The sequence below is a fragment of the Arthrobacter sp. 10T413_2 genome (assembly GCF_056394205.1).
Genome location: NZ_JBFTHK010000009.1, coordinates 1 through 57,671 on the forward strand (window position 1 = coordinate 1; position 57,671 = coordinate 57,671).

Consider the following 57,671-nt stretch of genomic DNA (forward strand, 5'->3'; position numbering starts at 1 on the left):
GCCCAGGTCACATCCCCGGGGCGGTCAACGTGCCCTGCCGCGAGAACCTGGAACCGTMAGGAAGGCTTCTCCCCGAGACGCGGCTACGAGCAAACTTCGAGCGCGCCGGTGTCACCTCCGGMGAGAACACCATTTCCTACTGTGGATCCGGGGTGACGGCCTGTCACAACCTTTTGGTGCTCGAACACCTGGGCGCTGGCAAAGGCCGACTCTTTGTCGGCGGTTGGTCCCAATACGGTCACGCAACCGAACGCCCAGTCGAAACCGTCYGACCTGTGCCGGACGATCCTTTGCGGCAGGGGGCCGAGCGGAAGCCGGCCAACAGCACGGGCAACCACGCCGCGGAGGTCCTCAGTCCGTTGGGGGCCAAGTCGAGCGGATGCATGTCAGCGTGAAGGCCCGCCACGGCGACTCCGGATAGCCGGTTCGATGGCCTCGACGGAGATCAGGACGATTCCGAGGTGCCGGACCTTGGCGCAAGTCCATGCCCGTGATGCCGACGAGCGACAGGACTGACATGAGGACCTTCTCTGCACCGTCCACCTGCGCCTGACCGTCTTCGGCACCCTGCTGCTCCTMGCCGCCGGGTGCGTGCTCTTCGGCGTCTTGGAATGGAACCGGGACCAGACCCTGGGCCCCATGTCGTTGGACGGGAAACTCCTCGCAACCCTGGCCGGCAGCGTCTTCCCGCGCACGGCCGGCTTCAAGRGCATCGATTACGCCTCCGCAGCACCCGAGACCCTCATGGTCACCAATATCCTGATGTTCATCGGCAGGGCAGCGCAGGCGCCCCCAGCGGCATCAAGATCACCACGTTCCTCGTCCTGGGGTTCGCGATCTGGAACGAGATCCGTAGCCGCGACCACGTCACCGTCGCACACCGCTCCATCAGTTCCTCCGCCCAGCGCCAAGCCCTCTCCGTGGCGCTCCTTGGAGTCGCCGCCGTAGTCAGCGGCACGCTGCTGCTTCTGATGTTCACGGACTACAGCCTCGAGAGAGCCCCTCTTCGAATCAATTTCCGCGTTCGCCACCGTGGGCGTAAGCACCGGAATCACCTACGACCTGCCCGCCAACGCCCAATGGGTGCTCATGACCCTCATGTTCACCGGCCGCATCGGCACCATCACCGTCGCCTCCGCCCCGGCAATGGTCGAGAAAGCGGTCGCCTCAGGGATTAGCGCCAGCGCAACGACGAGTCCGCCGGGGTAGGCGGGCTTCCGGGGTGCCCTGTAAGGGTGCGGCATTCAAGAGTGCCTTGACCGCTCACCACGACGGGCACAGACTGGCACTGGCCGAGGCCATGGGACGGCGGATGTGAGAGGACAGACGAATGGACGCTACCGGTACATTTCTGATCGTGGTCGGTGTCGACGGTTCCGAACAGTCACTGGCCGCCCTTCACTGGGCGGTGGACGAGGCACGCATGCKCCGCGGAAAGGTCCGGGCCGTCACCGCCTGGCATTATCCTCCCGTACCGTCAACGGTCGAAGACCGCGGCAGTAACGACTCCTTTCACGCCGCTGAACGCGTCCAGGCCGACGCACTGAAGGCCGTCGCCGCTGAGGACGTGGACATCACGGGAATGCTCGTTCGGGGTTCCCCGGCCACCGCGTTGCTGGATGCCGCCAAAGACGCGGACCTGCTCGTTGTGGGATCCCGGGGACGCGGAGGCTTCTMCGGGCTTCTGCTCGGATCGACCTCCAGCCAGGTCGCCCACCATGCCCCCTGTCCCGTCCTGGTCGTACGGCCCGGGAGCGGCACCTGATTCCTGGCGGCAAGGCAGTTCCGCTCCCGAATTTCTGACGCACACCAGCAGATGGGGGGAACGCGGATGATACCGATGCTCACGCTCGCTTTTGCGGTCCTGCTGTTGTTGGGTGTCCTCATCTCCGAACGTGCCAGCCGGACCGTACTGTCCACCGMGGTGCTGTTCCTGCTCGGCGGCTTCGTCCTGGGCGCGGGCGTCCTCGGCGTCGTTCCGGTAACGCCGGGCGATCCTGTCGTCGGGGTGCTGGCCCAGCTCGCCCTGTTCTCGGTCCTATATACGGACGGCATGAAAGTGGGCTTAGCGGACCTCCGCCGCGCCTGGCGATTGCCGGGCCGGGCGCTGCTCCTCGGACTGCCCCTGACACTACTTATCACCGCCCTCCTGGCCCACTACATTGTGGGGCTCCCCTGGCTCCCGTGCCTGCTGCTCGGTGCGGTGCTCGCACCGACCGATCCGGTGTTCGCGGCCGCCATTGTGGGGCGCAAGGAAGTTCCCGGACGCCTACGCCACCTCCTCAACGTCGAGTCAGGGCTCAATGACGGGCTGGCCCTGCCCGTAGTCCTCGTGCTGCTGGCCCTCGGTGGCGGAACGGATGTCGGGATCGGGGTCCTGGCCGAAGAAATCGTCCTCGGCCTGCTCATCGGTGTCCTGATACCGCTGGTCGTCATCTGGCTGGAACGGCTTCCCTTTTTGATGGCAACCAAAGGGCTGCAACCACTGGTAGCCGTCTCCATCGGACTGCTCGTACTTGCGATCTGCCTGGTGACCGGGGCCAACCTCTTCCTCGCAGCGTTCGCAGCCGGCATCACGGTGGCCACCGCCGGACCGGGCTTCCGTGAGGAATTCGAACAGTTMGGAGAACTGGTCTMCGAACTGCTGAAGCTGGCCGCCATCCTCGTGTTTGGTGCCCTGATCACTCCCACGTTCCTGTTCGGAGAGATCGCATGGGCAGGGTGGGTCTTCGCCATCCTGGCAATCGTCGTGGCCCGCCCGCTGGCACTGATCGTTTCCTTCCTCGGCACCCGACTGCCGGCCAAAGAACAACTCGCCGCCATGTGGTTCGGTCCGAAAGGCTTCGCCTCTGTCGTCTACGGACTTCTCGTCCTCGAATCAAGCGTGGAACGCTCCGACGAGGTTTTCCACCTCGTGGCGCTCGTCATCGTGCTGTCCATCCTCGCCCATTCCTCGACCGACGTCCTCGTCGCCAGACAATTCGACAGCCGACCTCCCCGCACGCCGCAGTAGCCCGCCCGCCCTTCACGCCTCAGGAAGCCTCGGCATGGACGACCAGGACCGGACAGGGTGCGTGGTTGACGACCTGAGTCGAGACCGAGCCCAGGTGCAAACCGGGAAATCCGCCAAGCCCGCGGGAGCCCACGACGACAAGATCCGCCTCCTGGGCAGCGTCGAGTATCACTGAAGCCGGTGAATCACTGTGCATGACCTGCCCGGTGCCAGCCAGGCCCTCATCTGCGAGAGCCTAGACGTTGTGGTTGAAATAGATGATGTTGAGGTAGCCCTKGAGGATCTGCTCCTTGGAATACGTCTTTTCGAGCGAGACGGCGAGTTTCATCTCGCGGATCTTGTCGCCGACCGTTTTGGCGGCCCCGAGGTGAATCAGGTCCGGGCGCCCCGCGGCGATGTGGGACTGGATGATGACGTTGTTGACGTATTGCTGGGTGATGGTGGACGCGCCCTGGCGTCCGCCTCCCGCGGTGGCTGCCAGCGCTCTCAGGATTCCGGTCGGATCGATGCCCCCGTGTTCGTAGAACCGGGCGTCCTCGATCGAGACGATGCCATCGCGGATATAGGGGGACATCTGTTCCAGGGCCACGCTGTCCMGGTTCTGGCTGTAGAAAGTGGCGATAACGGATCCATCGTTGGCGAGGACATCCGTGGACTGGGAGGGAGTGTCGATCTTCAGCTCGTCGGGCAGGTTTGCGACYAGGCCTGCGGAGAACCCTGCCGCCGAACCGGCMACCGCGGCGGCGGGCATCGTCAGCCCCGCMACCATGACCCCGCACACCGCGCCGACCACGAGGAAGAGCAGAAACCGTCCCACGGCGGTCCCGGGATGAGCCATTGAGAAGATCCTTCGCTGTTGGGGGCATTGCCTTCGGTGCTGCTGGCGGGTCACGTGGAACGGCGGTCGAGGACGGCGGCACAGCAGCCCGTCATGCATGACCTCTCGCAATATATGTACTATAGCAAGTATGAATTCCGGCAATTCTCCTCTCAATGGCGGTCCCGGCGTGGGCTCCGGGACCGCCCCCCGCGACGCCGTCGAKGGCACCCTCACCGCCTCGCGCGCCCTTCTGGGCGTGATCGCCAGGTCACTGGCGCCGGTGATGGATACCGTCACGCTTCCCCAGTTCCGGGTCCTCGTGGTGCTCTCCAACTTCGGGCCGCTGCGCATGGGTGAGGTGGCCCACCGCCTGGGTGCGAATCAGTCCAGCTTCAGCCGCTTCGCGGACAGGATGGTCGCGGGCGGTCTGATCGCGCGTTCTGCCAGCCCCGACAGCCGCCGTGAAGTTATCATCTCCCTGACCGACGACGGCGCCCGCGTCTATGCCGAGGTCACGGACGCGCGCAGGCGAGAAATTTCCCAGGTACTGGAGTCGCTTTCCGGCCCGGACCTTGAGGCCGTCCGGACCGGGTTTGAAGTCTTTGCCCGCGCCGCGGGCGAGCCGTCCGCGGACGAGACCCTCATCCTGGGGATCTAGGCATGGCGCCGGGAACTAACMTGCCGGTCCCGGGCTCCGGAGATCCAGGGGAAATGATGAGCGGGCCGATGTGGATGCCGGCCGAGCCTCCGACCCTGGCGCGGGTCCTGGCCTGGCACCCCCAGCCCGTTCCGCTCCTKCCCTGGGCCGCAGTCATCCTGCTGGTGATGTATGGGTGCGGCGTTGTCGTTCTCTACCGCCKGGGCGTCATCTGGCCCCTTGCGCGGACCATCTGGTGGATTCTCRGTCTGGGCATCATCGTGCTCGTCACCGCCACCGGGATCGAGGGCTACGGCATGGAACTCTTCAGCATCCACATGGTCCAGCACATGGTCCTGAACATGCTCGCCCCCGTATTCCTGGTCCTGGGGGCACCGATGACGCTGCTGCTCCGCGCGCTGCCGAGCGGGACCGGGCACCGCGGCCGCCTGCGCCGAGGCGTGCTGTGGGTTCTCCATACGCGCCTTGCTGCGGTGCTGACGCATCCGGCGGTGACGTTTGGCCTGTTCATCATGAGCCTGTACGGCCTGTATTTCACCCCGGTCTTTGACTACCTGATGAGCACATGGTGGGGGCACAACCTGATGCTCATGCACTTCCTGATCATCGGGTTCCTCTATTTCTGGGGGATCATCGGAGCCGACCCCTCGCCCCGGAACCCCACCCGTGGACTCCGGCGCGTCGCGGGCCCGGTCCTCCCGGTCCTTGAATTGGCCGCGACGGCGCCGTTCCACGCGTTTTTCGGCGTCGTAGTCATGATGTCCACGTCCCTCATGGTCAAGTTCTATTCCCTGCCCATGCCCGGATGGCACGTCTCCCCGCTGGCGGACCAGGCCGCCGGYGGCGGAATCGCCTGGGGATTCACGGAACTTCCAACCCTCGTCGTCCTCGGCGCCCTCGTAGCGAAATGGCAAAAATCGGACCAGCGCGCAACCCGCGCCGCCGAGCGGCGCGCTGCCCGCGACGGCGACACCAAGCTGGCGGACTACAACGCCTATCTGGGGTCGCTGCAGCGGCAGAACGAATCCGGGCGCTGACATGGTCCCTGCCAACCCCGCCGGACCGGTCCTGTATGCCTTCACGCTTGGGCTCGTCGCGGCCCTGAACCCCTGCGGCTTCCCCATGCTCCCCGCCTACCTTGCCCTMTTCACCGGCACACCCGACTTCACCGGCACACCCGACGCCGCGGGACGCAAGGCCGCCTTCGGGACGGCGCGGATTACCCGGGGGCTGCTGGCCGGCGCCTGTGTCAGCGCCGGCTTCGTCACCGTTTTCGGCGTGCTCGGGCTGCTKCTCGAAGAGGGCGCCCGGCTGGCCACCGGATGGCTGCCCTGGGTCATGGCCGCCGTCGGGATCGCGATGGCCGGCKCCGGAATCTCCACCCTGCTCGGCCGGGGACCCGCGCTGCACCTGTCCGCCCCCCGTTTCCGCATGCGGCGGTCAGTGCCGGCCATGACGGGCTACGGGGTGGCCTACGCAACAGGCTCTCTGAGCTGTTCCCTGCCGCTGTTCCTGGCAGCCGTAGMCGGCTCCGACACCGGCCAGGGATTCCAGGCCGGCCTCGCCACCTATCTTGCCTACGCCCTGGGAATGGGGCTGTTCGTGACGGCCGCCGCCGTCGTCACCACGACGTTCGGTTCGGCCGCCGTGCGCCGTGCCCGGACAGCGGGACGATGGCTGCCCGCCATCTCGGGAATCACCTTGACCCTCTCAGGGGCCTACCTGGCCTATTACTGGGTGACGGAAMTGCAGGACCCGACGGCAACGTCACCCGTGACGTCGGCGGTCACCGGAGTTCAGGGCTGGCTCGCCGCCGGTGTCGCTGCGCGGCCGCTTCTGTCGGCAATACTGCTCGGCGCCGTCGTGGTGGCCGCGATCGCCGTCGTCATCCACAAGATCGTCACCGAAACGCCGGACACCAAGCCCGGACGCGGGGAAAGGCAGGACCMGTGAACACCACACCGTCAACCTCTGACGCCGCCGACCGCAGGCTCCGGAGGGGCCTTGCTGTGGCCTGGACCGCCGCCGGGCTGGCCATCGCCGTAGCCCTCGCCGGAATCTTCCTTGCTGCCCTCCGGCCGGACTCACCAGCCGGATCCGCGGATTCCGCCGCCGCACAGCCGGCCATGAGCCCCGCCGCGGCCCAGCTGCTGCAGCTCGACGTCTTGTCCGCCCCGCTGGACACCGCCCCGGACTTCACTCTCACCGACCAAAACGGAAAGAACGTCACCCTGTCCCAATACCGGGGGAAGTCCGTCGTGCTGTCCTTCAACGACGACGAGTGCKAGGACCTGTGCACGCTGCTGGCCCAGGACGTCGCCGCCGCCAGCACCGATCTGGGTACGGCGGCCGCCGACGTCGTCTTCCTCTCCGTGAACGCCAACCCTCTACATACCGCCGTTCAGGACGTGAAAACCTGGACCGATGGCCACGGCCTCGCCTCCGCCGGCAACTGGGTCTTCGGCACGGGAACCCCCGGACAGCTCTCCACCGTGGCTGCCGACTATCACGTGCCGGTCAGCGTCGACGCGGAGACCGGCGAGGTGGTCCATGGATCCGAATTGTTCTTCATCGACCCCGCCGGCAAGGAAGCGGCCATCGGGCAGTTCGGCACCGGCTCCGCGAACACGGCCCTGTTCGCCCAGGCCATGGCCCAAACGGCGGCGGACCTTTTGCCCGGCCGCTCCGGTGCACCKGTTGGCGGCCCCACTCCCTCCGGCACCGCGCCCGCCGGGCCGGCGATACTGGGCCAGCCTGCCCCGGCCTTCACCCTGCCCGGGCTCGCTGATCCTGGAACGCAGCTCTCCCTGGACACGACGAAAGGCCAGTACACGGTGGTGAACTTCTGGGCCAGCACCTGTAGCGCCTGCATCGGCGAAATGCCTGAACTCCAGAAAGCACACCGCGATCTGGGCGCGTCCGTGGCCTTCCTTGGAATCGACGTCGCCGACCCCGCCGGACCGGCGGCCGCCCTGGCCGCAAGGAGCGGCACGAGCTACCCGCTGCTGGCCGACACCGCTGGCACCACCGCGGGGGCCTACCAGATCACCGGACTGCCCTTCACCGCCATCGTCGCACCCGACGGCACACTGGCCGTCCGTCACCCGGGAACCTTCAGCGCCGAGCAGCTCGAATACGTCCTCCACACCCTGGAAAATGCCCCCTCCTGATTCGATGAGCTAGTGCAACACGGGCTTCGGAAAGCAGCCAGACAGCGGGAGGCAGGAGGACGGCAATGCTAGAACCACACTGTAACGAACGGGGTTGTTCATGATCGGGGGCCGGGCAGCGCAGATCAGGGACGCACTGCGGACACAGCTGTGGCCATTGCCCGCCCTGTCCGTGGTTGTCGCAGTCATCCTCGGCATCGCCCTGCCGATCCTCGACGCCGCGGTAGACGACGCACTGCCGCAGGGCTTTGCAGCCCTGATCTTTGGAGGCGGCCCCGAGGCAGCCCGGGCCGTGCTGCAGGCCGTTGCGGGGTCCCTGATCACAGTCACCTCGCTGACCTTTTCCCTCACCGTGGTGACCCTCCAGCTCGCCAGCAGCCAGTTTTCGCCTCGGTTGCTGCGCACCTTCTCCAGCGACAKGTTCGTCCACGCGACCCTGGCGTTGTTCCTTGCCACCTTCGCTTTCGCCTTGACCGTCCTGCGCAGCGTCCGGACGGAAACCAGCCAGAGCCCCTCCTTCGTCCCTCAAATCTCCGTCACCTTGGCCTACACCCTGACGATAGCCAGCATCATGGGTCYCGTTCTCTTCCTTGCCCACCTGAGCCGTGAGATCCGCATTGAAACTATGATGCGCAGKGTTAACTCCGAAACCCGGGCAACGATGGACCGCGTATTCCCGGCCCACCGGCCATCCCGGCAGCCCGAACCATCCACGGGTGCCGGCAGCATGGGCATCCCCTGCTCACACTCCGGCTTCCTCACAGCGCTGAACAAGAAAGCGCTTCTGCGGGCCGCTGTGGAAGCAGGTGCCGTGATCCGAATAGACTCCGAGCCCGGCAGTTCCCTGGTGGAAGGAGTTCMTTTTGCAACCGCGTGGCCCCTGCCTCCCCGGCCCTTCCTCAGCCCGGAAACCGCGGAGCAGTTGCGGGAACAAATCAACGCGGCGGTCGACACCGGCTTTGAACGCACCAACGTCCAGGACGTCGGCTTTGGTTTCCGTCAACTGTCGGATGTCGCAGCTCGCGCCCTCTCCCCGGGCATCAACGATCCGACCACCGCCGTGCACGTGATCGGCCACCTCTCAGACCTGTTGTGCAGACTGGCCGAAAGGAGCCCCGGACCGGAAGGGCTCACGGACGACAACGATGAGGTCAGAGTCATTCTGTCCCAGCCCCGGATGGGGGACTTCCTGGACCTGGCCATCGCGCAGTCGCGGCAATACGGGGCTGGAGACCCCGCCGTCGCCGAAAGGCTACTTGTCCTACTCCGGGAGCTCTCCTGGCGGGACAAACGGGAAGAATACCKTGGCGAGGTGCTGGTTCAAGTGGCCCAGATGCGAGAGGCCATCGCGGCTTGCCCCTACACCAGCGTCGAACGCMAACGCCTCTTAGGCCTCGCTGAGGCCTTGTCATCCGGTGCAGCTTGAGAATCACCCTGCACCGTCGCGCCCGCACGCCAATAAGGAGACACGCCCTGGATCCCGGCGAGGGTCATCGACGCTAGCTGGTGACGAGCCGTTCGTGGTCGAACATCCGGGCTGGTTGCGCCGGCCGCTAGTGTTTCAGCGGCGCGAGCTGTATTTGCTGAGCAAGCGCGTAAGCGATCGGAAGATCGCTGTCGCTCTCGACGAAGACCCGGCCGATGACGAGTGCGGAATTCGTTGGCGAAGAAATCTGCGTCATGCCGTTCGGTACGGTTCCCTTCCAGCCGGGCGCGCTGAGAACATAGTCGCCGGCCTGGGTTCCCGTCGTGCGTTTGCCGGCGTAGGCGAAATTGGCGCTCGTCGACGGGTCGGTGAACTGCACGCTGAAGTAACGGCCGGCCATGTCCGGCACGTGCAGGACCTGCGGCMCCGTGCTCAAGTCGAGCCAGCCGCCAACGTAGAGCAGGTCGTTGGCTCCGGTTGCCATGAGGCTCCCGCGCGTCCCCGACGGGGAAGGKGTGCCGGGCACGGCGTAGAGCTTGTTGACGGGGATCGGGCCGTCGCCGAACCCATGCTTGAGGATCGCCCGCTTGTATCCGCTGACCGTCAGACGCGGCCAGAGGTAGATGAAGGCCGGCGCGCCAAGCACCCATACGATGACTGCCGCTATGGCGAGCGGAATGATCTCGTCCCCGCCGGCGATCCGCCGGTAGAGGACCCAGGCGAAGACCGCCAGTATGACGGCTGTGAGGGGACGTCCGTGCTTCAGGATGAGGCGGTTCATGTCACTGCGCCCTGACAACGGGCGGCACTTGGTAGGTGCCGTCGAGAATTGCCGCGCCAGGCAGATACACGCGGAACATCAGCTTGAACTTCCCGGAAGGAGTCGGCAGCCAGTTCTCCTCGTGCCCGCCGGGAGCCTGATGCTGGAGATGGACATCGACTGACCCGTCGGCGTTCTGCACGAGAGGTGAACTGCCACCAACGCTGTAGCGATTAGTTGGATTGGCCACCATATACCCGGCGACGTCGGTCGCAGTGAGCGACCAGAAGGCGTCATTCGGCGGGAGTTTCCCGGCAGGAAAATGCAGGACGTAGCCATGCCCGCCGCTCAGCGCATGCCCTGAGCCATCCATAGTGGTCGTCCAGTATGCGGCCTCTTCAAACACATTGACGACSGGCAGGGCTTTGGCGCAGGCGGCCCGCACGAGGACTCCGTTGCCAGGCTGGCCGCATTTTCGGATGGCGCTCCAACCGTTGACCGTCGTGGTGATTACCCTGCCGACGGCCTTCATAATAAGGATCGCCGTCAAGAACGCCAGCACGGCGCCGAGAAGCAACCCTTGCACGACACCGGAGTGTGAGAACCACGCGAGGACATTTGCCATGTCCGCAAACTACCACTGCGCCAAATAGCTAAGTGCCGTTCCACATCGAACCGGCGAGCGGAGACACAGCGAGTCGTCCTTGAACAGGATCAAAGAAGTGCCCGATGTCTCGATTCAGGAACTATTGGATGTAAGGCGCCGGACCGGCCGTGGTCTGGGCAGTCCTACACACCTCGTGTTCACGATTCGCGGGCCGGAGATCGGGCGTGCTGGCATCCAGCACCAGCTCGTGGCCCGCGCCTGCTGACCGCCATGACGAAGCGGTCTTCTCGCTGTGTCTCTGGCAGTTTCATGAGATTGAGATAGTCCGCACCGGCGGACAGTGCCGCGGCTCGTCCTTGGGGGTCGCGGCACTTTTCCGTCCGCATACCGTAAGGATTCCGGGGCCCATCGGAGTTGCCGGATCCGTAGCCTTGAAGCATGTTTGAAAAGACCGACTCCATGGTTGATGTCGTGCTGCCGTGTCTCAATGAACGAGGCGCCCTGCCGTGGGTGTTGTCGCGTCTGCCGCATGCGTACCGGGCCATAGTCGTGGATAACGGTTCCGAGGACGGTTCAGCCGAGCTCGCCGAAAGTCTGGGGGCTACCGTGGTCCGGGAGGACCGGCGGGGTTTCGGGGCGGCCGCCCACGCCGGGCTGCTCGCTGCAACGGCGGAGTTCGTGGCTTTCTGTGACTGTGACGGCTCGCTGGATCCGGCGCKGCTCCCGGCGCTCCTCGCCCCCGTCATGGACGGACGCGCGGACCTCGTCCTGGGCGGCCGCCAGCCGCAGCGTGGGTCCTGGCCCTTGCACGCCCGCGTCGCCAACATCGTCCTGGCATCGCGGATCCGGCGCCTGACCGGGGAACAAGTGACTGATCTTGGACCGATGCGGGCGGCACGCCGCGACGGGCTCCTCGCTTTGGGCATGGAGGACCGGCGCAGCGGCTACCCCCTGGAGATGCTCCTCAAGGCGAGCCTGCGCAACTGGCGGATCGTGGAGATMCCCGTGCCGTATGCCCCGCGCACCGGCAAATCGAAGGTCACCGGCACCATACGCGGAACGATCACTGCGGTCCGGGACATGTCTGCCCAGCTCCGGTTGGCCGCGGCCGCGCTGCCCTCAGGACCGGCCCGGATGACCGGCCGCCGCGAAGAACGATGATGAGGACGAGCATGGATCTGACAGTGGCGATCCTCGCCAAAAAGTGCGTGCCGGGACGGGTCAAGACCCGGCTCAGTCCCCCGCTGCCGCCCCAAACGGCGGCAGCCCTGGCGCAACTGAGCCTCAGCCGCACCCTGGATTCGGTGCGGAGCCTCCCGGCCCGGCACCGGCTGCTGGTGATGGACGGGACACCCATCGCGCGGGACGCCGCCGGATTCACTGTTCTGCCGCAGGCATCCGGAGGCCTGGATGAGCGGCTGGCCGCCATCTGCGACGCCGTCAGCGGTCCACTGCTCATTGTCGGCATGGACACCCCGCAATTCTCCCGGGACCATCTGGTGCCGCTGCTCGATGACTGGTCCGCCACCGACGCCCGGCACGAGGCCTGGATGGGCCCAGCGACGGATGGCGGTTTTTGGGMACTGGCGCTGCGCCGGCCGGAGGGAGCACTGATCCGGGGCGTGCCCATGTCCACTGCGACAACCGGGGCCCGCCAACTCGCCCGGCTCGCCGCTGCCGGACTCACGGTCGGAATGCTCCCGGAACTGCGGGACATGGACCACTTCAGTGACGCCCTGCAGATCGCGGCGGAGATTCCGGGCAGCGCGTTCGCCGAGGCCGTAACCCAAACCGCCGTCCGGGTGCAGCGCCCACGGCACGAAGCGGAAGCACCGCTGTGATGTCCACCGCCGTGGCACCGGCCGCCTACTTCGGTCAAGGCGAACGCGAGCCCTACACCCATGCCCTGCTGACCGGGACCGGAATCCTGACCCTCCGCCCGGAAAGCGGTCACAATCCCGCCGACCCCGTGAAGTTCGATGTCCGCAACTGGTGTGACGACGCCAGCACGACAGAGCGGTCGCTCCTGCAGAGCCTCCGGGGGCCGGTCCTTGACATCGGCTGCGGGCCGGGACGGCTCCTGGCCGCCGCCCGGACGCTCGGCCTGGGCGCCCTGGGCATCGACACCAGTACCGAAGCGGTCCGCCAGGCGCGGAGCCGCGGTGCCCGCGCCCTCGAACAGTCCATTTTCGCCCCCATACCGCAGTCGGGCCATTGGCAGTCTGTCATCCTGCTCGATGGCAACATCGGCATCGGAGGAAGCGTCACCGCCCTGCTGGGCCGCTGCCGGCAGCTCATTGCCCCGTCCGGGACGCTGCTGGTAGAAGTGGACGCCGACGACCAGATCGACACCGCCTACCCGKCCGTGCTCGAAGACGAACACGGGAACCGCAGCGAGGCGTTCGCCTGGGCGCGGACCGGCACGGCGGGCCTGGCGTCCCGGGCGCACGCAGGCGGCTGGGCTGTCACAGCCATCCAGCGCCTTCAGGGCCGCGTATTTTGTCCTCTCTCGCCCCGGCCCGGCCCGGTCCGTTCGATCCCGTAAACAAGGACGCCAGCCAGGCCGGCCAGAACCGCCCAGAACCAGAGCAGGTGGGCGGCGTAGTCCCCTTCCAGGGCGCTGGTATTACGGGCCACGGACTGGGCCTTCAACAATATCCCCGCGATCACGGTCACGACGGCTCCAGCCATGAGGCCGCATCGCAGAACCGCAACCGACGCCGGGCGCAGCCCCGATCCCAGCCGGGTGAGACCCGCGCCGGCCAGGGTGGAGACCGGCACAATGACGCCGTCGTGCAGAAGTACGGCCACCGCCAGCCACACCAGCAGCCCGAGCAGCTGCGGCGGCCCGAGCTGGGTCGGCAAGCCCAGGATCCCGTATCCGAGCAGCGCCACACCCGACACGCCCAGCACTGTCCTCCAGATCCTCACAGCTTTTCCCGCCCCGGCAGGTTTTGCGGCTTTCGCCGGCAACACGGGTTTCACAGGACCTCCACAGTGTGCAGCCACTTTGTTTGCAGGACGCCGGGGCGTCCGGGGGCAATGATCCGCGCCGGGTACCCATGGTCCAGATCGAGCGTCTGCCCGTTCAGTTCCAGAGCCACCAGGGTCCGGTCGTCCTGCGCGTACGCGGCGGGCATGTCCATCGTGCGGTACGCGCCCTCCGGTTCGAGGCTTGTGACCCGCAGCGAGGATGAGGCCGGCGCGCCGACAGCCGCCACCAGGTCCCGGACCCGCACGCCCCGCCACGTAGCCGTCTGGCTCCAGCCCTCAACACAGGCGATGGGAAGTTCGTGTTCATACTGGGGCAGTGCCTGGAGCTCTGAGAGGCTCAGGGCGCGGCGGGTGTCCTGGTGGCTCACGGTGAGCGTCCAATCATCCGCCCCGGCCAGGCCGGTGACCTTGGCGTCGGCGGCGGTACGGTTCACCGGGACGGACTGCGGKCCGGTTCCCATCTTCCGCGGCGCAAAAAAGTTMAGGGGRTCCAGCAAGGAAAAGGACTGCCCGGCCGTGGTGAGCACGACGACGCCCGCAGTGGTGCCGACCGCGGCCAGAAAAGCCCGTCTGGACCAGCGACCCCGCCCCGCGGGAGCCGCGCCGTCGTCAATCCCCTGTCCAGGGGAACCGGCGCCAAAGGCCGGGCGGGACCGGTTGCCGGAACGGGCACGCCAATGCTCCATGATCAATGGGAGCTTCAGGGCAACGTGGAGTAGCAGCGACCCCCAGATCACCCAGGCCAGCCAGAAGTGCGTTTGACGGAAGGGAAAAGGCCACGGGTACCACTTATAGGTGTTGATGAGGCCCGTTGTCAGCTGCAGGAGCGAAGAGGCCACGAACAAGGCAACGGATGCCCGCTCGAGGCCATGCGCCGTTGACTTGACCGGCGGCCACTTCAGCAGCTCCGGATAGACCGACCACAATTTTGCCAGCAGCAGCGGAATAGCGGCGATGCCCGTGGTCACGTGGATGCCTTGCGTCAGCTGATAGATCCAGACGGGGCTCGTGGGGAAGAACATCCATGACGGCGGCTCCTGCAGCCCGTGGCTGAAGAGCCCGGTCAGAAAGCAGATGGTGAAGCTGAGTCCCAGCCAGCGCCCCAAAACCACCGTAAGCCGGGTGCTGCGCGTCGGCGAAGCGAACCTGGCTGCCAGGGCGTTTGTGAGCTTTTCCATAGCTCGATCACACCACCTTTTCAGTCCCCTGGAGTGGCCCCAGACCTTACGATTCGCTGAAAACCTTCGCCGGCAGGCAGTACCGGGACCGGACGTGGGGCAGGATCGGAGAGTGAGCGACAGTGCAACAGAATCGACCCGGACCAACGGCACCAGGATTAGAGTCTTCTTGCTCCTTCCGCTCGTGTTCCTCACCGGTGCGGGCCTGCTGTGGTGGATGGTGGTCCCCGGAAACCCGATCGAAACGGCGCAGATTATCGCCACCTGCCTTGCATGGCTGGCCCTCATCGCGGCCGTCCGCCTGCTACGGGACGTGCCGCGGCGTCACGTGGGGGCCGTCATCATCGCGGGAACGGTCCTGCTCGGCCTTGTTGCCGTGAGCGCGCCGCCCCGGACCAGCAACGATTCGGCCCGGTATGCGTGGGACGGCATCGTCCAAAAGGCCGGAATCTCCCCCTACTCGTATGTGCCCCTCGATGAAACCCTCAGCAGACTTCGTCCCGGTTGGCTGTTCGCTCCMGGTTCCGAGGGCCCCGATGGCAAGCCGGTTTGCGCCCCGGACCTGTTCGGAACGGAATCCGTCGCCACTTCCGGTTATCCTTCCGGTAACCMGCTGTGCACGGCGATCAACCGCCCGCACGTGCCGACGATCTACCMGCCCATGGCCGAAATCTATTTCCTTGGCACGCGGGCCGCCGTGCCGGACACAGCCGGTTTCCTGGTCTTTCAGGTGGCCGGCCTGCTCCTGAGCGCGGCAATGGCACTGATGCTGCTCCGCGCGCTTGCCGGCCGCGGGTTGCCCCCGCACCTGTCTGCGGTGTGGGGCTGGAGCCCGTTCGTGCAGCTCGAAGCAGTCAACAACGCCCACGTCGACGTCCTGGCCGGAGTCCTGATCCTTGCCGCCGGGATGCTGCTTATCGGCGGCAAACCGATCCGTTCCGGGGCCGCCTTCGGGGCCGCCGTCGCAACGAAACTCATTCCGGTCATTGCMGCTCCCGCGCTGCTGTGGCGGCGCCCGGCCAGGTTCATCACTGCGGCGGTGGCCACGTTCGTGCTGCTCTACCTGCCCTACCTGGCGATCGCGGGAGCCGGTGTCCTGGGCTTCCTGCCCGGCTACCTCAAGGAGGAGAACTACAGCCAGAGCGGCGGCATCCGCTTCGGTCTGGCACAGCTCGTCTCCGCCGGCTTCTGGCCGCCGGTGCTCAGCGCCGCGGCCTTGGCCGTCGTCGCCCTCGGAGTGCTGCGGCGCACCCGGGCKGGGAATGTCTGGGAACAGCAGACCGTCATGATCGGGCTGACGCTGCTGATTGTCAGCCCAAATTACCCCTGGTACGGGCTCATGCTGCTGCCCTTCATCGTCCTGAGCCGGCGCTGGGAGTACGTGGGCGTCATCCTCACCCTGGATGTCATCTACATGGTCCCCTCCGGCCCCTGGAGCGAAACGCTCAACCAGTGTGCCCTGCTCCTGGCGGCCGCGGCCATCACCGGAGGCACCTGGCTGCGGCGCCGGGACGAGCTGCGGCTGGCTGCCCTCGCCGGACTCAAGACCGAGGCGCCGGACCCGGCGGCCCTGTGACCGGTACAGGGCCGTCATATGCAAACACCTACGAATGGCAGGAGGCACCATGGAGACACCAGTTCCCGGGACAGCACAGGCACGCATCGGCATCATCGGCGGTTCGGGCACCTACCGACTCCCCGGAGCGGCCGTGCGCGCGACCCTCGAGGTCCGAACCCCCTACGGGGCACCGTCGGGTCCSGTGACACTGGCCGACGTCGGCGGCCGAACCGTGGCGTTCCTCCCCCGTCACGGCGGCGAGCATTCGCTGCCGCCCCAGAAAATCAACTACCGGGCCAACCTCTGGGCGCTCAGGAGCCTCGGAGTCGAAGCAGTGATCTCCTCCTCCGCGGTGGGCGGGCTGCGGCAAGGCTTTAGCCCTGAGACCTTTGTCGTGACCGACCAGTTGATCGACCGCACCTGGGGACGCGCCGATACGTTTTACGACGGAACCGTGGCCGACGGCGTCACCCCAGCAGGCGTCCAGCACCTGCCCGCCTCGGAACCGTTTTGCCCGACACTGCGTTCGCACCTGGACGCGGCACTTGCGGCACAGGGCCTCCCCTACGCCCCGCGCGGCACGGTGGTGGTGATCAACGGTCCCCGTTTCTCAACGAAGGCCGAGTCGCAGTGGTACGTTACCGGCGGCGCCCACATCATCAGCATGACCCAGTACCCCGAACCCGTGCTGGCCGCAGAGTTGAACATKGGCTTCGCCAATCTGGCCTTCATCACAGATTCGGACACCGGCCACGACGGCTCGGAACCTGCGACCGCCGATGCCGTCTTTGCGCGCCTGAAGAAGGCCCAGCACAACATCCTGGCCGTACTCGAAGACGTGATCGCGGCGATCGCCGAGGACTACGCACCCCGMCCGCTGATGGATCGAACCGCCGTCGCCAGGATCATGGCGCTCCCGGCCGCACGTGAGTMCGTGTCAGCACGGTGAAGCTCCTCGTCACCGGCGGTGCCGGGTTCATCGGTTMACACATCGTCGACGCCGCCCTCGCCAAGGGATGGCCCATACGGGTCCTGGACTCCCTCGACCCGGGCCTCCACCCCGGGCCGCCGGCCCTGGATCCGCGGGTGGAGCTGCTCACCGGCGACCTCACCGACCCGGACGCGGCAGACCGCGCACTCGAGGGGATCGACACCGTCTGCCACCAAAGCGCAAAGGTCGGGCTCGGCGTCAACTTCGCGGACGCGCCGGACTACATCCGCAACAACGACTACGCCACCGCGGTCCTGCTCGCCGCCATGGAACGCCACGGCATCCCCCGGCTGGTCCTGGCCTCCTCGATGGTGGTCTACGGAGAGGGGGCCTACACCGACTCCAAGACCGGCCAGGCGGTCAGGCCGGGACCGCGAGCCGAGGCCGACCTGCGCGCCGGCATCTACAACCCCCGGAACCCGGCGTCCGGTGCGATCCTTCACCCGGCCATGGTCACGGAGGACGCGCCGCTGGATCCGCGGAACGTCTACGCGGCATCAAAAGTCAGCCAGGAGCATCTCGCCGCCGCGTGGGCACGCAGCACCGGCGGCGCAGCGATCGCCCTGCGCTACCACAACGTCTACGGTCCCCGGATGCCACGCGACACACCCTACGCCGGCGTCGCCTCGTTGTTCCGCTCCGCMTTGGCCCGCGGTGAGGCACCGCGGGTCTTCGAAGACGGCGCCCAGCGCCGCAGCTTCATCCACGTCCGAGACGTCGCCGCCGCGAACATCGCTGCCGCCGAGGCGCTGTCCGCAGGMGGCGGCACCGGATTCCGGGCCTACAACGTCGGCACCGCTGAGGTTCACACCATCGGCGATGTTGCMGCGGCGCTGAGTAAGTTCGGCACCGGCCCGGCCCCGACTGTGACCGGCGAGTACAGGCTGGGGGACGTACGTCACATCACCGCGTCCTCCCACCTGATCAAGGCCGAACTGGGCTGGGTGCCGACCGTGGGCTTTGAAGAAGGCATGCGTGAATTTGCCACCKCTCCCCTGCGCGGCGAACCCGGCTGACTGTGTCCCATATCCTCACCACGACACCTCCCTGCCACTCCCGGCGCAAATATCCTGAGAGAGGCGGCGCCATCGGGTGCGCTTCGCGATGCTATTTGGCGTGGTCGATGATCCACGCCCATTCCGTTGTTCCCGTCTCTGCCGAAGTTGAGCACTCCCGGCATCCGAGGCGCTTTGCCGCCCGGGCCTTCCTTGCCGGCAKAATCCCAAGACGGGTGCAAAACTGAATTCTGCGCTCTGGACAGCCCGGGAGGAATGAGTCAAGAATGAGCCAGCGGGGGTTCGTCGGAACTCCGGCACTCCAGGCAGGGCGCCTTTGGGCCCGGCGGATCCGATCGTTGACGGCGGGACATGAAGGCTGTGGTTGTCGGTGCGGGCATTGCGGGCCTCGTCGCGGCCCGCCAGCTCGGTTTGGCCGGCTGGGACGTCCAGGTCCTCKAGAAATCGKCCGCTCCGCGCCCCGATGGCTACATGATGGACTTCTTCGGTCCGGGAGTGGAGGCGGCTGAGCGGATTGACCTCTACCCGCGGCTCGCCGCTGTCGCCTACCATGTCGAGGCAGCCGAATATGTGGATGCAACGGGACGCCCGACGTCTAGCCTCGATTACGACCAGTTTGCGCGGCTTGCCGGCGGGAAGGTCCTGAGCCTGCTGCGTCCCGACATGGAGCGCGCCGCCCTCGCCGCTCTCGACGACGTGGCCTTCGGCCGGGTGCGGGTTCGCTACAGGGCGCCGGTTTCCCGGGTATGGAGTGATGACGACGGCGTACGGGTCGCCGTCGACGAATCGCCGGACGTGACGGTCGCCGCGGACGTCCTCGTCGGCGCCGATGGCATCCATTCCGKAGTGCGGGCCCAGGTGTTCGGCCCCGAAGAGGAGTACCTGCGCCCTCTGGGCATGCGTGCTGCCGCATTCATCGTGACCGAGCCGGTCCTCAATGCCCGCTTCCGGAACCGGTTCGTCCTCACCGACAGCATCGACCGTATGGCCGGGCTCTACAGTCTCCGCTCGGACGAGGTGGCGGCCTTCATGGTCTACCGGGATGCCTCCKGCGCGCCAAGGCACCAGCGGTCAGGGAGCCCGCGGGAGCGGCTGCGCAGCGAGTTCGCCGGACTCGGGTACGCGGTCGACCGGCTGCTGGAACTGTGCCCCGAGCATCCGTACGACGATGTCGTCGCGCAGATTGTCATGCCGGGCTGGCAGAAGGGGCGGACCGTTCTCGTGGGGGACGCCTGCGGGGCTGTGTCGCTCCTCGCCGGTCAGGGCGGCTCACTCGCCATTGCCGGTGCCGCGCTGCTGGGGGACGTCCTCGGTCCCGTGGCTTCAGCTGCGGGGATCAGCCCGGCCCTCGCCGAGTTCGAGCGACGCTGGCGACCCGTGGTCGAGGAGGCCCAGGCCGCCGGGAGACGCACCGCAAAATCATTCCTGCCCGCCAACCGGACCCAGCGCCTCCTGCGCCGGTGGATCATACGGGCCAGCCATCTTCCCGGAATCGACCGGCTGATCGCCCGCCAGATCGTGGGCAGGATCGCAAAGTAAACCCCGGCCGGCATGCGAGGCTCAGGAAGCCGCCACCAAGCGCTTACCTTCGGTCAATGCCACGGGTTAGGCTGGGGCAATGACGTTGGGGGACGCTGCGGGGAAACCGCCTACCGGGGCTGCGCAGCCCGGCCGMGGGGCTGCACACCCAAACAGTGGCGTCCAGCCGCGTCCGCCACAGGTAGTGGACGAATCGAAACTCCAGGATCTGGTTGATCACGTCGGACGCACCGTAGCAKCAAGGTTTGCGTCCGACTTCCTCGCCCTGCTCCAGGACCGTCTGACGCAGGTGCACACGGCTCTGGGCACGGCGGACCCGGAGCATGMGCTCGATGCCGTCCTAAGCCTGAAGACAAGCTCGGCAATGGTTGGAGCAGAGCAGCTGACGCGCTACTGCACAGGCCTCGAGAAGGAACTCCGTGAGGGCCGGATCCCGAACGCCGACGCACTCCCCCGCATCGCGGCAGACCTCCGTCCCGCTTTGACGGACGTGCTGGCCAGAATGCCTCCGGACACTGACGGCTGACCCGGGGCCGGCTCGGCGGCGGTGTTGGAAACCGTACCGGCGGCACGCGTTATTCTAGCGACCGTATCGGCAAGGCAACTTGAGGAAAAAGCCGTGATCAACCGAAGCGATGTGCTCGAGGCAGAGCGGCGCATCAACGGCTATGTGAGGCGCACGCCCCTGCTCCGCGGAGGCACCGCCGCCGCCCGCTCTGGTTCAAGTGCGAGTTTCTGCAGCACACCGGTGTTTTTAAGGCCCGAGGGGCCTTCAACCCTCTTCTCGCCGCCGGGAGCGAGGGKAACTTGACCCCGCCGTCGGTGTGGTCGCCGTAGGCTCCCCATCCCTGACGGGGGCGCTGCTCAGCGCCGTCGCMGCACCATTTGCCCTGATAACGGCCGGGATCTCCTACGTCCTGTCCGCCGTAACTCTTACGAGCATCCAGGTCAACGAGGACGTCAAGCCGCCCCGGGAGCACGAGCGATTCTGGACGGCGGCACGGGCCGGCTTGTCCTTCACGATTCACCACCCGGTCCTCAGAGGCCTATTACTGTCCGGGATGATTCTTAACGCCGCGACCATGGTCGGCAGTGCCGCCTCAGCGGTCTATGCGCTCACCGTCCTGGGAATCGGCCCCGCCGTCTTCGCGGGGCTTGGCACCGTCGCGGCCTTGGGCGGCCTCACGGCCTCGTTCGCAGCGCCAGCCGTCCTGAAACGGGTCGGCATCGGGAAGACTCGGATTCTGGCCGGCGTCGCGTGTGTCCCGGCCATCGCGCTGACGCCGCTCGCCGCGGTGCTGCCCTGGTTCCCGGCCCTCTGGCTGGGCGCGTCCGCGTTMGGGTGGGCTTTCCTCGTCGTGGTGACCTCCGTAGCCGGCGCCGGCATCATCCCGCGCATCGCACCGACCCACAGGCTCGGCACAATCATGGCCAGCAACAGACTCTTTACCCTCGGGGTCATGCCGGTCGCCAGCCTTGCCGGGGGCGCCCTCGCCGCGTGGATCGGCGTCCAACCGGTGCTCTGGATCTGGGCCCTGCTCGCCGGCGTCTCAGCGGTCCCCATMGCGATCTCGCCGATGCGGACCTGGACAATTCTTCCGGTGGACTTCGACGGCGAAACTCTCGCAGCGGGAGGCGAGCGGTCAGCCGGGAGTCTGTCTAGACTGGCACGATGAGGTCGAATTGGGGGATCTTTCGCTCTGCCGTTGTGCTCATGCTTGCCGGCCTGCAACTGACGGGCTGCGGCATGACCGACGTCGTTTGCCCTGCAGTTGGCTGGGTCAGCACCATCACCGTCAGGCTCGAAGGCGACATCACCGCCGTGAACGATGTCCAGCTCTGCACTCCGGAGGGCTGCTCCGTTCACGAGGCAGCCCCGGCACAGGCCGCGTCGCCGAAAACAGCGGGCCCGAKCCTCCCGGGCGACGATTCCTCGTCCCCGGCACCTTTCGTTGCTTCCAGGACAGCGCTCAATTCCTGGTTGTTCACTGTCAGCGGCCCATTGCCCCACGAAGTGACAACGCGCGTGCTCGCCAAGGACGGCACGGTGCTCGCCCGGCAGCAATCGCCGGTGGAATGGACGAGGGGCGGAGGCTCGGAAGAATGCGGCGGTCCCGTGACAACGCCGCCCATCACGGTCCAACTCCCGGGCCGGCCGCAGTGACTGCGGGCGCACCCCCAACGAAAGGATCATCCATGACCTTCTTCCAGGACTTTCCGGTGCCGCCCCTTCCGCCGCGCGGACGGGCAACGCGGTATGTGCCTCCGGCCTGGGCGGCCGCCCCGCCGTCCGAGCTGCCGGCCGTGCTCCATGTTGGGCAGTTTCTGCACCGGAGCCCGACGATGGTGATGGCTGTAAAAAGCGTGGATGTCTTCTCCACGGGTTGTTCGTTCGATGTGTGCTGGACCATCCGCCGGGGCGAACAGACCGATGAGGAATGGGCGGATCTCAACGACGCATTCTTCCGGGGCAGACCCGGCGCGCGCAGGGGCTCCGGTGCTGCTTCCATGCTCCTGTTCGGCGCAGCCTTTCCCGATGGCGCCAAGGCCAGCACGGGCGCACACCCGCACGGGGTCTTCGACGGCACCCAGCAGCCGCCGGCCCCGGTCCTCCTGCTGAGAAACGGCGGCGGGAACGGGGGCGACGACGAGTTCTCCGGCACAGGCACGCTCTGGCTCTGGCCGTTGCCGCCGGCAGGAGACCTCCGATTGCTCGCACAGTGGAGAGAGTTCGGCTTAGACGAGTGCTCCATCGTCCTCGATGGTGCCCGGCTCCGTGACGCAGCCCCGGGTGTGCAGAAATTCTGGTGACCGCCCCGTGCCGGACTCCAAGATCTTCAGCGCCGCCAGCGATACGGGGTGGTTGTTGATACCCGGAGCAAACCGTAGCGTTCCAGAATAGGGCGTGAATACTCGGTTGAATCGCTGTGGATGAGTGTCTTGCCCATCGCCAGCGCGGCCCGGGCCCGGGCCGCGGTAACCGCCCGGTAGATGCCTTGGCCGCRCCACTCGGCGCGCGTCGCCCCGCCCCAGATGCCGGCAAATTCCGTGTCAGGAACCGGTTCGAGGCGCCCCGCGCTCACCATCGATCCCTCGTGTTCGGCCACCCAGAGTTCCATCCCGTCGTCGCGTGCTGCACGGGCCAGGATTGCGTCGGCGTTGCCGTTGGAGACAGAAACGCCGAAAACTTCGTCCTGCATTGCGCTCATGGCGCGGATGTCCCGTTCCTCGCTCACGCGGCGGAGGCTGACKCMGGGCGGGAGTTGCACATCCACGGTCAACGCCTCGGCAGGCCCGATCATGATCGACTCGGTTTCATCGGGCTCAAATCCGTTGGCGAGCAACGCGTCAGGRAGTCCGGGCGCATCATCGTGTCCACGGGTCTTCCACTCGACCCGCACGATGGCGGGATCGCTGCGGTAGAACGCCAGTGCTTCGGCCACMCATCGCGCGATCGTGGGTGCGCCGGCGCCACCGAGATTCTGGTAGGTCACGAAGCCTCGGCCGCCGGCAAAGGTCACCAGACGCAACGGGCCCAGTCGTTCAACGGCGAGCGCGCTCGGGGTCTCCGCATCTGTTCGGAGTTGCTGGTCATAGGCTGTAAGAAGCTGCGTCGAAAGTGTCATCGGCCTCCACGCTACAACGGCACACCGGATCCGTCCCGCCAGGGAGTGAGCCTGGGCAGCCAGCGCGGGACATGGGCGCGGTATATCTCATATTCAGGGCCGAACGTCCGTGCCAGCGTGGGCTCCTCGTGGAGCACCACAAACGCGGCCACGGGGGCGGCACTCAAGGCGGCAAGGGCAAAAAGCTTGGGCTGCCCCAGCAGGAGGCCCTGCCCGGCAATCGAGGCGGCGAGGGCGACATAGATGGGGTTGCGCACGTATCGGTACCAGCCGCCGACCACCAAATGCTTCGTCGGCGCAAAGGGGGCCGGGGTCCCCAGTCCCTCGACGGCGAACCGGACAAACGAACTTGTGATTACTGTCGCGCCCGCACCGATGAGCACGACGCCGGCGCATTGCGCGGGCAGTCCGCCCGGCACCGGCCGCTTCACCTTCCAACGCGTCAACAACCACGGAACGAGCCCGGCCGCCGTCGCCGGCGCGACGGCGAACACCGCGGTGCCAATGGCTGCGAGCCTCTTCTCCCGCGACGTCTCTCCGGATGCCGTCATGCTGAGCATCTGAGCCTCCTAAGCGCGCGTTGTTTCCCGGGTTGGCGTGCTCCCGGTGTTCCAGGAGCTGACGAAGGCCAGACCGGCAGCCACTGCCGAACTCAGCACAATGGCCCCAAGCCACATCGACACAGGCCATCCAATCCCTGACACCAGGGCGATCCCGATCATCTGGCCTGTMCAGATAAGAGCCGCCAGTACCGMGCTGACCGCCGGCAGCCGGCGGCCGGTCAATTGACCGCCCCTTCGGGCGAGCAGGACATCCACCACAACTGCGGCTAGCGTGGCACCCGCCGCTCCGGCGACCGCAGCCGGGCGGAATCCCGACATCGCCAGGGGCAGCCACGCCACGACGGCGACCAGCATGGTGGCGATGCCGCGAGGTGGCCGCCTGGCTCCGGACCAGGTGTAGAGGAAGGGGGCGATGATCAGGGCCGTGGTCACCAGGTAGCTGGCCATCCCGATCGCCGCGGGCATCTCCGCTTGGGTGTGGCCGGGACTGCCGATCGGCGTCGGGATGTACGGGACCGCGGGAGCGGTCCGGACAAAGGCCGAGCAGTAAATGAGGAAGAAGGCGCCCAAGCCGGTCATCAGGGCGACAGCCAGAAGCGCCGGCGCCGACCACGCGACAGTTCCCGCCCGGCCGCGGGCCCGTGCGCTGCGGACGCCGGTGCCGAGTATGAGGAAGAGGCTAAAGCCCAGCAGCAGATGGGTGGGGCTTACCAGCGCATCGAGCGAGACTTCGATGCCCAGGATTTCATGCCATGCCAGGTCCAGAGCGCCGGCGACGGCGAAAAGGACAACCCCAACCACCGTGCCCCGGTAACCGGCAGGTATCGCGCGGGCGATCGGCTGCCCGGGCTCGCGGTTCCTCCAGATCACCGTGGCCGTCCACGCTGCCATGGCAAGGAGGCCGGAATAGAGAGCGGCGTGCCAGGGGGTGAAGAACGTTTCCAGTCCGGGAACGTGGAGGTGCGCCCAGCCATCCAGGAAGACCGCGAGGAGGAGCCAGATGCCCAGCAGTTCTGTGACCAGATCCCGCCCGACGCCGGTCCTGAGAGCCGGGGCTGCCGTGTCAACCATGGTCGTTCTCCTMGCACTCCGCAGACCGCGCTCGGCGATCCTTCACCGCCCGACGTCGGGCTACAGCCCGACTCCTTAAAGCGTGGACCTTACGGGGTCCATCCGCCAGATGCGTAGCCGCGACCGGTTGTGTTTTGTTCRGCCCCGTCCCATCATGGAGCCGTGGGGCCCCCGATGAGACTGCCGGCCGGTCACCGCGCCTGTGGCCCAAGGAGGTATGGGCATGACCGAAACGGCCATCGAGCTCACAGAAGTCACCAAACGATTCGGCTCCTTCACCGCAATCGACAACCTCAGTCTGCGGGTCGAACGCGGGGAAATCTTCGGCCTGCTCGGGCCCAACGGATCCGGCAAGACAACCACCATCAACATKATCAGCGGCCTGAGCCGTCCGACCTCCGGCGGGGTCACGGTCCTTGGCGTGGACATGCTCGTGGATCCGCAGAGGATCCGACGCTCGCTGGGGACGGTGCCGCAGGAGAACGCCCTCTACGAGGAGCTCACGGCGGAGGCCAACCTCCGCTTTCACGCTGACCTCTTCGACGTGCCCCGGAAGGGCCTCGAGAAGCGGATCACGTCATTGCTCGAGCTCGCGCAGCTGGACGAGCGGCGGAAGAGCCGCGTCTCCACCTTCTCCGGCGGCATGAAACGACGCCTCGCCCTGGTCCGGGCACTGCTCCACGAGCCCGAGCTGCTCTACTTCGACGAGCCCGCCCTGGGAGTCGATGTACAGAGCCGGCGCGCGCTCTGGGACCGGATCCTCGAGCTCAAAGAGCGCGGAACCACCGTGCTCATCACCACGAACTACCTCGAAGAGGCAAACGTCCTCTGTGACCGGCTGGGCATCATCGACCGCGGGCGCCTCGTGGCGCTGGACTCGCCGTCGAACCTGCGCCGCAGCTTCGGTGACACGGTCCTGGAAATGCGCACCCGGCCGGTGCCGGCGGAGGACATTGTTCGAAAAGTCCGTGCCCTGCCCGGTGTGGTTTCCGCTGTTGCTGCCGACGAATGGCTGAAGGTCACTGTGGAAGGCGGCGCCGCCGTCACCGGCAAGGTGGTGACGGCGGTGGTCGAATCCACGAGCCTCGAGGAGATCCAGAGCCGCGAACCGAGCCTGGACGAGGTCTTCCTGAGCCTGACAGGCAAGGAGCTCAGGGAATGAGCCTCCGACACAACCTGCGTGTGGTMCGGGCCGTCGCGGCGGTGGACATCCGCCTCACCCTCCGGGAACCGCTGTTCGCGATAGCCGGCATCATCATCCCGATCAACTTCTTGCTGCTTTTCCTGCTGTTCGCCATCAGCGGGGGCCAGGCGCCGATCGCTGTGGTGATGAATGACCGGGGACCGTTGGCCGGGCAATTCGTTCAGGCCATGAACGACTCTCAGTCGTTTATCATCCATACGGCGTCCCCGGCCGACGCGGAGCGCGAGATCCGCGCGGGAACCRTCGTCGCCGTCGTGACGGTACCGCCAGACTTTGATGCCGCGCTCAACGCCGGACGGCGGGTGGACATCCCGGTMGAGCTCAACAACCTCAACGTCGATTTCACCAACGACATCCGGCGGGCGGTGCCGCTGTCCATAACATCCTTCTACGCCAACGCGTTCCCGGAACAGGTCGTCGTGAGGGCGCTCGAGTCCGACGTCCAGGAGCACKACACCGGCTACATTCCCTACCTGGCCGTCAGCATCGTGGTGGCCGGGCTGATGCTCGCCGCGCTGTTGCAGGGAAGCGTCACCGCCGCGCGGGACTACGAACTGGGAACCATCAAGGAACTGGCACTGGCCCCGGTTAGCCGGCTGGCGATCGGGCTGGGAAAAATTCTCGGCTCAGCCGCGCTCACTGCAGCGTCGGCCATTCTGGTGCTGGGCGTCGTCATCCTGGTGATCGGGGTGCAGCCCCTCCATCCCCTGGAGGTACTCGGGTTTGGCCTTTTGATGATCGCCGCCTTTCTTGCCCTCGGTGTGCTGGTCGGGACGCTGGTCCGCCGGCGCCAGCAGGCGATCCCGCTCTCCATCGCMTGCGTCTTGCCGCTGTTCTTTCTGAGCGGTCCGTTCGGACCGGMGAACTGGCTGGGCGAAGTTCCCGGAGCGATCGCGGCCGTGTCCCCGCTCACCTACGCGATCGCCGCGTTCCAGCACGCCTTTCACGGCTTCCAGACGGCCACCCAGGACCTGACGGTMGACACGATGGTCCTGGCCGGGTTCACCCTTCTGACGGTCACGCTCACCGCATTGGTTTTCGGTCGCCGGGGGGTCACGCACTGATGCGATCGCTCCGGGCGGTGCTTGCCATCGCGGCCAAAGACATAGTGACGTGGGTGCGCACACCCTCGGCGATCGCGGTCAGCCTGCTGCCGCCGATCGCCTTCTTGCTGATCATCTTCGTCGTGGCGGGGGCAACCGGCCGCAATCCGGTGGCAGTGGTGGCCGAGGACACCGGCCCGCAGGCTCAGCGCCTGGTCTCGATCCTCAATGACTCCGACGCGTTCCGCGTCCAAGCCGCAACTCCGGATGAGGCGGCGCATTTGCTCGACACCCTCCAGGTGGCCGCCGTGATCACCATCCCCGCCTCCTTCGACGACGACTACCGGATGCACCGGCCGGACCCGGTACAGATCCGGATCAACAATCTGAACCTGGACTTCACCAACGACCTCCGCCGATCGCTGCCGACGGCGATCACGCGCTTTTACGCGGGCGAGCCGGACAACCCCATCATGGTCGGCGTCGCCGAGTCGGATCTGCGGCCGCATGACGTTGACCTCGTGCAGTTCGAACTGGTGCCCATCCTCGTGCTGCTGCTGACGCTCATGGGTGTCGTCAACGGCGGGCTGGCCACCGCCCGGGAATTCGAGGACCTGACCATCAAGGCGCTGCTGCTTGCACCGATCGGCCGCGGGGCCCTGATCGCCGGGAAGATCCTGGGGTGCTGGGTGACCACCATGCTGGTGGCAGCGCTGGTGCTGGTCCTGTCGGCGGTCTCGGGTTTCCTGCGGCCGGCGGGCTGGTACTGGTTGCCGGCGCTGGCGGTGATCGGGCTGATCGCACTGGCGGCGGCCGGCGTCGGGGCCGCCCTTGGAGCCACCTTCCGCCGGTTTGCCCCGGTATCGGCGGCCGGGATCAACGTGGCGATCTACCTCTTCTTCCTGAGCGGCGGAATCAGCGTCGCGGCATTCCTGCCCGGGTGGATTCAGACCATTGCGCACTTCACGCCGACGTTTTACGGGGTGGATGCGCTGGAAGCCGCGATCTTCTACCAGTCCACCGACAACCTCGGCCGGGACGTGGCGGTGCTGGCGTTGACGRCCGCAGGCGGCCTGGTCTTGGGCACCATGTCACTCCGACGGCGGCTTGAGGCCTTCTAGCGCCGCACCAGCGGAGGCCATTGGCGTACGTCGCCGTGGACTGAGTCCTCGGAACTCACGATCACTCCCCCAGGGGCACCACCATCACGGGAACGCCAGAGAACTCCAGAACACGCAGGGTGTGGCTGCCGATATACGGTGTTGCACTGCCGGAACGGTCGACCAACGCCACGACGATCAAGGCCGCCTTGACTTCACGGGCCTCGGCCAGGATTTCGGCCGCGACCCGGCCGGTACSGCGACTAAGCGACACCGGCACTCCTGCCGCCGCCCCCAGCGCCGCCACATGGCGAAGGGCCGCTTCCGCTGCCAGATCCGCGTGTCTCGCCAGGGCGGCCGGGTCAATGGCGCCGGGATGTCGATCAAGCGCCCCGGGGTCCCTGACCGTCACKACCCGCAGGCCCGCGCCCAGCCGGCGCGCATAATCGACGGCCACTTCCGCTGCCCGGAAAGCGGCCCGGGAGTCATTGACTGCCACCAGGATCACGTCGCTCATCGGGTCCCCCTCGTGTCGGATTCCTGCGCCAGTCCGGCTGTGTTTCCTGAGTTTCCTGTGCTTCCTGCGTTGCGGTCCGCGGCCCAGCGAAGCCGCAGGCTCTCTTCAAGTTCCTGCGCGTCGAGCTGCCGCCGGATGCTCTGCAGTTCATTTTCCAGCCTGGGAATCCAGCGGTTTTCCACCGCCCGCTGCCGCGTCCGCGTCGCKGCGAGTTCGGCTGAAAGCAGCAGTTCCGCACGCTGGACCGCGGCGTAGCGCACCCCGGCCTCGAGGGCCCTGCGATGAACGGCAGCCGCGTAGGCCAAGGCCGAGCTTCCCCCTGCGGGTGGCGCCTGCGGGAGCCGGMACTCGGGATCTTCCGGATACAGCACGCCCATGGCACTGCCCCACGGCACGCTGACCCGTGCGGGTTCCAGCGGGGCCGCTGCCTCAATCCGCCCGCTGCCGTCCAGGGCGGCAGCCCGCCGCAGCCAGCGCGCTGCTTCCTTGGCCAGCTCCTCCCACTCCTCGCGGCCCAGTTCCAGCAGGAGCTGGAACCGTTCCAGTTCGTCCGTCAGGATGTGCTGCTTCCGGTCGAGGAGGCGGGCGCCGTGGCGGGCTGTCAGGAGCCGGCGCTCCACCCGGACCTTGCCTGCCCGGCCCGTGCTGGTCATGGCCGGCCTTCCCGCTGGGGAAGATACCGTTCCAGGAATGCTGTCGACAGCATGGTCAGTTCCTGTTCCGGCAGCGCACCGAGCGCCGCCCACGCCCGGCCGAGGGTGTCGTCCAGGGACCTGATTTCGTCGCGCCCCTGGTTGAAGAGCCCCGTTTCCACCAGCTCYCGGTAGCGGATGTAGCTGCGGTCGGTTTCGCTCAGCGCCGCCGCACCCACTAGTTCCGCCAGCTCCGCCGCCTGCCGGGCGCGCGCCATGGCGGCAAGAACCTGGGCGGCCACGTCCAAGTGGTCCTCGCGCGTGCGGTCTTTGCCCGCGCCGCTGCGCATGAGGCGGGACAGCGAGGACAGGACGTCCACCGGCGKGTAGATGCCGCGCGCCGCTATCTCTGGCGCCAKGACAATTTGCCCCTCCGTGATGTAGCCGGTCAGGTCCGGCACCGGGTGGGTGATGTCGCCGGCCGGCATCGTCAGCACCGGCACGATGGTRACGGAGCCATCGTGGCCCTTGACCCGCCCGCAACGCTCATAAAGGGTGGCGAGATCACTATAGAGGTAACCGGGGTAGCCCCGCCGGGCCGGGATCTCCCGGCGGGCCGCGGACACCTCCCGGACCGCTTCGGCATAGCTGGTCATGTCCGACATGATCACCAGAACGTCGTGGCCCTCGGTGTAGGCGAGGTGTTCGGCAATCGTCAGAGCGATCCGCGGCGCAAGKATGCGTTCAATGACCGGATCGTCGGCAGCGTTGAGCAGGAGCACCAGCTCTCCCCCGGCGGAGCGTTCTTCAAGGCGATCCCGGACATACGCGATATCCGCGTGGGTCAGCCCCATGGCCGCGAACACCACGCGGAACGAGCGGCCGCCCGATGTCGCCTGGGCCGCGATCTGGGTCGCCAGCGTCAGGTGGGGCAGACCGGGCACGGAGAAGATGGGGAGTTTCTGCCCCCTGACCAGCGTGGTCAAGGCATCGATGACCGAGATGCCGGTCAGGACCGCTTCCTGCGGGGGCTGCCGGTAGACCGGGTTCAGCGGCCAACCGCTGACCGGCAGGCTTGCCGCGCCCGTCACGGGAGGTCCGCCGTCGAGCGGTTCCCCCCGCCCGTTGCAGACTCTGCCGAGCCATTCCGTTCCCACCTGGATGTGAAGGGGACGGCCCTGAAAGCGGATCCGGATTCCTCCCAGCGACATGCCGTCGGTGCTTTCGAGGACCTGCAACGTCGCGAGGTCCCGGTCCACTTCAAGGACGAGGCCATGGCGCCGCTCACCGCCGTCCATGTCGATCGTGGCAAATTCATCCCAGCCCACGCCATCAATCCCGCCCGCCACGAGCAACGGCCCGCGGAGTTCCCGAACATCTCMGTAGGAGATCTGCGCGGCGAAGCCTGCCGGCAAAGGACTGGACCCGGCCCCGGAGGCACTGGCTGTTGTATCGTTCACTGCAGGGCCTCCAATGCCTTGAGCACGTCGCCAGTCCGGGCTTTGACAGCTGCCGCGTCMGAGGGACCCGCTTCCTCCCGGGCGCGCAGCACCGGACCGAGATCGGCTTGTTCGATGGTGGTGGCTGCCACGCCCCCTTCGACCAGTTTCTGGCAGGAATCGACGACGTCGAGCACAAGTTCCAGCAGAGCGGCGCCTTTGTCGGCCGAACAGAAACCATCGTTGACGCTGAGCGCGTTCTGCATCAGCACGCCATCGCGTAGCAGGCGCCCGCMGAGCAGCACCATCCGTTCGTGGCCCGGCAGCGACGATGTCCCGATAATCTCCGCCAGTTCGGCCAATCGGTCTGACTCCGCCAGCAGGGCGGCGGCCCGGGCCCGGCGCTCGGCCCAGCCCGGATCCCCGTTGGCCGCATGCCAGCTGCCGAGCGCTTCCGCGTCGCGGGCGAACGAGCCTGTCCAGCTCACCGCCGGATAGTGCCGGGAATAGGCGAGGTCCCGGTCCAGGGTCCACAGTGACCGGACGAAGCGCTGGGAGTCCGTGGTTACCGGTTCCGTCATGTCGCCGCCGGGCGGCGAAACAGCCCCGATCACAGTGACGGAGGCGGTCATCCCTCCGAGCGTTGTCACGCGGCCGGCCCGCTCGTAGAAGGAGGCAAGTTCGGATGCGAGATTCGCCGGGTAGCCCTCTTCGGCAGGAAGGTCGCCGTTGCGGTTGGCGAATTCACGCAGAGCTTCGGCCCACCGGGAGGTCGAGTCCGCGATCACGACGACGTCGTACCCCATGTMCCGGTAGTATTCGGCGACCGTGATCCCGGTGAAGATGCTCGCCTCACGGGCCATCATCGGCATGTTGGACGTGTTGGCGATAATGACCGTGCGTTCAATCAGCTTCCCGCCGGTGCGCCCGTCCTCGAGCTGGGAGAGCCCGTCGAGGACATCAGCCATCTCGTTGCCCCGCTCCCCGCAGCCCACATAGACAATCACGTCGGCGTCGCTCCACTTGGCGATCTGCTGCAGCAGCAGTGTCTTCCCCGTTCCGAAGCCGCCCGGCACCGMTGCCGCGGCCCCGCGCGCCACCGGAAACATCAGATCCAGGACCCGCTGGCCCGTATGCAGCGGCACGGTGACGGCGTGCCGGGCCCGGAATGGCCGCGGCCGGCGCACGGGACASGGCTCGGCCAGTGCCACCTCGTGGCCGCCGATGACGGCTACCGTCTCGAKGACGTGGACCCGGCTCTCCGGGGCCAGCCAGCTGAGCTCGCCGGAGACGCCTGCCGGCACCAGGACCCGGTGTTCCACCGCCCCGGAATCCGGGACGGTGCCCAGGACATGGCCGGMAGAAACGGTGGAGCCGGGCACCGCCGCCGGTTGAAAGGTCCATTCCCGGGCCAGGACCGCGGGGTCTTCCGCGGATCCTGACCGMTCGGGGGTCAGCCACATCGGCGCCGACGACAACGGCCGCATCAGCCCGTCGAACACGTGCCCCAGCAGTCCCGGCCCCATGAGGCCCGCGAGCTCATCTCCGCTGGGGGTGGCAACATCGCCGGCTTTCAGCCCGCCCGTGTATTCGTAGGCCTGCAGGGTTGCCCGGGTCCCGCTAATGGCGACAGCTTCGGCGCTGATACGCCGGGGGCCGACGGCGATCAACTCCAGCATGGACAGCCCTGCCACCCCCTCGATCTCCACCAGCGGTCCGCTGACTCGCACCACCGTGCCGGCCCTCCGGGCCGCTACCGGGTCCACAGCTCACGCGCCGCGGGCATGGCGTCAAGGGTCATTTCCGCCAGCAAGGGCAGGGACAGGTCCAGGCGGCGCGGACCGGCCTCGGCGACGACGCCGCCCTCGGGGCTTTCCGACACGCCGGCATCGGGGCCCAGCAGTTGCCGGCACTGTCCCGTCAGCCGTGCCACCAGGTCCGGGTAGCGCGGGTCCGCCGTGAGCCCGGCAGCCGCCGCCCGCACCCGGCGGTGGAGTTCCAGCCGGAGGGAACTGCGCTGCGCCAGGACCAGCTCGTGGGCCTGGCGGCGGGCCCGCGCCGAGCGCAGTGCGGCCTCGGAGCGGGCCGCGTCTTCGCCCTCTTTCGCTGCTGCGGCAAGGATCGCTGCGGCCTCGGCCCGTGCGGCGGCGAGCAGGGCACCGGATTGCCGGCCGGCGTCGTCCCTGAGCTCAGCGGCCTGCTGTTCGGCCGCCGAGCGCAGTGCCCGCCGCACCGGTTCCAGTGCGGCGTCAGCTTCCGGTGACAGCCCGGTCATGAGGGAAGCACCACGGTCATGGGCGAGCGCGGATCGGCCAAGTCCGGCCCCAGCGCGCGGGCCGAGCGGGGCGTGAGGAACACGATGGCCGTGGCCGGCGGCAGTCCGCTCCACGCACGGCGGATTTCCTCCTCGGTGAAAGCGGAATAGAGGACGACGCCGGCGAGCCGGAACCCGTCCAGCAACGCCGGTTCACCAATCGCGGCAATGGTTCCTGACATCGTTCCCGCTCCCCGCGCTCATGCCTTGCCGATGAGGATGATGGCGATGATGAGGCCGTAGATGGCGATGCCTTCCGCGAGCCCGACAACAACCATGGCCCGGCCGAAGATTTCCGGGCGTTCACTCATTGCCGCCAGCGCAGCCGATCCTGTGTAGGCCACGGCAAAGGCCGCCCCGATCGATGAGCCGGCCACGGCGATGGCCGCCGCGATGAGGGCCGAGCCGCCGGCGCCGGTAGTTGTGTCCGCGGCTGCCGCGGCAAGGGCCGGGGCCTGGCCCGTTGCGGCCGCCGGCCCTGCACTCAACGCGCCGGCCAGGAGAGCCAGGGCTCCTCCCATCACGGCGACGTTGAGCGCCGCCAGCACCTTGAAGGCGGCTTTTCGCCAGCGTTTGACGAGGAGGACGGCTCCTGTGGCGGCGATCAGGAAGACGGGGATGGCGCCGAACCAGAGGTTCACGGTGATTGCCTTTCAGACGGTGTGCCGGACGGGTTGACCGAAGTGGCGGCGGCCGGATCCCCGGCGGTGGCGGTCAGTTCMGGTGACCAGGGCCTGAACGGGCGCCMCTCGGCCTGGAAGACGCGGGAAAAGAGTTCGTAGTATTCCAGGCGCAGGGCCTGGATTCCCGCCACGAGGGCTTCGAGCGCGAAGGTTACGGCATTTCCTACAACGAACACCAGGACGGCCGCGGCGGCGCGCCAATCCGGTCCCCACAACGCCGTCGTCCCGTTCCAGACCACCGTCAACAACGCTGCGTGCGTCAACCCGAAGGCAGCGAGTCGGGCAAAGGAGACCAGGTTCGATCCCAGACGGATCACCGTGTCCACAAGCTCGACGAGTGCCTGGAAGACGGCGGTGGCCCCGCCTCCGGCTTCTACGAAGAGTCCGATGTAGATGAAGATGAGTGCGCCGAGACCGATGACCGCCGCGGCAGCCGTCAGGGACCCGGTGCCGKTCGCGAGTCCCCAGACGAGGAGCCCCAGAGCAAGGAACAGCAGGGAGCCGGCGACGCCCGAGCGGGCGTACAGGGCGTAGGCCCAGCCGCCCTCCCTGACGCGGTTGATGGTGCCGACGGCGTAGGAGCCGGCAAGCAGCAGGGCCCCCACCCACAGACCGGCGATCAGGAACTGCACCGGGTCCTCCAGGGGTTGCAGCCACAGCACCGGCACGAGGCCGGTGGGGCCAAAGGCCTCCCCGTAGAGCGCGCCGAAGAACATCGCGGCCAACCCGGCCGCGCTCACGAACGGCCAGGCCTTGTGCAGTTTGGCCAGTCTCTTGCTACGGCCCGTGCGGAGGAACAGTCCCATGCCCAGCAGGATCGCGCCGTGTCCCACATCGCCGAACATCATCCCGAACATCAGCACGTAGGCCACGCCGGCGGCCCATGTGGGATCCAGATCCGCGTAGGGAACGGTTCCATAGGTATCGACGAGTGTCCGGGACACGCCGCTGCGGGCCTGTCCGCCAAGCAGCGTGGGTGGTTGGATCCACTTCGGCCGCGGCAGCGGGACAACGGCGGCCCCGAGCGGGGCGAGCCTGGCCGTCAGTGCGGGAATTTCGCGCCGTGGTGCCCAGCCCGCCAGCGCCGCGGCAGGCCCGGAGACGACGGCGGCGGCCACCGCCTTGTCCAGTTCCTCGGCACCGCGGCCCGGCGCATAGGGAAGGTCAAGTTCGACGACGGCGCTGCGGGCCACTTCCGCGAGCATGCGCTGACGGTCCTGCTCGGGGACTACGAGGGCCACCCGTTCCATMCGGACGGGAGCGAGAGATTCACGCCGCGGCATCGAGCACCTCGCTTGACCCGGCGCCGGCGGAAGCGGCCGCGAGCGCCGCCCGGACACGCCAGGCGTCCAGGGCCAGAACCGCGATGGCGCCCAGTACGACGTCCGGCCCGGGCATGGAACCCCGGAGAAGACGGAATCCATCGTTCTCCGCCGCGGCATGCGCCCGGGCCTCGGCACGCCAAAGGTCCTTGGGGGACGCAACGCCAAGGACCACGCCCTGGAGGGAGCGCGGTATGGAGGCGGTGAACCCTTCGATGCCGCTGGCGGTCTCCCAGGAACTGCCAAGAACCGGACGCAACAGGTGCAGAACCTGCGCGGTGGGCGCGGCAACGTCGATCAGCGCGATCCGGGCGGCCGTGAGGACGCATACGGCGCCGCACCACGGCCGCGCCGGGGCTGCCGAGGMAGCCAGCCTTCGCGCCCAGGCGACGGTCAGTGCATCGCGCATCGGGCCCGGTTCGGCGGTTCCGACGTCACCCCAGGCGCTGGCACGCAGGATGGCGGCGAGTTCTTCGGCCGAGCCGGCCGTGCGCAGCCGAGGCCATGCGGTGGCGAGTGCCCCAAGGGCGTAGAACTCCGGGGTGGGTGCGATGCCGGCAAGGTGATGGGCAAGGGCCGCGATGTTTTCGATTTCATAAGCTCCTGCAGCAGCCCGCGCGAGCGCCGTGCCCGACGCCGGAAGCCAGCCCGCCAGCACCCTCAGTTGCCACAGGACGGTTTCCTGGACGGCACGTTCGGCGGCCGCGAGCCCGCGGGCCCCGGCCAGGCGTTGCCCGTAGCTCGATTCCMGCAGGAGGGCCACGGCACTTTCCAGCGTCGGTTGGGTGGCCATCGCCCGGCTGGTCCCGGCACCGGCGCGCCGCTGCGCCATGGACCGGGCACGCACAGAGGCCGCAACCCAGTCGGCTTTCATGGCTGCTCGGCGCTCTGTGGAGCCAACAGGTTGTCGATGACCTCGCCGACGACGGCGGGAATGCGCGCCAGGCCGGTCCTTTCCAGTGTTGCAGCCTCTTGGCGTGCCTGTTCCAGCAGCTGTGCGTCCCGCTCCGACGCATCCTGTTCGATCCGGGCGGCGGCCCTGACGCGTGCCGCCCCGGCGTCAAGCCGGGCCCGGGCCACGATTGCTGCCGCTTCGGCGCGGGCCCGGACCACGTCTCCTTCCGCGCTGAGGCGTGCCTCCGCAACGAGCGCCTCGCATGCTGCTACGTCGCCGGCGAGTGCAGCGAACACAGGTGCAAGTTCGGCAGCCCGCCCCTGGTCGTCTGCAGCCGGCACCCCGGCCGGCCCGGCAGCTCCCGGGGTACCTACAGGCCTGAAACGGTCCAGAATACTCAATCGCGCCATCTCGTCTCCCGGGAATTCCTCAGGGCCGCCTTCCGGGTCCGCAGAGCCACATTCCTGAGCAGGTCCTCACATCATCCCTTGGCTCCTGGCGCTAAGGCAGAGACCAAAGACCCCAAGGTCGTCCGCCCTCATTGCGGCCGACGACCCGGATGTCCAACCGTCCCGACGCGTGTGCCAAGGATGCTGCGCAGGAGCCTGAATCCCTCGCCCAGGGACAGGTCCGGCAGGTAGGCGCGGGTCAGGGCATTCGCGATGCCGGGCAGGGCTGCCGAGTCCGGATACACCATGAAGAGAGGGACGTAACGGGGGTGGAACTTGCTCTTGAAAGCCAAGAGGGACCGGAAGCCGTAGACGGGTTCAAGGGCGGATCCCAAACGATCAAGCAGCCGGTCGAGGCCGGCGGTCGCGCCCGGACGCGCTGCGGACTCGTCCCGGGGCAGGGCCGGAGCCACCCGKGCCAGGGGCGCCCCTGAGAGGCTGATGAATTCGCAGTTCTCATCCTTGAGGCTCGTTGCTKCGGAGGCTATGAGGAACTCGATAGCCGGCCGGAAGCCGGTGCTGCGCCTCCTCATGAAATCAAGGGTCCAGCCGACGATCCGTCCGTTGCGGTAGACCGGAAGCCAGGAGGTGACCGCGTGGACCTGTTGGTCGGCGTCAATGGCGAGCAGGCAGCGAACTTCAGGGTCGTTGAGTTCGTCGAGCCCGCCAAGGGTGAACCCCATTTCGGGCATTTTACGGTCCGCGACCCATTCTTCTGAGATGGCCAGGATCTGGGTCTGGATGCCCAGGCMGGCCGAGGGATAGCGAACCCATTCTGCATGGATTCCGGCTTTGGCCGCGTTGTTCAAGGCCGTGCGTATGTCCTGGAATCTCTTCCCTTTGAACGACAGGGTGTCCAGGKGCAGCACGGTTTCCTGGGCGACCTGGACGGAATCCCAGCCGATGCCGGATGCGGCATCCCGGACCTCCGCAGTAACGGAGTAAAAGCAGGGCGTCCAACCATTGGACCGGCAGTAGCCGTAGAACTCCTCCACTACCGCCGGGATCAGGTTCTTGGGTCCGACGGGCCCGCCGGCCGTMAGGGCGATTCCGGCGATGACGCGGTAAGCGATGAAGCTCTGACCCGTGCGGGAGAACCAGTAGGCGTTCCCGGTCCACGTGGTCATCCAGGATATGGAACTGCCTTCCTGTGATGTGAGGATCGCCAACGCCTTGTCTTTGTCATCGCCGTGCCGGGGGTGGGTMGGACGGACAAAGGATTTAAGGACCAGCACGCCCGTGATGGCCCAGAAGACAATGCCGACTCCCTCGTAGAGCAGAACTGCCAGGGTGCTCTCCGGGAAGAAGGCGGGCGGAACGTCCACCGTGAAGCCCAGCGGCAGGAACCTGTCGGGGACGTCGGCCACCAGATCGGCGAGTCCGGGGAGKGGGGTGAAATCCGCGGCGAGGACCAGCCCGGCCGCGACGTAGATAACGCCCAGGACGCCGGCCAGGGCCAGGACCTCCAGGGCGAGCCGGGTGTAGGTCCCGGGGGGTGCGGCGACAGGATACAACCTCCGGCAGGCCAAGACCACACCGAAAATCATGACGGGGACGAGAAGCKGGACCACAAGTGCCAGCGGTTGGGTGCTGTGGCCCGGCTGGCTGGCATCCACCAGTTCMCCGGCGACCGTGTCCGGTCCAGCCGCCAGGAGTACCCCCACCAACGTAATGAGCGCCAGCAGCGATAGCCCGGCCTGGACCACCAGCACACCGGCCCAGGCGAAGCGCCGTCCGCGTCTGAGGCCCTCAGAGAGCAGCAGCAGAAGAAAGGACGGAACAATCGCCATGAAGATTGCGCCCGCCCCTGCCCTCAGTTGCAGGTGCGCGGCCTCACAGGCCCGGTGCTGGGCCGGAACTGCGCAGATATTCTGCAGTGTCTGGGCGTCCACGGGCCGGATGTCCGTGAAGAGGAAGCGCAAAACCGAGAGCGGCCCGACAGCGTGCGGGGCCAGGCCCGCAACCACCGGTCCGACGGCCGAGACTGCCACGAGGAGGGCTACGAGGATCCTCCCCTCATGCCGTGAACTCACCGGGCGCACCAGCCGCGGGCGGCGGCCCAGAAGGATCGGGCCCAGGAGCGCGCCCGCAGCACCGGCTCCAAGTCGCGCCAGATCGGCGAACCCCCCGTTGTAGAGGGCGAGAAGAATCAGGAGCCCAAAGAGCCCCAGGCGGATCCGCCGCCTCCACAAGGTGCCCATGGAAGCCGTGGCGGCCATGGCGGTCCCGCAGATGAAGGCGCTCGGGCCAAGAAAAAACGTTCCGCCCACTTMCCGGGCCCAGTTCCCCGTCAGGGCACGGGTGCCCGCCCAAAATCCTGCGGCTGCCAGGAGCCCCGCACTCTGGGTCGCAACGGCCGCCAGTGCGAACTTCCTGCTGCCCAGCTKCCGTTCCAACGGTATGCAGGCCAACAGCACCAGCACCGTTCCCACCACATAGCCGAGCAGATCCCGGGCCCAGAACGCGGCGGTCAGAGGCGTCCACCAATGATTCAGCAACGACTGCGCTGTCGCCGCCACATTGGCCCTCCAGTGCAGTGCAGGGCCGGAGACGATGCTCGAGGAAAGGAGACCCAGGGTCCAGAAAACGGCGACAAACGCCAGCGTGACGGGAGCCCCCCGCAAGACCGAGAGCAGCCAGCCCGCTGACCTGCGGCGACGGGACCGCCTGTGCCCGGCGAGCGGCGGCAATTCTGGCACTGGGGATCCTTTCAGGATTTCGGGACACTCAAGGCAGGCCCATCCTGTCGCTTCCATTTGACCACTTACGTCCGAGCCCGCAAAAGGCTGTTCCCCTGATCGCTCGTCGACGGCGGCMCAGGGCCGGAACGATGCTAGCACCCCTCAAACTCCCAGCTTCGCCTACGGCTGGCGTGCTATAAAAGMCACTGAAGGCGCTTGCATTCCCGTGCGGAGCAGCGTCCGGCCTTGGCGGACCGCCGGCCGTAACCCCAATCGCGGACAGGAGGAATCACGATGGAGCAGCTCCTCAATGTCAGCGTCATCGATGAGCCGTTGCTCTATTCCTTMTATGCCCTTTCCGCCCTCGCGGTCCTCTTCCTGCTCCTGCGTGCCGGGCTCCTGCCGCGCCGGGCCCGCCGCCCGGGGTCATCAGCCGGGGAGGTCAGTGACCCGGCGTCGGCCGCATCACGACTGCCCGGACGGCGGAGGTGGCTCTTCATAGCGGCCGTATCCGCGGCCGCCGGCGCCCTCGCCGGAGCACTGACGCTGTTTGTCTGCGAAGTGGTGCTGAATGTCTTCGGTTTGCCGCTGGACACGGACACCCGCATCTGGGCGATTGTCGCGTTCGCGGGGCTCGGCCTGGCTGGTGTAAGTCTGTGGCGGTCCCGCTGGTGGCGGAAGACCGTCGCCGTCCTCGCCTGCCTGTTGTTCATTGCKACAGCAGCGCTGGGGATCAATGCAGGTTACGGACTGAACCCGACGTTGGGAGCCATGTTGGGCATGAACCAGGCCAAGCATCTGACCCTGCCCAAACTGAATCCGGCACAACAGCCGGGAGCCGGGTCCGCCCTCTGGCAAAGCTGGAAGGCACCTGCGGGGATGCCGGCCGTCGGACGCAGCGGGTCAGTCACGATTCCGGCCGATGCCTCCGGATTCCACGCCCGGGACGCCTTCCTCTATCTGCCGCCCGCCGCCCTGGTGGATAACCCGCCGCCTCTGCCGATCGTCATCATGATGATGGGACAGCCCGGAGGCCCCGAACAGAGCAAATCCGCCGTCGAGGAACTCGATGCCCTGGCGCAGCAAAATCACGGGTTGGCCCCGCTGCTCCTCACGGTGGATCAGCTGGGCGATCCCTACAAGAATCCTGTCTGCGTCGACTCCGCCAAAGGCAACGTCTACACCTATGTCACTACCGACGTCGTCAACTACATCCGCAAGAACCTCAACGTTGCGACCGACCGGACCCAGTGGGCCGTGGCGGGATACTCCAACGGCGGGGAATGCGCGCTCTCATTCGCGGCCAAGCGACCGGAGATTTTCGGCTCGCTGCTGGACATCTCGGGAGAGCTGGAGCCTGTGGACGGCACCGTGGCCAATACAGTGAAGACCATTTTCGAAGGGAGCCAGGCCGCGTTCGATGCGGAGAAGCCCGCAACGATCCTCAAGGCCCATAAGTACACCGATGAGCTCGCCATCTTCACAAACGGCTCCGTTGACCCGCAGTACGGGCCTCAGGGCGCGAAAGCCGCGGCAGCTGCGAAGGCCGCCGGCATGACAACGCACCGGTTCGTCGGGCCAGGGATCGGACACCGCGGGGACGCTGTGAGCTATGGCCTCAAGTCCGGGCTGCCGCTGCTATTCCAGAGATTCGGACTGGCCCCGTCGTGAGTGGCCCCGTCATGAGGGCCGCCACCTCCCTCAGTCCCCTAAGCTTCTGAGCTCGCGTGCCGGGCCGCCGCCCCGTCGCAGGCCGCCCCTCCTCCCTGACCTTTATGTAGTCCCACCTCCTGATTGGAACCCCATGTCTGTGCCAATTCTGGCCGCCCAGGACCTCACCAAGACCTACGGTCGCGGGCCCGACCGCTTCGACGCACTCAAAGGCGTCTCCCTGGAGATCGGCCGCGGCGATTCCGTGGCGATCGTGGGGAAGAGCGGCTCCGGAAAGTCAACGCTGATGCACATCCTCGCACTCCTGGACACCCCCGGCGGCGGGCAGGTCCACGTCGACGGGACTGACGCGAAGACCCTGAGCGGCCGGCGGCTCAACGCGCTGCGGAACACCATGTTCGGCTTCGTGTTCCAGCAGTTCTTCCTCAACCCCGGTTCCAGCGTGCTGGAGAACGTCGTCCTCCCCCTGAAGATCGCCGGCGTCGGCAGCCGTGAACGGCGCGCCCGCGGGATGGCCKTCCTGGAACAGCTCGAACTGGCCGACAAGGCCCGCAACAAAGCCGGCAACCTCTCCGGCGGCCAGAAACAGCGGGTCGTCATCGCCCGGGCCCTGATCACCAGTCCCCAGGTTCTGTTCGCGGACGAGCCCACCGGGAACCTGGACACGGCCACCGGGCGCATCGTCGAGGACATCCTGTTCGACCTCAATGCCAACCACGGCATCACCMTGATCACCGTCACCCACGACCACGACCTTGCCGCCCGCTTCAACCGCCGTCTCTATATCCGTGACGGCCTGCTGATCACCACCGACGAGGAGCACGCGGCATGAACCCGCTCGAAATCCTGAAGACCGCCATGGCGAACAGCTTCCGCAGCAAGTTGCGCACGCTGCTGACCATCCTGGCGATCTTCGTCGGAGCGTTCACCCTGACCATTACCAACGGCCTTGGCACCGGCATCTCCAATTACATCGACAGCCAGATCGCCGCCGTCGGMTCCAGCAATTCCTTCACGGTCGGTAAAACTGACACGAGCGGCAATCCCGCCTCCGGACCGAAGAAATACKACGCCACTACGAAAGTCCTTGCGGCCGGCGGACGGCCGGGTTCCACCCAGCTGGCCCTGGGCCAGGCCGATCTGGACGCGATCGGCGCCATCCCGGGTATCACCGGCGTCACCCCGGTGACCCGGCTCAGCCCGGACTTCATCCAATGGAACGACCACGACAAGTACCAGCTGTCGGTCAGCCCCCTTGCCGGGGCGCAGCCGCAGCTCGMGGCGGGGGCAGCCCTGGACGATTCCGCAGCCCAGCCGCAGCTGATCCTGCCCTCCAGCTACGTGGCCCCGCTCGGCTTTGCCGAGAATAACCAGGCCGTCGGTCAGGACGCCACGATCGGCATCACCGACGCGACCGGAACCATGCACCCCATCACTGCCCGCATCACCGGCATTGAACAGAGCGCACTGCTCGGCGGCGGCGGCGCTTTCATCAACAAGTCCCTCTCAACGGCCCTCGCCGATGCCCAGGGAACCGGCGCGCCTGCCGCATCAAAGTCCGTCTGGGCGAACGTGACAGCCAGTTTCGCACCGTCATCCGCCGCTCAGGTCAACGACATGAAGGGCAAGCTCGCCGCGGCCGGCTATACCGCCCAGACCCTCGATGACCGGATCGGCACGGTCAAAACCGTCATCAACGGGATCATCGGCGTCCTGGACGCCTTCGCCGTMATCGCCCTGGTGGCCGCAGGCTTCGGGATCGTGAACACCCTGCTGATGTCCGTGCAGGAACGCACCCGGGAAATCGGCCTCATGAAAGCCATGGGCATGGGCAGTGGATCCGTCTTCGCGCTCTTCAGCACCGAAGCGGCGTTCATTGGCTTCCTCGGAAGCGCCATCGGGTCCGCCGCCGCAATCGGGCTCGGCACCGCAGTGAGCGGCGCCCTGGGCCGCGGGCCCCTCAGCGATCTGGAGGGCCTCCACATCCTCGCCTTCGCTCCCGGCTCCGTTGCCGGCGTCATCCTCCTGGTCATGGCCATCGCCTTCGTCGCCGGAACCCTCCCGGCGTGGCGGGCAGCGCGGCAAAATCCGATCGACGCCCTCCGCTACGAATAAGGCACGCCAGGGCCTCCCCCCAGCCGGCCGCAGGCCTCTTCCGCGGCCGGCTCGCGAGGCTTAGACTCGATTGGCTTGACGAAACAGGGAGAAGTTCGGCATGAGGCTCGTCGTCGATCTCACTAAATGCCAGGGTTACGCGCAGTGTGCCTTCCTCGCCCCGGACGTCTTCACGATCCAGGGGGACGAGGCACTCACGTACGACCCCGCCCCTGACGAGGCGCAGCGAACACGGATCCGGCGGGCTGCGGCCGCCTGTCCCGTACAGGCCATCCGGCTCGACCAGCTTGGGGAGCCGGAGAGTTCGCAACCTCCGACAGAAACCCCGGGTGCGGCAGCCGCTATCGGAGGCAACGGGGGCATCTTCAAACGATCCGGACGGATCGTCGTCGTCGGCGCGTCACTGACCGGCCTGCGCGCAGCGGAACGGCTGCGCGAGGAGGGGTTCACAGGCTCGCTGACCCTGATCGGCGAGGAAACACACGAGCCGTATGACCGGCCGCCGCTGTCGAAACAGGTCCTGGCCGGTGCGGTACGGTCCGAAGACACGTCGCTGCCACGCCGCCGGCCCCTCGACGTCGACTGGCGTCTGGGCGTCGCGGCCACAGGACTGGATCTGGCCGCACGACAGGTACAGCTCGCCGACGGTAGCCGGATCGGGTTCGACAAGCTGTTGATCGCCACCGGGGTGCGGGCCCGGTCCTGGCCCAACGCAGCGGAGGCGGCGCTGGCAGGAGTCCTAACCTTGCGAACCCGGGAGGATGCAGCAACGCTTCGCAAGCTCCTGGCCGGCCGCCCTCGTCGGGTCCTGGTCATTGGCGCCGGGTTCATCGGTTGCGAAGTCACTTCGGTGTGCCGCGAACTCGGCCTGCCGGTCACGGTGGCGGAGGCGGGTCCGGCACCGCTCGGCGCGGCGCTCGGCAGTGTGATCGGCGCAATCGCCGGAGAGCTGCAGGAAGAGAACGGCGTGGATCTGCGCTGCGGTGTCAGGGTGGTTTCGCTCGAAGGCGACGCGACCGGACAGCTGTGCCGCGCCCACCTGTCCGATGGCACAACGCTGGAGGTGGACGTGGCCGTCGCCGCGCTCGGGGCCGTCCGTAACGCCGAATGGCTCGCCGGTTCCGGATTGGCGAGCGGTCCGTGGGGCGTCGCGTGCGACGCCGGCTGCCGCGCTTTCGACGTCAACGGGCTGGTCACCGACGATGTCTTCGTCGCCGGCGACGCGTCCCGCGCCCCGCAGCCGATGTTCGGCTACCAGTTCCTCGCCGTCGAGCACTGGGGCAACGCGATCTCCCAGGCCGACGTTGCAGCACACAATATGGTCAGCGKCGAGACCGAACGCTGGCCGCACCTTGCCGTGCCGAAATTCTGGTCCGTCCAGTTCGGCACCGAAATCAAGAGCGTGGGCGTGCCTTCGGTCGCGGATGAGGTCGCCATCGTGCAAGGTTCGGTCGCGTTGCGGCGGTTCCTGGCCGTCTACGGCTACAAGGGACGCATCGTGGCTGCGGTGGCCTTCAACCAGAACAAATGGCTGGAATTCTACGAACCGCTGATCGAGCAGGCGGCGCCGTTCCCGCCCACGTTCCACCATGTTGACGAACCCGCCGAAGCCCAGCCGGTGCCGGCCGGTTTCCCGGCCGCCGCCAACCCCACCCAGGACGCGACCGTCGTCGTAACCGGCCACTATCCCAATGAGCGACGCGCCAGGCTGACTGACCGCCGCGTCCCGTAGAGCGCCGCCCCGGAGACCGGCAGCTACCGGACCCACAACCCAAGGAGCCTTCGCCATGTCCCAGCCCAGCACATGGGAGCAGATCCTCGACTACTCCAACCGGGCCAACCCGTACCCCTTCTACGACGAGCTCCGCAAGACCCCGGTGACACGGCTTCCGGACGGAAGCTACCTCGTGAGCAGCTACGCGGAGATCGCCGCCCTGCTGCACGATCCKCGGGTCAGTTCCGACATTGAGCGCAACCCGGCGGCCGCTGCAATGCGCGCCGCCGCCGGTGAGGACGGGGAAGGGGACGGGCCGGGCATGACGCCAACGTTCCTCAGCATGGATCCTCCTGATCACGACAAGTTCCGGCGGATCACCATGCGGCATTTCGGACCGCCCACGACGCCGGGCAGGGTGGCGGGGATGGAGGCGCGKATGACGGAAATTGTCACCGACCTCATCGACAACATGGCGGCCCGCAGCCGGATCGACGTCGTCGATGACCTGGCGTATCCGCTGCCCGTCACGGTGATCTGCGAACTTCTTGGAGTGCCTCCGGGAGATGAACAGCGCTTCCGGGTCTGGGTGGATGTTGCCCTGCAATCGACGGATCCCGGCCTGGATCCAGAAACCCAGCAAAAGAAGCGGATTGAGGCCGGCAAGGAACTGCGCGCTTTCATGCAAGAGCTGGTCGAAACCCACCGACGGGCACCGGGGAACGACCTGCTGTCGGCGATGGCCACCGATGACGGCCCGGAAGGCCGCATGCCGGACGAACAACTGGTGAGCACCGGGCTTCTCCTGCTCATCGCCGGCCATGAAACCACCKTGAACCTCATCTCCAACGGCGCACTGACCTTGCTGCGCCACCCGGCCGAGCTCCAGAGGTTGCGCGATGATCCCGGCGTGGYCATCCCCATGGTCGAGGAGCTGCTTCGCTACGAGCCGCCCGTACATTTCGTCCCGTTCAGAACCGCCCTCGATGACATCGACATCGCCGGCACCACCATCCCGGCCGGCGCTTCCCTCACCCTGGTCCTGGCCGCGGGCAACCGGGACCCCGCCCACGTGGCTGATCCCGGCCTCTTCATCCCGGACCGGCGCAACAACCAACACCTCGGCTTTGGCGGCGGCGTMCATCTCTGCTTCGGGGCGCCCCTGGCCCGGCTGGAAGCGCAAATCGCCCTCACCGCCTTCGCCACCAGGCTGGAGAACCCGCGACTGCTMTCCGACCCGCCCCCGTACCGGCCGAGCCCGTTCCTGCGCGGCCCCTCCCACCTCCCGGTGCACATCGACGGCGTCCGCGCCCTGGCGGGCCCGCCGGCGACAGCACGGTCCGGTAGGGCCGACTGACCCGGCGTTGGCTGCGCCCCGGCGTTGGCCTTGGCCGGCTACCGGTAGATGTTCTGGTGAATCCTGGTGGCGCCTTCCGATTCCAGCTTCTTCGTGTCCGCGTCGTCTCCGACCAGGCGAACATTGAGACGTCCTTTGTCGAGGCCCAACGMCAGGATGTGGGTCCCCTGGGACAAGTCCCCGCACGCTGCAGCCCATGCCGTCTCATCCCCCGCAGGAACAACCACGAGGCAGGAAACACTCTGTTTCACGTCCTGCCCCACGTAATACGAATAGCCGTCGTTCTCAGCCAGGAGCCGGAAACTGTCCGTCAGGGTCTTGTTGGCACTGCCCATGACGACGACGCTCGGCAGGGTGTCGCGGTCCGTCGCGGGTCGGTCCAGGGCCTTCAGGCCCTGCTCCCCCGAACAACCCGTCATGCTCACAACCGCCGCGGCCAGCACCGCGATCATCGATAATTTGTGCCGCCTCATCGCACCGTCCCCCTCAGGCCTTGGATGACGGCGAGCCTACACCCGCTAGTCGCACGCGGCGGCGATCAAGACMCAATAGTGTGCCCTAATGACCCGACGGCGGTCGGGCGCCGCGTTGCCGCAGCGGCGAAAGGGTCCGGCTGTGGCGGTTCTCTGAAACGGGAKGATCGAATCTGGCGTCTTCCAGGGTCGCTCCGTCTTGGAACCAACGGCGGTTGTTGTAGAAGCTGATGGCCCTGTCGTTGCTCTTCGCCACCCAGAGAACTGCCCGCTCATAGCCGAGTTCGATCAACTGCTGTTCGGCGGCTGCAAACAAGACGGAGCCTGCGCGCTGCGCCCACCAGTCCGGATGCACATTGATCGCGTGCAGCTGACCGGCGCCCRCTGCCGAGCCTCCGACGGCGGGACCGACAATGGCGAATCCCGTCACCTMATTGCCGCATTGGACCACGAGGTGCATCGTCCCCTCGCGGGGTTCGCGGATATTGCGGCGCCACGCAGACGCCGCGCGTCCGACGTCAAGGCCGTCAAGATACTGATCGGTCATGACGCCACGGTACGTGGCCCGCCATGCCGCAACGTGAATCTCTGCCAGCCGCGCGGCGTCGTCTTCGGTCGCGGCCCTGACGCTGATATCCGAAGTGGTCATGCTCGCGAATCTATCAACTGAGGTCACCGGTGCCGTGCGGCGCGCGAGAGGGACTCTCCCGCACGGAAAGAGGCTAGGATCGCAACGCCGGGATGCCTCTCGCCCGCTCGACCACGCACATTCAAGGAGCACAAGTGAACCGCGCCCTTCTCGTCATCGACGTGCAGAACGAATACATCTCCGGAAACCTGCCGATCGGTTTCCCCGACCCGGAAGTGAGCCTGGCCAACATCGGCAAAGCCATGGACGCCGCTACGGAAGCGGGCATTCCTGTCGTTGCGGTCCAGCAAACTGCGCCGGAAACATCGCCAATTTTCGCCCGCGGCAGCCACGGATTCGCCTTCCACCCCGTMGTMAGCAGCCGTAGCCATGACCACCTGATCGAAAAGACCCTTCCCTCCTGTTTCGCCGGCACAGATCTCGCGGAATGGCTCGCTGAGCGTGACATCGACACAGTCGTGATCGCCGGGTACATGACACAGAACTGCGACGAATCAACCGCCCGGGACGCGGCACACCGTGGACTGAAGGTCGAGTTCCTCTCCGACGCCACAGGAACTCTAGCCATGTCCAACTACGCGGGATCACTTGKCGCCGAACAGCTGCACACCGCCGTGCTCATGGTCCTGCAGTCGCGCTTCGCCTCCGTCCTGACCACCCGTGAGTGGATCGACGCTGTTGAACACGGCACGCCCGTCCCGAAACCGGACATTTTCGCCAGCACTCAGGCAGGACGCGACGCGGCCGCAGGCCGGGGCTGACCTTCCTGCTCCATCCTGCCAAGCGCCGCCCTGACATAAGTAGGCCCCCCACCCCGGGCCGGCCGGTCCCGAGGGGGCCTGCCACTACCTGTATCAACAGCCACTCCCAAACGTGCCGATTCTGCGGTGTTCTGTAGAGGAACCCCTGGCGGCCCCACGCGGACCGCCTCCAACCTCCGGTTACGGAGAAATGAAAGGAAGACCCCATGTCCACTTGGCTCATCACAGGATGCTCGACCGGGCTCGGCCGCGCCCTCGCCCAAGCAGTGCTCGCGCACGGCCACAACGCCGTCGTCACGGCACGAAACGCCGCCACCCTGGAGGACATCGCGGCCGAATACCCGGACACCGCACTGGCCCTCCCCCTCGACGTCACMGACAAGGCACAGATCGGCTCGGTGGTTGAGCAGGCCCGGACGCGCTTCGGTGGCATCGACGTGCTGGTCAACAATGCCGGCTACGGCTACCGCGCCGCGGTGGCGGAAGCGGACGACGCCGACATCCGGCAGTTGTTCGGCACGAACGTCTTCGGCGCCGTCGACATGATCAAAGCGGTCCTCCCGGACATGCGCGCGAAAAGGGCAGGGAACATCCTGAACATCTCCTCCATCGGAGCACGCATCTCACCTGCCGGGTCCGGCTACTACTCGGCAACCAAGGCGGCCCTGGAGGGCCTGTCCGGTTCACTCCACAAGGAACTGAAGCCCCTCGGCATCAAGGTCACCGTGATCGAGCCCGGCGCGTTCCGGACCGACTTCGCCGGCCGCTCACTCACCCAGTCGGCGACGGCGATTCCGGACTATGCGGAGACGGCCGGGAAGCGACGCAAGGAGAACGACACAGTCCACGGYACCCAGCCGGGCGACCMGGCCAAGGCCGCAGAAGCCATCCTGGCAGTCGTCGACAGCGCCAACCCGCCCTCGCTCATGGTGCTCGGCAAAGACGCTTTCGACGCCTTTGCCGCCGTCGCCGACGCACAGCGCACGGAGCTGGACCAATGGCGCGAACTCAGCCTCAGCACGGGCATCGACGGCTGAACAGGCCCGGCGGCGCCCACGCCCGGGCCTACGTTCAGACCGCGCGGTACCGGAGCGAGCCGGGAATCTCTCCCCGGATCCCCAGGCTCTCCCCGTAGGCGAATTTTGCCCAKAGTGCCCGCATCGCCCGTCCATGGGCGTTGACCTCGTCCCAGGTGGCACCGGCAAGGAGTCCTGCGGACTCCCACRTCCGCTGGTGGCCGAACAGCAKCGGCAGGTCAACCGTGTGTGCGGCGCCGTAAATGTTGCCGGGTGCCCGCCAGGACAGCACGTAGCTGTGGGCCCGTCCGCCAGCGCGCACATGACGCCTGGCAAACTGTCTGGCTGACTTGCCGTACACCACTTCGGTGACCACCCACGTGACGGCCTTGAGCACGGCGCTGCCGACGACGGGAAGCCGCGCCACCCGGCTGAGGAGTGGGCTTTGGGGCAGGAACAGCCGGGCCTCCTCCGCCGTGTGGCCAATGAGGATGTCGATCCCCGGCGCAGCAGCATTCCAGGCCTGGTCAACCTCGGATTCCTTGGGCAGGGGCGCGTGCCCGTACTGGGTTCCGAACGGCATGGCAGCGATGAGCCCGAATTTGCTGGCAGCCCGGGCCACATCCTCCTMGAGGGCGACGACCTCCATCGCCGGGGTGGCGTCGGTGACGGCTTCCGCGGCGGCGCCCATGGCGGCGCTCATCTTTTCCCGCCCGCGGGTAATCCCCAAGGGTGCGCTTTGGATGATGGCCCGCTGGAAGAGGGACGCCGCGTCCGGCGTCGCCATGAGGTGCGCGACGGCGTCGCCGCCGGCSGACTGCCCGAAGGCGGTGACCCTGCCCGGATCGCCACCAAAGGATGCGATGTTGCGCTGCGCCCAGCGGAACGCCTGGATCTGGTCCAGCAGGCCCAGGTTGGCGGGCCGGCCGGTGCTGGTGGACAAATATCCGAAGATGCCCAGCCGGTAGGTCACCGAGACGACGATGACGCGGGTTTCGGCAACCAGCACGGCCGGGTCGAAAATCGCCAGGTCCCCCGAGCCGGACGTGTAGGACCCTCCGTGCAGCCACACCATGACCGGCAGCCGTTCGYCGTCCCCGACATCGGCGGGCAGGGTGATCGACAGGTGCTGGCAATGCTCGTCGCCGGGGAGTTCGCCGTAGCGGGTGCCCAGCACGTCGTCCAGGAAGGGCACCGGGGCCTGCGGGCACGCCGGGGACAGGGACGTTGCCGTGAGCACGTCCGTCCAGTCGGAGGCCGGCGCCGGCGGCTGAAAACGGCCCGCGGTGGCGTATGGAATGCCGGTGGCACGCACGACGGCGCCGTCGCGCCATCCGGTGACGGGACCGCACGGCGGTGCGAAAGAATGGTCCTCAGTCATACCGGTTCAGCCGTTTTTCAGCAGGGCCACATCGGAGACAAGGTCAATGTGCTCCAGCATTGCCGCCGCGGCGGCGGCCGAATCCTGGGACCTGATCGCATCGGCGATCTTGCGGTGGGAGGCGAGCGACTGCTCCGGACGGCCAGGCTGTCCGAGCGATTCGAGGCGCGTTTCCAGGACCATTCCGGCGATGAACGTCATCAACTGGGCCAGCACTGCCGAATGCGCGGCAGCGGTCACCGCCTGGTGAAAGAGCTCGTCACCGCGTGCACCGCGGTCTCCCGTGGCGACTTCTTCCGCCATGGCCTCGAGGGCCTGATCGATGGCCTTCATGTCCTGCCCGGTGCGCCGTGCCGCGGCCAGCTCGGCCAGCTTGACCTCGAGCGTGCTGCGCGCCTCAACGATCTCGGGCAGCCGGCTGCGGTGCTCGCGGAGGCCCTTGATCACCGAAGGAACGTTGGGCCGGTAGACCAGCACTGCACCTGTGCCGTGCTGGACGTCGATCACACCAAGTACTTCCAAGGCCACGAGGGCCTGCGCCAGCGTTGCCCGCGAAACCCCCAGCCGCTCGGCAAGGTCCCGCTCAGCAGGCAGCGTGTCGCCAGGACCCAGCTGGGCGGCCTCGATGAAATCCATGATCTGCTCCACCAGCTGTTCGTAGAGCCGCGGCCGCGAAACGCGGGAAATCTGATGCGTTGCCGCCTGCTTTGCCATGCGCGTCCTTCCAGCCTGTCCTGACTCCTAAGACTACCGGAGAACTATTGACAAAGACACCTAGTGTCTAGGAGGCTAGGCCAGTAATCCAATTATCGCAAAATCCGGAGCCCACCTCATGACTTCTGAATCCACGCCGCGCGCCCACGGCCCCCTGACCGGTTATCTCGTGGTGGACCTGAGCCGCGCCCTTGCCGGTCCGCATGCCGGGATGATGCTGGCAGACCTCGGCGCGCGGGTGATCAAGGTGGAGAACCCCGGTACCGGAGACGACACCCGCGGCTGGGGGCCGCCGTTCGTGGGCCCCGACGACGATCCCCAGGCCACGTACTTCCTGTCCTGCAACCGCAACAAGGAATCCATTGCCCTGGATTTGAAGAGCGACGACGGCCGGGCAGTGCTGCGTGAACTGCTGGAGCGCGCCGACGTGGTCATCGAGAACTTCCGTCCCGGCGTCCTGGACCGGCTCGGGTTCTCTGCTGCGGAGATGCATGCCCTGAATCCGGCCCTGGTGGTCCTGTCGATCACCGGGTTCGGGCACGACGGCCCCGAATCCCGGCGCAGCGGCTACGACCAGATCCTCCAGGGCGAAGCCGGGCTGATGTCCCTGACCGGGTCCGGGCCGCACGATCCCCAGCGCGTCGGGGTCCCCATCGCAGACCTCCTCGCCGGCATGTACGGGGCGTTCGGCACCTTGGCCGCACTGCTGCAGCGCGAACGCACCGGCCAGGGCCAGATCGTCCGTACCTCGCTGCTGGCGGCMTTGATCGGGGTCCACGCTTTCCAGGGCACCAGGTCCACCGTGGCCGGCGAGGTTCCCAGGGCCCAGGGCAACCACCACCCCTCCATCGCCCCCTACGGCCTGTTCCACTGCCGGCAGGGCCGGGTCCAGATCAGCGTGGGCAGCGAAAAACTCTGGCGCACGTTCGCTGCCGAGTTCGGGATCGACGCCGYGCGGCCGGAGTTCGCCGCCAATGCCGACCGCGTGCRGAACCGCGAGAAAGTCATCGAGGAAGTGGAGCGCGTGTTCTCCGATTTCGAGGCCGGCCCGCTGCTCGCCAAACTCAACGAAGCCGGCATCCCGGCCGGCAAGGTCCGCACCCTGGACGAGGTCTACGAATGGGACCAGGTCCGTTCGCAGGGGCTCGTGATCGACGTCGACCACAAAATCCTCGGCACCGTGAGCCTGCCCGGTCCCCCGCTGCGGTTCTTCGGCCCCGCCGGCAGCGCGGAAACCACGCTGAAGGCCCACGCTGCACCGCCGCTGCTCGACCAGGACGGGGAGCAGATCCGGCGGTGGCTCKGGCTGACCGCGGCCAGCCGCACGGCCACTGAATCCGGCACGGCACAGGAAGGTCACCAGGCATGCTGACCCAACAGAAAGTCCGGCACCTGGACGCGACCGAACTCCTCGCCGCGGTCCTCGATCCGGGTTCCTACCGGAGCTGGGACGCACCGGTCGTGGACCCCGATCCCGGGCCGGAGTACCGGCAGGAACTCGCCGCCGCCCGGGCCAAGACCGGAGTGGACGAATCCGTCCTCACCGGCGAGGGCTTCATCCGCGKGCGCCGGGTCGCCGTCATCGTCAGCGAATTCCGGTTCCTCGCGGGCTCCATCGGCCTCGCCGCGGCGGAACGGATCGTCAACGCCGTGGAACGGGCCACCCGCGAAGGCCTGCCGCTCCTCGCGGGCCCGGCGTCCGGCGGCACCCGCATGCAGGAAGGGACCATCGCGTTCCTGTCCATGGTGAAGATCAGCGCGGCCGTCCGCGCCCACCGGCAGGCGGGCCTGCCCTACCTGGTCTACCTGCGGCATCCCACCACCGGCGGGGTCATGGCGTCCTGGGGATCCCTCGGCCACATCACGGCCGCCGAGCCCGGAGCCCTCCTCGGCTTCCTTGGACCACGGGTCTACGAGGCCCTCCGCGGCGAACCGTTCCCGGAGGGCGTCCAGAGGKCAGAAAACCTCTTCGACAAAGGTCTGATCGATGCAGTGGTCCCGCCCGGGCAACTGTCCGACGTCGTCGACCGCGCMTTGAGCATTGTGGTCACCCGCCCCMAGACTCGGGCGGCCCCTCCCGCGACGCTGTCGGTGAAGCCGTCCGACGCCGGCGCTTKGGAATCGATCAGGATTTCCCGCAATCCCCGCCGGCCGGATGTGCGCCAACTGCTTGCGCACGGCGCCCGGGACGTGCTCCCGCTCAACGGCACMGGCCAGGGCGAAAAGGACCCCGGCCTTCAGCTCGCCCTGGCCCGCTTCGGCCATCAATCCTGCGTGGTCATCGGCCACACCCGGCCCCGGCCTTCCCGGCAGACGGCGATGGGCCCGGCGTCCMTGCGTGAGGCCCGCCGCGGCATGCGCCTCGCCGAGGAACTCGGGCTGCCCGTTGTCACCGTGATCGACACCGCCGGGGCGGCACTGTCGCCGGAGGCCGAGGAAGGCGGCCTGGCCGGCGAGATCGCCCGTTCCCTGCATGACCTCATCGGGCTGAACGCCCCCACGGTGTCGGTCCTGCTCGGCCAGGGTGCCGGCGGCGGGGCGCTGGCCCTCCTGCCCGCGGACCGGACCATCGCGGCCCAGCATGCCTGGTTGTCTCCCCTCCCGCCCGAGGGCGCCAGCGCCATCGTGCACCGGAGCACCGGCTTCGCGCCGGCCATGTCGGAAGCCCAGGGCGTCAACGTGGCATCGCTGCACGCCAACGGACTCGTGGAGCATGTCGTGGACGAATGCCCCGATGCCGCCGACGAGCCGACGGCCTTCTGCCGGCGGCTGGGCCAGGCCATCGAGTACGAGCTCGGTGCGCTCGGCACTGCAGGAATCACCGAGCTACTCCCCCGGCGGCTGGCGAAATACCGCAACCTGGGCGGCCTGCTCCCACCAGTTGCTCCCCGGTCCGGGACCGGTCCGGTTGAGGACCGCGCCTAGCGCAGGCTCAAGAACTCAGCATCGCTGAGCGCGGCGTAGCGTCCGTAGGCGGCAACCACAGCGGCTTCGACGGCATCGACGTCGAGGCCCGGCACGAGGTCATCGGCGGCGCCCGCCGTCGCCGGGTCCCAGTCCAGGCCRAGCGCGGCGTAGCTGGCCTCCAGGACTGAGCGAATCGGGGCGGAATTCTMCACCACGATCACGGAGCTGAAGAGCCAGCCGCCGGCGACCACCCGCTGGGCGGTGCCCACGAGCTTGATGAGGTGTTCCGGGACCTGCGGGTCCCGGCCGTGCACGCTGAACTCGCCGGGGCAGTATTCGCCCGGGATCTCTCCGACGCCGGCGTCTACGCCGGCGTCGCGCAGCGCGCGGGCGAGCAGTTCGCCAAACAGCGAAAACCGGCCTTTGGCCCCGGCGATCGCGTCCGTATCGGGTTCCAGGTGGTCGATGACCAGCGTTCCTTGGTGGTACGCGGCGGCGCGGCCGCCGGCCTTGCGGACCAGAGGCTCGAAGCCGTGTTCCCGGCAGGCGGCGGCGGCGGCCTCGAAGCCGGCCAAGTGCGTGTCGCGCTGCCCGAAGGCGACCGTGGGAACCGGCCGGTAGAGCCGGAGGGTGGGACCCAGCGCACCGGTCTTGACCTTCTGGAGGAGCCCGAGCGCGAAGTCGAGGTCGGCGGCGGCGCCGAGCGATTCCTCCTGCCGCACCACCGACAGTGTCCGGGGTCCGGCTGGCGCCTGCGGCATATTGTTATGCTCCCTTATGGTCATCCTTCAATTCCTCGTCGTAGCCGCCGCGTTCGCCATCATCGACGCCATCTGGCTCAAGACGATGAACCCGTTCTACCGCCACCAGATTGGTGACCTGCTGGCCGACAAGCCCAATCTAGGGTACGCGGTGGTGTTCTACGTGATCTACATTGCCGGGATCGTGTTCTTTGCCCTGCGGCCCGCGCTCGACGGCGGCAGTTGGCTCACCGCCGTCGGCTACGGTGCCGCGCTGGGCGTGTTTGGCTACGCCACCTACGATCTGACCAATGCCGCCACACTCAAGACCTGGCCGTGGCAGTTGATCGTAGTCGACATCCTCTGGGGTGCGGCTTTGACGGCCCTGGCCACGCTGGCCGGMTGGCTCGTCTTCCACACGAACTAGGAATCTCCAGACGAACTAGGACTTTCGCAGCGTCAGGATCTGTTCGGCGCKGCCGAACGGTCCGGTGAGGTCATGCAGCACCGTGGAGGTCAGCCCGATCCCGTCGGTGCCGAACGATACTTCGTTATCCAGCCCCAGCCACTCCCCCTCCGGCTGCCGGTACATGTGAATCTGCAGGTCCAAGTTGGGGAAGGCGTAGCTGCMGTTGCCCGGCGGAACCCGGGCGGCAATGCCGTTGGCGGTATCCACGAGGCCGATCAGCCGGGCGAGGTCGGCGCTGTCTGCCCGGTCGGTCAGCGGATAGTCGGTACGGAGCCACACGGTCCCGGAGCCTGCGCGGTGGCCCTCGGCGATCCGCATATGCAGGGAGGCGATGTAGCCGCCGGGCCAGATGGCCGCGGCGTCGTAAGGATCGCAGTCCTCCGGCGCCGGGATCCGGGGATCCTCGAAAGCCGCGATCGCGGAGGTGTCCGAGGTGATCATCCGCCAGGCGGTGGCGCGGATGGCCGTGCGGCCTGCGGCGACAAGTTCGGCCTGCACCAGCTCGATGGTCCGGCCCGGACGCACGGTGGATGTCACCACCTCGAAGTCCCCGCCGGGGATAAGCCCGAGGATTTCGTAGCTGAGACGCGCCATGCGCATGTCAGCGCGCGGCTCGTGCCTCGCCAGGCAGTCAGCCATGATCCCGGATGCCGGGGCCATGTGCTGCTCGTGGACGTTCCAGGCACCCTGGGCGTGGATCGTGGAGCGGAAACGCCCGTCCCCCAGCGCCTCATAGTAGAAATCACCCTCGGCCAGAACAGGCAATTCAGCAGTCAACGTCGACCTTTCGCAGCTTCCATCGGAGAATTCCAGACAACCCTATCGCCTCAGGCGCCCGCCGCCGGGCGTTACCCGTCCGCGGCCCTCGCGGTCTCGCCTGCGGGCCGGTGTGCTGCCGCGTTTTCCATACGGTGTGCCGCCGGGGGCCGCAGGAGGACAACGCCKAACACCAGGAGCACTGTGTCGCCGCCGATCATGAGTCCCCAGCGCCAGGCGCTGCTGATATCGCCGGACTGAAGCGCGATGTCGGTCAGGGCGTGAAGGAGGACCAGTGGCCACATGCTCATGCCGCGCAGGCGCAGAGCCGCCAGGCCGACGCCGAAGCAGGCGGCACCGACAACCTGCGCCGCGGTGACGGCCAGGTTCGCTCCGAACGCGATGTTGCACAGGTGCATCAGCCCGAACAGGGCCGAGGACACCAGGGCCGCCCGCAGCCGCGTCCAGGACGCCAGGGCCTTGAGGATCATCCCGCGGAACCACAGTTCCTCGTAGATGCCGGTGGCGAGGTACCCGGCGACCATGACGGCGGTCGCCGCGGGCCCGAGATCCTTGATCCCGCCGGCGAACGGGGCCAAGGCGACGGCGCCGGGAACTACCAACAGCCTCCACCGGAGGCGTCCGGACCTGAATATGTCCCGGCTGGTAGCGGCCACGGCGCCGGTGGCCGCGCCGGCGAGCATCAGCACGGCGATTAACCGCTGCTGCACCGGCTCCAGGCCCGGCGCCAGCAAGCCGAGCAGTAGGGCCGCTATGAGGGTTGCTGCGGCGGCAGCGGCCGCGAGGACGAGGGCGTGGATGAGGGGATGGACGGCGGGCCTGGTGCCGACGGAGACGCGGGCGGAGGTCAAGGCGGATCCTTTCGCGTCGGGCTTCATGCGTGCACCGCAGGGAGCGGATGCGCGGGGGCGGCGGGAAGGGCGCGGCACCRCACTAGGGTCGTAATGACGCGGGAGGCCACCATCGCCAGCGCCATGATGACGAACGCCGTGGTCCACGCGGCGCTGCCGGAGATGTGGTTGCTGATGGAGAAGTCGCGGACGGCGGCCGCGGCCCACCCGCCGGCKGACTCGGCAAAGGCGACCCGGCCGCCGATCACCAGGACCCACAAGGTGGCGTACGCGGCGCCGGCCCGGCTTGCCACTGTCCCGTCCGCCTTCCGCTCCAGGTCCATGAAGAGCCCGGCAAGGACGCCCAGGGCGATCCCGGCGACGGYCCCGATGACGGCGAGCGCCGTGTCATTGCCGCGGCCCGGCGCGTCGGAGAGGAGCAGCATGCCTGCGAGCGCCGCGAGGGCCACGGGGAGGACCAGCCGGCGCCGGGTGATCCTCCGCTGTCCGAGGTTGGTGCCCAGGATGAAGATGAGCAGTCCGATGTTGAGGAGCCATTKTTCGAGGCTCAGGTGTGTGGTCACGGGATTCTCCCAGGGGTCCGGGCCGGGGTGGCGGCGTGCGTTGATTGCGTTGATTTCACGCTACGCAGGCCGCGTCCGCGGCGATTCGGCCCCTGGATGGATCTTGACGGGCACGGTTGTCCACCCGTGGGTGGAGGACCGGCATGTCGGGCCGCCTGCGGGACCCGGTCAGCCGGATATGAGCCCGTTGCGGAACGCATACGCCACGAGCTGGGCGCGGTCCCGCAGTGACGTCTTGGCCAGC

At 67.4% G+C, this 57,671-nt stretch carries 62 protein-coding genes (1 of these 62 running past the window's edge); 33 read left to right on the top strand and 29 right to left on the bottom strand.

Annotated features, from left to right (window positions below; genetic code table 11):
- Positions 1–11: 11 nt before the first annotated feature.
- The 4 genes from AC1DBQ_RS02910 to AC1DBQ_RS02925 all read left to right on the top strand — a co-directional run bounded on the left by AC1DBQ_RS02910 (position 12) and on the right by AC1DBQ_RS02925 (position 3,013).
- Positions 12–395, top strand: a complete 384-nt coding sequence (locus AC1DBQ_RS02910) for a sulfurtransferase (RefSeq protein ID WP_476927129.1) — start codon at positions 12–14, stop codon at positions 393–395.
- 637 nt (positions 396–1,032) lie between these two features.
- Entirely contained in the window at positions 1,033–1,209 is a 177-nt protein-coding gene (locus tag AC1DBQ_RS02915) for a hypothetical protein (RefSeq protein ID WP_476927070.1), read from the top strand.
- Positions 1,210–1,330: 121 nt separating this feature from the next.
- Positions 1,331–1,765 carry a universal stress protein gene (locus AC1DBQ_RS02920; RefSeq protein ID WP_476927071.1) on the top strand — a complete coding sequence of 145 codons (435 nt, stop codon included), beginning with the start codon at positions 1,331–1,333 and terminating at the stop codon, positions 1,763–1,765.
- Positions 1,766–1,840: 75 nt separating this feature from the next.
- A complete protein-coding gene (locus AC1DBQ_RS02925; protein WP_476927072.1) occupies positions 1,841–3,013 on the top strand; it encodes a cation:proton antiporter domain-containing protein in 1,173 nt (390 codons plus the stop codon).
- A 19-nt stretch (positions 3,014–3,032) separates the two neighbouring features.
- On the opposite strand, the gene AC1DBQ_RS02930 is transcribed toward AC1DBQ_RS02925, so the two are convergent.
- Complete coding sequence (locus AC1DBQ_RS02930) at positions 3,033–3,230, bottom strand: universal stress protein (protein ID WP_476927130.1); 198 nt, start codon at positions 3,228–3,230, stop codon at positions 3,033–3,035.
- 18 nt (positions 3,231–3,248) lie between these two features.
- Positions 3,249–3,851, bottom strand: coding sequence for a transglycosylase domain-containing protein (locus AC1DBQ_RS02935; RefSeq protein ID WP_476927073.1), 603 nt, complete (start codon positions 3,849–3,851; stop codon positions 3,249–3,251).
- Positions 3,852–3,981: 130 nt separating this feature from the next.
- Between AC1DBQ_RS02935 and AC1DBQ_RS02940 the strand changes: the two genes are divergently transcribed.
- The 5 genes from AC1DBQ_RS02940 to AC1DBQ_RS02960 all read left to right on the top strand — a co-directional run bounded on the left by AC1DBQ_RS02940 (position 3,982) and on the right by AC1DBQ_RS02960 (position 9,087).
- Complete coding sequence (locus AC1DBQ_RS02940) at positions 3,982–4,491, top strand: MarR family winged helix-turn-helix transcriptional regulator (protein WP_476927074.1); 510 nt, start codon at positions 3,982–3,984, stop codon at positions 4,489–4,491.
- Positions 4,492–4,493: 2 nt separating this feature from the next.
- A complete protein-coding gene (locus tag AC1DBQ_RS02945; protein ID WP_476927075.1) occupies positions 4,494–5,528 on the top strand; it encodes a cytochrome c oxidase assembly protein in 1,035 nt (344 codons plus the stop codon).
- 1 nt (position 5,529) lies between these two features.
- A complete protein-coding gene (locus AC1DBQ_RS02950; protein ID WP_476927076.1) occupies positions 5,530–6,444 on the top strand; it encodes a cytochrome c biogenesis CcdA family protein in 915 nt (304 codons plus the stop codon).
- On the top strand, positions 6,441–7,661 hold the full coding sequence (locus AC1DBQ_RS02955) for a redoxin domain-containing protein (protein WP_476927077.1): 1,221 nt from the start codon (positions 6,441–6,443) through the stop codon (positions 7,659–7,661). The genes AC1DBQ_RS02950 and AC1DBQ_RS02955 overlap by 4 nt, the downstream gene beginning before the upstream one ends.
- Positions 7,662–7,761: 100 nt before the next feature.
- The gene (locus tag AC1DBQ_RS02960) at positions 7,762–9,087 is read left to right on the top strand and encodes a DUF2254 domain-containing protein (protein ID WP_476927078.1); all 1,326 of its coding nucleotides are present in this window, start codon (positions 7,762–7,764) and stop codon (positions 9,085–9,087) included.
- Between the two features lie 127 nt (positions 9,088–9,214).
- Here AC1DBQ_RS02960 and AC1DBQ_RS02965 read toward each other — a convergent pair whose 3' ends face one another.
- Both AC1DBQ_RS02965 and AC1DBQ_RS02970 read right to left on the bottom strand, forming a co-directional pair.
- Entirely contained in the window at positions 9,215–9,868 is a 654-nt protein-coding gene (locus tag AC1DBQ_RS02965) for a DUF1254 domain-containing protein (protein WP_476927079.1), read from the bottom strand.
- A gap of 1 nt (position 9,869) precedes the next feature.
- A complete protein-coding gene (locus AC1DBQ_RS02970; protein WP_476927080.1) occupies positions 9,870–10,472 on the bottom strand; it encodes a DUF1214 domain-containing protein in 603 nt (200 codons plus the stop codon).
- Positions 10,473–10,892: 420 nt separating this feature from the next.
- On the opposite strand from AC1DBQ_RS02970, the gene AC1DBQ_RS02975 reads away from it, so the two are divergent.
- Genes AC1DBQ_RS02975 through AC1DBQ_RS02985 form a run of 3 tightly spaced genes read left to right on the top strand, consistent with a single transcriptional unit; the run spans position 10,893 to position 12,999 of the window.
- Positions 10,893–11,615: a glycosyltransferase family 2 protein gene (locus AC1DBQ_RS02975; RefSeq protein ID WP_476927081.1), complete on the top strand. Its 723-nt coding sequence runs from the start codon at positions 10,893–10,895 to the stop codon at positions 11,613–11,615.
- 11 nt (positions 11,616–11,626) lie between these two features.
- Positions 11,627–12,295 carry a TIGR04282 family arsenosugar biosynthesis glycosyltransferase gene (locus AC1DBQ_RS02980; RefSeq protein WP_476927082.1) on the top strand — a complete coding sequence of 223 codons (669 nt, stop codon included), beginning with the start codon at positions 11,627–11,629 and terminating at the stop codon, positions 12,293–12,295.
- Positions 12,295–12,999, top strand: a complete 705-nt coding sequence (locus AC1DBQ_RS02985) for a class I SAM-dependent methyltransferase (RefSeq protein WP_476927083.1) — start codon at positions 12,295–12,297, stop codon at positions 12,997–12,999. Before AC1DBQ_RS02980 ends, AC1DBQ_RS02985 begins: the two co-directional genes overlap by 1 nt.
- On the opposite strand, the gene AC1DBQ_RS02990 is transcribed toward AC1DBQ_RS02985, so the two are convergent.
- Both AC1DBQ_RS02990 and AC1DBQ_RS02995 read right to left on the bottom strand, forming a co-directional pair.
- On the bottom strand, positions 12,939–13,385 hold the full coding sequence (locus AC1DBQ_RS02990; RefSeq protein ID WP_476927084.1) for a hypothetical protein: 447 nt from the start codon (positions 13,383–13,385) through the stop codon (positions 12,939–12,941). The genes AC1DBQ_RS02985 and AC1DBQ_RS02990 overlap by 61 nt on opposite strands.
- Before the next feature lie 50 nt (positions 13,386–13,435).
- Complete coding sequence (locus AC1DBQ_RS02995) at positions 13,436–14,626, bottom strand: molybdopterin-dependent oxidoreductase (RefSeq protein WP_476927085.1); 1,191 nt, start codon at positions 14,624–14,626, stop codon at positions 13,436–13,438.
- Between the two features lie 112 nt (positions 14,627–14,738).
- Between AC1DBQ_RS02995 and AC1DBQ_RS03000 the strand changes: the two genes are divergently transcribed.
- From AC1DBQ_RS03000 to AC1DBQ_RS03035, 8 genes are all read left to right on the top strand, one after another.
- Positions 14,739–16,202: a glycosyltransferase family 87 protein gene (locus AC1DBQ_RS03000; RefSeq protein ID WP_476927086.1), complete on the top strand. Its 1,464-nt coding sequence runs from the start codon at positions 14,739–14,741 to the stop codon at positions 16,200–16,202.
- Between the two features lie 49 nt (positions 16,203–16,251).
- Positions 16,252–17,133, top strand: coding sequence for an MTAP family purine nucleoside phosphorylase (locus AC1DBQ_RS03005; protein ID WP_476927087.1), 882 nt, complete (start codon positions 16,252–16,254; stop codon positions 17,131–17,133).
- Entirely contained in the window at positions 17,130–18,191 is a 1,062-nt protein-coding gene (locus tag AC1DBQ_RS03010; protein WP_476927088.1) for an NAD-dependent epimerase/dehydratase family protein, read from the top strand. The genes AC1DBQ_RS03005 and AC1DBQ_RS03010 overlap by 4 nt, the downstream gene beginning before the upstream one ends.
- 351 nt (positions 18,192–18,542) lie before the next feature.
- A complete protein-coding gene (locus AC1DBQ_RS03015) occupies positions 18,543–19,730 on the top strand; it encodes an FAD-dependent monooxygenase (RefSeq protein WP_476927089.1) in 1,188 nt (395 codons plus the stop codon).
- A gap of 184 nt (positions 19,731–19,914) precedes the next feature.
- A complete protein-coding gene (locus tag AC1DBQ_RS03020) occupies positions 19,915–20,256 on the top strand; it encodes an Hpt domain-containing protein (protein ID WP_476927090.1) in 342 nt (113 codons plus the stop codon).
- 298 nt (positions 20,257–20,554) lie between these two features.
- Positions 20,555–21,406: an MFS transporter gene (locus AC1DBQ_RS03025; RefSeq protein ID WP_476927091.1), complete on the top strand. Its 852-nt coding sequence runs from the start codon at positions 20,555–20,557 to the stop codon at positions 21,404–21,406.
- On the top strand, positions 21,403–21,894 hold the full coding sequence (locus AC1DBQ_RS03030) for a hypothetical protein (RefSeq protein WP_476927092.1): 492 nt from the start codon (positions 21,403–21,405) through the stop codon (positions 21,892–21,894). Before AC1DBQ_RS03025 ends, AC1DBQ_RS03030 begins: the two co-directional genes overlap by 4 nt.
- A gap of 32 nt (positions 21,895–21,926) precedes the next feature.
- Positions 21,927–22,541: a hypothetical protein gene (locus AC1DBQ_RS03035; protein ID WP_476927093.1), complete on the top strand. Its 615-nt coding sequence runs from the start codon at positions 21,927–21,929 to the stop codon at positions 22,539–22,541.
- A gap of 26 nt (positions 22,542–22,567) precedes the next feature.
- On the opposite strand, the gene AC1DBQ_RS03040 is transcribed toward AC1DBQ_RS03035, so the two are convergent.
- Genes AC1DBQ_RS03040 through AC1DBQ_RS03050 form a run of 3 tightly spaced genes read right to left on the bottom strand, consistent with a single transcriptional unit; the run spans position 22,568 to position 24,990 of the window.
- Positions 22,568–23,356, bottom strand: a complete 789-nt coding sequence (locus AC1DBQ_RS03040) for a GNAT family N-acetyltransferase (RefSeq protein ID WP_476927094.1) — start codon at positions 23,354–23,356, stop codon at positions 22,568–22,570.
- An 11-nt stretch (positions 23,357–23,367) separates the two neighbouring features.
- Positions 23,368–23,916, bottom strand: coding sequence for a methyltransferase family protein (locus AC1DBQ_RS03045; protein WP_476927095.1), 549 nt, complete (start codon positions 23,914–23,916; stop codon positions 23,368–23,370).
- Positions 23,917–23,925: 9 nt separating this feature from the next.
- Complete coding sequence (locus AC1DBQ_RS03050) at positions 23,926–24,990, bottom strand: hypothetical protein (RefSeq protein ID WP_476927096.1); 1,065 nt, start codon at positions 24,988–24,990, stop codon at positions 23,926–23,928.
- A 223-nt stretch (positions 24,991–25,213) separates the two neighbouring features.
- Here AC1DBQ_RS03050 and AC1DBQ_RS03055 point away from each other — a divergent pair, with 223 nt between their 5' ends.
- The 3 genes from AC1DBQ_RS03055 to AC1DBQ_RS03065 are packed head-to-tail and all read left to right on the top strand — an operon-like array spanning position 25,214 to position 28,358.
- Complete coding sequence (locus AC1DBQ_RS03055; RefSeq protein ID WP_476927097.1) at positions 25,214–26,152, top strand: ABC transporter ATP-binding protein; 939 nt, start codon at positions 25,214–25,216, stop codon at positions 26,150–26,152.
- A complete protein-coding gene (locus AC1DBQ_RS03060) occupies positions 26,149–27,258 on the top strand; it encodes an ABC transporter permease (protein ID WP_476927098.1) in 1,110 nt (369 codons plus the stop codon). Before AC1DBQ_RS03055 ends, AC1DBQ_RS03060 begins: the two co-directional genes overlap by 4 nt.
- Positions 27,258–28,358, top strand: coding sequence for an ABC transporter permease (locus AC1DBQ_RS03065; protein WP_476927099.1), 1,101 nt, complete (start codon positions 27,258–27,260; stop codon positions 28,356–28,358). The genes AC1DBQ_RS03060 and AC1DBQ_RS03065 overlap by 1 nt, the downstream gene beginning before the upstream one ends.
- A gap of 61 nt (positions 28,359–28,419) precedes the next feature.
- Here AC1DBQ_RS03065 and AC1DBQ_RS03070 read toward each other — a convergent pair whose 3' ends face one another.
- The 11 genes from AC1DBQ_RS03070 to AC1DBQ_RS03120 all read right to left on the bottom strand — a co-directional run bounded on the left by AC1DBQ_RS03070 (position 28,420) and on the right by AC1DBQ_RS03120 (position 39,287).
- Positions 28,420–28,854, bottom strand: coding sequence for a universal stress protein (locus tag AC1DBQ_RS03070; protein ID WP_476927100.1), 435 nt, complete (start codon positions 28,852–28,854; stop codon positions 28,420–28,422).
- Positions 28,851–29,507 (bottom strand): V-type ATP synthase subunit D, encoded by a 657-nt coding sequence (locus AC1DBQ_RS03075; protein WP_476927101.1) that lies wholly within the window; start codon positions 29,505–29,507, stop codon positions 28,851–28,853. The genes AC1DBQ_RS03070 and AC1DBQ_RS03075 overlap by 4 nt, the downstream gene beginning before the upstream one ends.
- On the bottom strand, positions 29,504–30,946 hold the full coding sequence (locus tag AC1DBQ_RS03080; protein ID WP_476927102.1) for a V-type ATP synthase subunit B: 1,443 nt from the start codon (positions 30,944–30,946) through the stop codon (positions 29,504–29,506). The genes AC1DBQ_RS03075 and AC1DBQ_RS03080 overlap by 4 nt, the downstream gene beginning before the upstream one ends.
- A complete protein-coding gene (locus AC1DBQ_RS03085; RefSeq protein WP_476927103.1) occupies positions 30,943–32,658 on the bottom strand; it encodes a V-type ATP synthase subunit A in 1,716 nt (571 codons plus the stop codon). The genes AC1DBQ_RS03080 and AC1DBQ_RS03085 overlap by 4 nt, the downstream gene beginning before the upstream one ends.
- Positions 32,659–32,678: 20 nt before the next feature.
- Positions 32,679–33,200: a hypothetical protein gene (locus tag AC1DBQ_RS03090; protein ID WP_476927104.1), complete on the bottom strand. Its 522-nt coding sequence runs from the start codon at positions 33,198–33,200 to the stop codon at positions 32,679–32,681.
- Positions 33,197–33,421 (bottom strand): hypothetical protein, encoded by a 225-nt coding sequence (locus tag AC1DBQ_RS03095; protein ID WP_476927105.1) that lies wholly within the window; start codon positions 33,419–33,421, stop codon positions 33,197–33,199. Before AC1DBQ_RS03095 ends, AC1DBQ_RS03090 begins: the two co-directional genes overlap by 4 nt.
- An 18-nt stretch (positions 33,422–33,439) precedes the next feature.
- A complete protein-coding gene (locus AC1DBQ_RS03100; RefSeq protein WP_476927106.1) occupies positions 33,440–33,880 on the bottom strand; it encodes an ATP synthase subunit C in 441 nt (146 codons plus the stop codon).
- Positions 33,877–35,163 (bottom strand): V-type ATPase 116kDa subunit family protein, encoded by a 1,287-nt coding sequence (locus AC1DBQ_RS03105; protein WP_476927107.1) that lies wholly within the window; start codon positions 35,161–35,163, stop codon positions 33,877–33,879. The genes AC1DBQ_RS03100 and AC1DBQ_RS03105 overlap by 4 nt, the downstream gene beginning before the upstream one ends.
- 28 nt (positions 35,164–35,191) lie before the next feature.
- On the bottom strand, positions 35,192–36,118 hold the full coding sequence (locus AC1DBQ_RS03110) for a hypothetical protein (RefSeq protein WP_476927108.1): 927 nt from the start codon (positions 36,116–36,118) through the stop codon (positions 35,192–35,194).
- Positions 36,115–36,435, bottom strand: coding sequence for a hypothetical protein (locus AC1DBQ_RS03115; protein ID WP_476927109.1), 321 nt, complete (start codon positions 36,433–36,435; stop codon positions 36,115–36,117). Before AC1DBQ_RS03115 ends, AC1DBQ_RS03110 begins: the two co-directional genes overlap by 4 nt.
- Positions 36,436–36,677: 242 nt before the next feature.
- Entirely contained in the window at positions 36,678–39,287 is a 2,610-nt protein-coding gene (locus tag AC1DBQ_RS03120) for a bifunctional lysylphosphatidylglycerol flippase/synthetase MprF (RefSeq protein ID WP_476927110.1), read from the bottom strand.
- A 276-nt stretch (positions 39,288–39,563) separates the two neighbouring features.
- Here AC1DBQ_RS03120 and AC1DBQ_RS03125 point away from each other — a divergent pair, with 276 nt between their 5' ends.
- From AC1DBQ_RS03125 to AC1DBQ_RS03145, 5 genes are all read left to right on the top strand, one after another.
- The gene (locus tag AC1DBQ_RS03125) at positions 39,564–40,940 is read left to right on the top strand and encodes an alpha/beta hydrolase (RefSeq protein ID WP_476927111.1); all 1,377 of its coding nucleotides are present in this window, start codon (positions 39,564–39,566) and stop codon (positions 40,938–40,940) included.
- 133 nt (positions 40,941–41,073) lie between these two features.
- Positions 41,074–41,772, top strand: coding sequence for an ABC transporter ATP-binding protein (locus tag AC1DBQ_RS03130; RefSeq protein ID WP_476927112.1), 699 nt, complete (start codon positions 41,074–41,076; stop codon positions 41,770–41,772).
- Positions 41,769–43,055 carry an ABC transporter permease gene (locus AC1DBQ_RS03135; RefSeq protein ID WP_476927113.1) on the top strand — a complete coding sequence of 429 codons (1,287 nt, stop codon included), beginning with the start codon at positions 41,769–41,771 and terminating at the stop codon, positions 43,053–43,055. Before AC1DBQ_RS03130 ends, AC1DBQ_RS03135 begins: the two co-directional genes overlap by 4 nt.
- A 100-nt stretch (positions 43,056–43,155) precedes the next feature.
- Positions 43,156–44,787, top strand: coding sequence for an FAD-dependent oxidoreductase (locus AC1DBQ_RS03140; protein WP_476927114.1), 1,632 nt, complete (start codon positions 43,156–43,158; stop codon positions 44,785–44,787).
- Between the two features lie 55 nt (positions 44,788–44,842).
- Complete coding sequence (locus AC1DBQ_RS03145; RefSeq protein WP_476927115.1) at positions 44,843–46,126, top strand: cytochrome P450; 1,284 nt, start codon at positions 44,843–44,845, stop codon at positions 46,124–46,126.
- A 38-nt stretch (positions 46,127–46,164) separates the two neighbouring features.
- Here the strand turns inward: AC1DBQ_RS03145 and AC1DBQ_RS03150 are convergent, their stop codons facing one another.
- Together AC1DBQ_RS03150 and AC1DBQ_RS03155 are read right to left on the bottom strand one after the other, a co-directional pair.
- Positions 46,165–46,599, bottom strand: coding sequence for a hypothetical protein (locus AC1DBQ_RS03150; protein WP_476927116.1), 435 nt, complete (start codon positions 46,597–46,599; stop codon positions 46,165–46,167).
- An 85-nt stretch (positions 46,600–46,684) separates the two neighbouring features.
- Positions 46,685–47,248 (bottom strand): N-acetyltransferase family protein, encoded by a 564-nt coding sequence (locus tag AC1DBQ_RS03155; protein WP_476927117.1) that lies wholly within the window; start codon positions 47,246–47,248, stop codon positions 46,685–46,687.
- 134 nt (positions 47,249–47,382) lie between these two features.
- On the opposite strand from AC1DBQ_RS03155, the gene AC1DBQ_RS03160 reads away from it, so the two are divergent.
- Positions 47,383–48,009, top strand: coding sequence for a cysteine hydrolase family protein (locus tag AC1DBQ_RS03160; RefSeq protein WP_476927118.1), 627 nt, complete (start codon positions 47,383–47,385; stop codon positions 48,007–48,009).
- 206 nt (positions 48,010–48,215) lie between these two features.
- Entirely contained in the window at positions 48,216–49,046 is an 831-nt protein-coding gene (locus AC1DBQ_RS03165; RefSeq protein ID WP_476927119.1) for an oxidoreductase, read from the top strand.
- A 34-nt stretch (positions 49,047–49,080) separates the two neighbouring features.
- Here AC1DBQ_RS03165 and AC1DBQ_RS03170 read toward each other — a convergent pair whose 3' ends face one another.
- Entirely contained in the window at positions 49,081–50,406 is a 1,326-nt protein-coding gene (locus AC1DBQ_RS03170) for a carboxylesterase family protein (protein WP_476927120.1), read from the bottom strand.
- Between the two features lie 6 nt (positions 50,407–50,412).
- The gene (locus tag AC1DBQ_RS03175) at positions 50,413–51,120 is read right to left on the bottom strand and encodes a FadR/GntR family transcriptional regulator (RefSeq protein ID WP_116767935.1); all 708 of its coding nucleotides are present in this window, start codon (positions 51,118–51,120) and stop codon (positions 50,413–50,415) included.
- Positions 51,121–51,238: 118 nt separating this feature from the next.
- On the opposite strand from AC1DBQ_RS03175, the gene AC1DBQ_RS03180 reads away from it, so the two are divergent.
- Positions 51,239–52,492 (top strand): CaiB/BaiF CoA transferase family protein, encoded by a 1,254-nt coding sequence (locus AC1DBQ_RS03180; RefSeq protein ID WP_476927121.1) that lies wholly within the window; start codon positions 51,239–51,241, stop codon positions 52,490–52,492.
- Positions 52,486–54,045: a carboxyl transferase domain-containing protein gene (locus AC1DBQ_RS03185; protein WP_476927122.1), complete on the top strand. Its 1,560-nt coding sequence runs from the start codon at positions 52,486–52,488 to the stop codon at positions 54,043–54,045. Before AC1DBQ_RS03180 ends, AC1DBQ_RS03185 begins: the two co-directional genes overlap by 7 nt.
- On the opposite strand, the gene AC1DBQ_RS03190 is transcribed toward AC1DBQ_RS03185, so the two are convergent.
- Positions 54,042–54,788, bottom strand: a complete 747-nt coding sequence (locus tag AC1DBQ_RS03190) for a lipoate--protein ligase family protein (RefSeq protein ID WP_476927123.1) — start codon at positions 54,786–54,788, stop codon at positions 54,042–54,044. The genes AC1DBQ_RS03185 and AC1DBQ_RS03190 overlap by 4 nt on opposite strands.
- Before the next feature lie 16 nt (positions 54,789–54,804).
- Between AC1DBQ_RS03190 and AC1DBQ_RS03195 the strand changes: the two genes are divergently transcribed.
- Positions 54,805–55,194 (top strand): DUF2177 family protein, encoded by a 390-nt coding sequence (locus AC1DBQ_RS03195; RefSeq protein WP_476927124.1) that lies wholly within the window; start codon positions 54,805–54,807, stop codon positions 55,192–55,194.
- 15 nt (positions 55,195–55,209) lie between these two features.
- Here AC1DBQ_RS03195 and AC1DBQ_RS03200 read toward each other — a convergent pair whose 3' ends face one another.
- The 4 genes from AC1DBQ_RS03200 to AC1DBQ_RS03215 form a co-directional block, all read right to left on the bottom strand.
- The gene (locus AC1DBQ_RS03200) at positions 55,210–56,013 is read right to left on the bottom strand and encodes a thioesterase family protein (RefSeq protein ID WP_476927125.1); all 804 of its coding nucleotides are present in this window, start codon (positions 56,011–56,013) and stop codon (positions 55,210–55,212) included.
- Positions 56,014–56,084: 71 nt separating this feature from the next.
- Positions 56,085–56,864: a CPBP family intramembrane glutamic endopeptidase gene (locus AC1DBQ_RS03205; RefSeq protein ID WP_476927126.1), complete on the bottom strand. Its 780-nt coding sequence runs from the start codon at positions 56,862–56,864 to the stop codon at positions 56,085–56,087.
- Positions 56,865–56,887: 23 nt separating this feature from the next.
- A complete protein-coding gene (locus AC1DBQ_RS03210) occupies positions 56,888–57,427 on the bottom strand; it encodes a CcdC protein domain-containing protein (RefSeq protein ID WP_476927127.1) in 540 nt (179 codons plus the stop codon).
- A 168-nt stretch (positions 57,428–57,595) separates the two neighbouring features.
- On the bottom strand, positions 57,596–57,671 hold part of the coding region annotated (locus AC1DBQ_RS03215; protein ID WP_476927128.1) for a helix-turn-helix domain-containing protein (this coding region is incomplete at its 5' end). The annotated region continues 234 nt past the right edge of the window; 76 of 310 annotated nt are visible.

Excerpts from the sequence above, each read along its gene's own strand:
- AC1DBQ_RS03175 (WP_116767935.1), bottom strand. The coding sequence starts at position 51,120 with ATGGCAAAGCAGGCGGCAACGCATCAGATTTCCCGCGTTTCGCGGCCG.
- AC1DBQ_RS03090 (WP_476927104.1), bottom strand. The coding sequence starts at position 33,200 with ATGACCGGGCTGTCACCGGAAGCTGACGCCGCACTGGAACCGGTGCGG.
- AC1DBQ_RS03095 (WP_476927105.1), bottom strand. The coding sequence starts at position 33,421 with ATGTCAGGAACCATTGCCGCGATTGGTGAACCGGCGTTGCTGGACGGG.
- AC1DBQ_RS03045 (WP_476927095.1), bottom strand. The coding sequence starts at position 23,916 with ATGCTCAGCATGACGGCATCCGGAGAGACGTCGCGGGAGAAGAGGCTC.
- AC1DBQ_RS03035 (WP_476927093.1), top strand. The coding sequence starts at position 21,927 with ATGACCTTCTTCCAGGACTTTCCGGTGCCGCCCCTTCCGCCGCGCGGA.